The sequence below is a fragment of the Grimontia marina genome, from assembly GCF_900060185.1.
Classification (GTDB): domain Bacteria; phylum Pseudomonadota; class Gammaproteobacteria; order Enterobacterales; family Vibrionaceae; genus Enterovibrio; species Enterovibrio marinus.
The window spans coordinates 1-53,862 of sequence record NZ_FIZY01000007.1 but is presented as its reverse complement, the minus strand read 5'-3'; the positions used below and the strand labels follow the sequence as shown (position 1 = coordinate 53,862).

73 protein-coding genes and 1 pseudogene (1 of these 74 only partly in view) are annotated in these 53,862 nt (G+C 47.0%); 15 read left to right on the top strand and 59 right to left on the bottom strand.

Going from position 1 to position 53,862, the window contains the following annotated elements; translation table 11 throughout:
* From GMA8713_RS05525 to GMA8713_RS05365, 33 genes are all read right to left on the bottom strand, one after another.
* Positions 1-86, bottom strand: partial view of a hypothetical protein gene (locus tag GMA8713_RS05525; protein WP_062706640.1) — the start only. 1,522 nt of this gene lie to the left of the window's left edge; the window shows 86 of its 1,608 coding nt (coding positions 1-86); the start codon lies at positions 84-86; its stop codon lies off the left edge, out of view.
* 6 nt (positions 87-92) lie between these two features.
* On the bottom strand, positions 93-569 hold the full coding sequence (locus tag GMA8713_RS05520) for a hypothetical protein (protein ID WP_062706638.1): 477 nt from the start codon (positions 567-569) through the stop codon (positions 93-95).
* Between the two features lie 8 nt (positions 570-577).
* On the bottom strand, positions 578-1,126 hold the full coding sequence (locus GMA8713_RS05515; protein WP_062706636.1) for a hypothetical protein: 549 nt from the start codon (positions 1,124-1,126) through the stop codon (positions 578-580).
* The gene (locus tag GMA8713_RS05510) at positions 1,123-2,178 is read right to left on the bottom strand and encodes a phage tail family protein (protein WP_062706634.1); all 1,056 of its coding nucleotides are present in this window, start codon (positions 2,176-2,178) and stop codon (positions 1,123-1,125) included. The genes GMA8713_RS05515 and GMA8713_RS05510 overlap by 4 nt, the downstream gene beginning before the upstream one ends.
* Positions 2,175-2,795: a phage adaptor protein gene (locus GMA8713_RS05505; RefSeq protein ID WP_062706632.1), complete on the bottom strand. Its 621-nt coding sequence runs from the start codon at positions 2,793-2,795 to the stop codon at positions 2,175-2,177. The genes GMA8713_RS05510 and GMA8713_RS05505 overlap by 4 nt, the downstream gene beginning before the upstream one ends.
* Positions 2,795-3,322, bottom strand: a complete 528-nt coding sequence (locus GMA8713_RS05500; protein ID WP_232314367.1) for a hypothetical protein — start codon at positions 3,320-3,322, stop codon at positions 2,795-2,797. Before GMA8713_RS05500 ends, GMA8713_RS05505 begins: the two co-directional genes overlap by 1 nt.
* Positions 3,323-3,393: 71 nt before the next feature.
* Entirely contained in the window at positions 3,394-3,843 is a 450-nt protein-coding gene (locus GMA8713_RS05495) for a hypothetical protein (RefSeq protein ID WP_062706628.1), read from the bottom strand.
* A gap of 55 nt (positions 3,844-3,898) precedes the next feature.
* Entirely contained in the window at positions 3,899-4,282 is a 384-nt protein-coding gene (locus GMA8713_RS05490) for a hypothetical protein (protein WP_062706626.1), read from the bottom strand.
* 50 nt (positions 4,283-4,332) lie between these two features.
* Positions 4,333-5,550, bottom strand: coding sequence for a N4-gp56 family major capsid protein (locus GMA8713_RS05485; RefSeq protein WP_062706624.1), 1,218 nt, complete (start codon positions 5,548-5,550; stop codon positions 4,333-4,335).
* A 67-nt stretch (positions 5,551-5,617) separates the two neighbouring features.
* Complete coding sequence (locus tag GMA8713_RS05480; protein WP_062706622.1) at positions 5,618-6,619, bottom strand: hypothetical protein; 1,002 nt, start codon at positions 6,617-6,619, stop codon at positions 5,618-5,620.
* A gap of 180 nt (positions 6,620-6,799) precedes the next feature.
* The gene (locus GMA8713_RS05475) at positions 6,800-8,875 is read right to left on the bottom strand and encodes a portal protein (RefSeq protein ID WP_062706620.1); all 2,076 of its coding nucleotides are present in this window, start codon (positions 8,873-8,875) and stop codon (positions 6,800-6,802) included.
* A complete protein-coding gene (locus GMA8713_RS05470; protein WP_062706618.1) occupies positions 8,875-10,536 on the bottom strand; it encodes a terminase large subunit in 1,662 nt (553 codons plus the stop codon). Before GMA8713_RS05470 ends, GMA8713_RS05475 begins: the two co-directional genes overlap by 1 nt.
* Entirely contained in the window at positions 10,533-11,339 is an 807-nt protein-coding gene (locus GMA8713_RS05465; RefSeq protein WP_062706616.1) for a DUF4349 domain-containing protein, read from the bottom strand. Before GMA8713_RS05465 ends, GMA8713_RS05470 begins: the two co-directional genes overlap by 4 nt.
* Before the next feature lie 2 nt (positions 11,340-11,341).
* Complete coding sequence (locus GMA8713_RS27665; RefSeq protein WP_198159454.1) at positions 11,342-11,500, bottom strand: hypothetical protein; 159 nt, start codon at positions 11,498-11,500, stop codon at positions 11,342-11,344.
* Entirely contained in the window at positions 11,497-11,691 is a 195-nt protein-coding gene (locus GMA8713_RS05460; protein WP_062706614.1) for a phage holin, read from the bottom strand. Before GMA8713_RS05460 ends, GMA8713_RS27665 begins: the two co-directional genes overlap by 4 nt.
* A gap of 2 nt (positions 11,692-11,693) precedes the next feature.
* Positions 11,694-12,098 carry a 3TM-type holin gene (locus tag GMA8713_RS05455; protein WP_062706612.1) on the bottom strand — a complete coding sequence of 135 codons (405 nt, stop codon included), beginning with the start codon at positions 12,096-12,098 and terminating at the stop codon, positions 11,694-11,696.
* Positions 12,098-12,499 (bottom strand): M15 family metallopeptidase, encoded by a 402-nt coding sequence (locus GMA8713_RS05450; protein ID WP_062706610.1) that lies wholly within the window; start codon positions 12,497-12,499, stop codon positions 12,098-12,100. The genes GMA8713_RS05455 and GMA8713_RS05450 overlap by 1 nt, the downstream gene beginning before the upstream one ends.
* 268 nt (positions 12,500-12,767) lie before the next feature.
* Positions 12,768-13,184 (bottom strand): GFA family protein, encoded by a 417-nt coding sequence (locus GMA8713_RS05445; protein ID WP_062706608.1) that lies wholly within the window; start codon positions 13,182-13,184, stop codon positions 12,768-12,770.
* 159 nt (positions 13,185-13,343) lie between these two features.
* Positions 13,344-13,778, bottom strand: a complete 435-nt coding sequence (locus GMA8713_RS27260) for a hypothetical protein (protein ID WP_157515493.1) — start codon at positions 13,776-13,778, stop codon at positions 13,344-13,346.
* 116 nt (positions 13,779-13,894) lie between these two features.
* Entirely contained in the window at positions 13,895-14,128 is a 234-nt protein-coding gene (locus tag GMA8713_RS05435) for a hypothetical protein (RefSeq protein WP_198159453.1), read from the bottom strand.
* Between the two features lie 106 nt (positions 14,129-14,234).
* Positions 14,235-14,861: a DUF2026 family protein gene (locus tag GMA8713_RS05430; protein WP_062706602.1), complete on the bottom strand. Its 627-nt coding sequence runs from the start codon at positions 14,859-14,861 to the stop codon at positions 14,235-14,237.
* Positions 14,851-15,105: a hypothetical protein gene (locus GMA8713_RS05425; protein ID WP_062706599.1), complete on the bottom strand. Its 255-nt coding sequence runs from the start codon at positions 15,103-15,105 to the stop codon at positions 14,851-14,853. Before GMA8713_RS05425 ends, GMA8713_RS05430 begins: the two co-directional genes overlap by 11 nt.
* A gap of 15 nt (positions 15,106-15,120) precedes the next feature.
* Positions 15,121-15,306: a hypothetical protein gene (locus GMA8713_RS05420; protein WP_062706597.1), complete on the bottom strand. Its 186-nt coding sequence runs from the start codon at positions 15,304-15,306 to the stop codon at positions 15,121-15,123.
* An 11-nt stretch (positions 15,307-15,317) separates the two neighbouring features.
* Positions 15,318-16,112: a TIGR02642 family protein gene (locus tag GMA8713_RS05415; protein ID WP_062706595.1), complete on the bottom strand. Its 795-nt coding sequence runs from the start codon at positions 16,110-16,112 to the stop codon at positions 15,318-15,320.
* A complete protein-coding gene (locus tag GMA8713_RS05410) occupies positions 16,109-16,585 on the bottom strand; it encodes a VRR-NUC domain-containing protein (protein ID WP_062706592.1) in 477 nt (158 codons plus the stop codon). Before GMA8713_RS05410 ends, GMA8713_RS05415 begins: the two co-directional genes overlap by 4 nt.
* Positions 16,578-16,820, bottom strand: a complete 243-nt coding sequence (locus tag GMA8713_RS05405; protein ID WP_232314372.1) for a nuclease domain-containing protein — start codon at positions 16,818-16,820, stop codon at positions 16,578-16,580. The genes GMA8713_RS05410 and GMA8713_RS05405 overlap by 8 nt, the downstream gene beginning before the upstream one ends.
* Before the next feature lie 92 nt (positions 16,821-16,912).
* Complete coding sequence (locus GMA8713_RS05400; protein ID WP_232314366.1) at positions 16,913-17,500, bottom strand: DUF1367 family protein; 588 nt, start codon at positions 17,498-17,500, stop codon at positions 16,913-16,915.
* A gap of 112 nt (positions 17,501-17,612) precedes the next feature.
* Positions 17,613-17,996 carry a hypothetical protein gene (locus tag GMA8713_RS05395; RefSeq protein ID WP_062706588.1) on the bottom strand — a complete coding sequence of 128 codons (384 nt, stop codon included), beginning with the start codon at positions 17,994-17,996 and terminating at the stop codon, positions 17,613-17,615.
* 39 nt (positions 17,997-18,035) lie between these two features.
* Positions 18,036-18,377, bottom strand: a complete 342-nt coding sequence (locus tag GMA8713_RS05390; RefSeq protein ID WP_062706586.1) for a hypothetical protein — start codon at positions 18,375-18,377, stop codon at positions 18,036-18,038.
* Between the two features lie 30 nt (positions 18,378-18,407).
* Positions 18,408-19,037 (bottom strand): DUF6475 domain-containing protein, encoded by a 630-nt coding sequence (locus GMA8713_RS05385; protein ID WP_062706584.1) that lies wholly within the window; start codon positions 19,035-19,037, stop codon positions 18,408-18,410.
* Positions 19,024-19,863 carry a hypothetical protein gene (locus GMA8713_RS05380; RefSeq protein ID WP_062706582.1) on the bottom strand — a complete coding sequence of 280 codons (840 nt, stop codon included), beginning with the start codon at positions 19,861-19,863 and terminating at the stop codon, positions 19,024-19,026. Before GMA8713_RS05380 ends, GMA8713_RS05385 begins: the two co-directional genes overlap by 14 nt.
* 233 nt (positions 19,864-20,096) lie before the next feature.
* On the bottom strand, positions 20,097-20,501 hold the full coding sequence (locus tag GMA8713_RS05370; RefSeq protein ID WP_062706578.1) for a hypothetical protein: 405 nt from the start codon (positions 20,499-20,501) through the stop codon (positions 20,097-20,099).
* A complete protein-coding gene (locus GMA8713_RS05365; protein WP_062706576.1) occupies positions 20,470-20,748 on the bottom strand; it encodes a hypothetical protein in 279 nt (92 codons plus the stop codon). The genes GMA8713_RS05370 and GMA8713_RS05365 overlap by 32 nt, the downstream gene beginning before the upstream one ends.
* Before the next feature lie 131 nt (positions 20,749-20,879).
* Between GMA8713_RS05365 and GMA8713_RS05360 the strand changes: the two genes are divergently transcribed.
* From GMA8713_RS05360 to GMA8713_RS05340, 5 genes are all read left to right on the top strand, one after another.
* A complete protein-coding gene (locus tag GMA8713_RS05360; protein WP_062706574.1) occupies positions 20,880-21,554 on the top strand; it encodes a S24 family peptidase in 675 nt (224 codons plus the stop codon).
* 228 nt (positions 21,555-21,782) lie between these two features.
* A complete protein-coding gene (locus GMA8713_RS05355) occupies positions 21,783-22,019 on the top strand; it encodes a hypothetical protein (RefSeq protein ID WP_062706573.1) in 237 nt (78 codons plus the stop codon).
* Positions 22,020-22,111: 92 nt separating this feature from the next.
* Positions 22,112-22,492, top strand: a complete 381-nt coding sequence (locus GMA8713_RS05350; protein ID WP_062706571.1) for a hypothetical protein — start codon at positions 22,112-22,114, stop codon at positions 22,490-22,492.
* A 2-nt stretch (positions 22,493-22,494) separates the two neighbouring features.
* The gene (locus GMA8713_RS05345) at positions 22,495-23,421 is read left to right on the top strand and encodes a Rad52/Rad22 family DNA repair protein (RefSeq protein WP_062706570.1); all 927 of its coding nucleotides are present in this window, start codon (positions 22,495-22,497) and stop codon (positions 23,419-23,421) included.
* 5 nt (positions 23,422-23,426) lie between these two features.
* Complete coding sequence (locus GMA8713_RS05340) at positions 23,427-24,425, top strand: hypothetical protein (protein WP_062706568.1); 999 nt, start codon at positions 23,427-23,429, stop codon at positions 24,423-24,425.
* Between the two features lie 200 nt (positions 24,426-24,625).
* Here GMA8713_RS05340 and GMA8713_RS05335 read toward each other — a convergent pair whose 3' ends face one another.
* From GMA8713_RS05335 to GMA8713_RS05285, 11 genes are all read right to left on the bottom strand, one after another.
* On the bottom strand, positions 24,626-25,474 hold the full coding sequence (locus GMA8713_RS05335) for a hypothetical protein (RefSeq protein WP_062706567.1): 849 nt from the start codon (positions 25,472-25,474) through the stop codon (positions 24,626-24,628).
* Positions 25,475-25,595: 121 nt separating this feature from the next.
* Entirely contained in the window at positions 25,596-26,024 is a 429-nt protein-coding gene (locus tag GMA8713_RS05330) for a hypothetical protein (RefSeq protein WP_062706564.1), read from the bottom strand.
* Positions 26,025-26,335: 311 nt separating this feature from the next.
* Entirely contained in the window at positions 26,336-28,669 is a 2,334-nt protein-coding gene (locus tag GMA8713_RS05325; protein ID WP_062706563.1) for an AAA family ATPase, read from the bottom strand.
* Positions 28,635-29,324, bottom strand: a complete 690-nt coding sequence (locus GMA8713_RS05320; RefSeq protein ID WP_062706562.1) for an ABC-three component system middle component 1 — start codon at positions 29,322-29,324, stop codon at positions 28,635-28,637. The genes GMA8713_RS05325 and GMA8713_RS05320 overlap by 35 nt, the downstream gene beginning before the upstream one ends.
* Positions 29,317-30,564: an ABC-three component system protein gene (locus GMA8713_RS05315; RefSeq protein ID WP_062706560.1), complete on the bottom strand. Its 1,248-nt coding sequence runs from the start codon at positions 30,562-30,564 to the stop codon at positions 29,317-29,319. Before GMA8713_RS05315 ends, GMA8713_RS05320 begins: the two co-directional genes overlap by 8 nt.
* Positions 30,565-30,985: 421 nt before the next feature.
* On the bottom strand, positions 30,986-31,813 hold the full coding sequence (locus tag GMA8713_RS05310; RefSeq protein WP_062706558.1) for a hypothetical protein: 828 nt from the start codon (positions 31,811-31,813) through the stop codon (positions 30,986-30,988).
* Between the two features lie 101 nt (positions 31,814-31,914).
* Complete coding sequence (locus tag GMA8713_RS05305) at positions 31,915-32,898, bottom strand: KIAA2012 family protein (protein WP_062706556.1); 984 nt, start codon at positions 32,896-32,898, stop codon at positions 31,915-31,917.
* Positions 32,899-33,255: 357 nt separating this feature from the next.
* Positions 33,256-33,624: a DUF4279 domain-containing protein gene (locus GMA8713_RS05300; RefSeq protein ID WP_062706554.1), complete on the bottom strand. Its 369-nt coding sequence runs from the start codon at positions 33,622-33,624 to the stop codon at positions 33,256-33,258.
* A gap of 276 nt (positions 33,625-33,900) precedes the next feature.
* A complete protein-coding gene (locus GMA8713_RS05295; RefSeq protein WP_062706552.1) occupies positions 33,901-34,317 on the bottom strand; it encodes a hypothetical protein in 417 nt (138 codons plus the stop codon).
* A gap of 204 nt (positions 34,318-34,521) precedes the next feature.
* Positions 34,522-34,860: a hypothetical protein gene (locus GMA8713_RS05290; protein ID WP_062706550.1), complete on the bottom strand. Its 339-nt coding sequence runs from the start codon at positions 34,858-34,860 to the stop codon at positions 34,522-34,524.
* Between the two features lie 149 nt (positions 34,861-35,009).
* Positions 35,010-35,423: an Arc family DNA-binding protein gene (locus GMA8713_RS05285; RefSeq protein WP_062706548.1), complete on the bottom strand. Its 414-nt coding sequence runs from the start codon at positions 35,421-35,423 to the stop codon at positions 35,010-35,012.
* 101 nt (positions 35,424-35,524) lie between these two features.
* Between GMA8713_RS05285 and GMA8713_RS26575 the strand changes: the two genes are divergently transcribed.
* The 4 genes from GMA8713_RS26575 (at position 35,525) to GMA8713_RS05275 (ending at position 37,016) form a co-directional block, all read left to right on the top strand.
* Positions 35,525-35,689, top strand: a complete 165-nt coding sequence (locus GMA8713_RS26575; protein WP_084387659.1) for an Arc family DNA-binding protein — start codon at positions 35,525-35,527, stop codon at positions 35,687-35,689.
* 78 nt (positions 35,690-35,767) lie between these two features.
* On the top strand, positions 35,768-36,595 hold the full coding sequence (locus GMA8713_RS05280; RefSeq protein ID WP_062706546.1) for a KilA-N domain-containing protein: 828 nt from the start codon (positions 35,768-35,770) through the stop codon (positions 36,593-36,595).
* Complete coding sequence (locus tag GMA8713_RS27255) at positions 36,585-36,752, top strand: hypothetical protein (RefSeq protein WP_157515492.1); 168 nt, start codon at positions 36,585-36,587, stop codon at positions 36,750-36,752. Before GMA8713_RS05280 ends, GMA8713_RS27255 begins: the two co-directional genes overlap by 11 nt.
* Before the next feature lie 78 nt (positions 36,753-36,830).
* A complete protein-coding gene (locus GMA8713_RS05275) occupies positions 36,831-37,016 on the top strand; it encodes a hypothetical protein (protein ID WP_062706544.1) in 186 nt (61 codons plus the stop codon).
* A 168-nt stretch (positions 37,017-37,184) separates the two neighbouring features.
* Here GMA8713_RS05275 and GMA8713_RS27250 read toward each other — a convergent pair whose 3' ends face one another.
* Entirely contained in the window at positions 37,185-37,331 is a 147-nt protein-coding gene (locus GMA8713_RS27250) for a hypothetical protein (RefSeq protein WP_157515490.1), read from the bottom strand.
* Between the two features lie 124 nt (positions 37,332-37,455).
* Here GMA8713_RS27250 and GMA8713_RS28735 point away from each other — a divergent pair.
* Positions 37,456-37,608 (top strand): annotated as a pseudogene (locus GMA8713_RS28735) (IS91 family transposase); the annotation flags it as partial.
* Positions 37,609-37,885: 277 nt separating this feature from the next.
* Here GMA8713_RS28735 and GMA8713_RS27245 read toward each other — a convergent pair.
* The 9 genes from GMA8713_RS27245 to GMA8713_RS05235 form a co-directional block, all read right to left on the bottom strand.
* Positions 37,886-38,287 (bottom strand): aldehyde-activating protein, encoded by a 402-nt coding sequence (locus GMA8713_RS27245; RefSeq protein ID WP_157515488.1) that lies wholly within the window; start codon positions 38,285-38,287, stop codon positions 37,886-37,888.
* 93 nt (positions 38,288-38,380) lie between these two features.
* The gene (locus GMA8713_RS05265; RefSeq protein ID WP_039850525.1) at positions 38,381-38,728 is read right to left on the bottom strand and encodes a hypothetical protein; all 348 of its coding nucleotides are present in this window, start codon (positions 38,726-38,728) and stop codon (positions 38,381-38,383) included.
* 96 nt (positions 38,729-38,824) lie between these two features.
* Positions 38,825-39,310 (bottom strand): hypothetical protein, encoded by a 486-nt coding sequence (locus tag GMA8713_RS05260; protein ID WP_062706540.1) that lies wholly within the window; start codon positions 39,308-39,310, stop codon positions 38,825-38,827.
* A 181-nt stretch (positions 39,311-39,491) separates the two neighbouring features.
* Positions 39,492-39,785, bottom strand: coding sequence for a YciI family protein (locus GMA8713_RS05255; RefSeq protein ID WP_062706538.1), 294 nt, complete (start codon positions 39,783-39,785; stop codon positions 39,492-39,494).
* A gap of 128 nt (positions 39,786-39,913) precedes the next feature.
* Positions 39,914-40,351 carry a GNAT family N-acetyltransferase gene (locus GMA8713_RS05250; protein WP_062706537.1) on the bottom strand — a complete coding sequence of 146 codons (438 nt, stop codon included), beginning with the start codon at positions 40,349-40,351 and terminating at the stop codon, positions 39,914-39,916.
* Positions 40,352-40,491: 140 nt separating this feature from the next.
* The gene (locus GMA8713_RS05245) at positions 40,492-40,998 is read right to left on the bottom strand and encodes a GNAT family N-acetyltransferase (RefSeq protein WP_062706535.1); all 507 of its coding nucleotides are present in this window, start codon (positions 40,996-40,998) and stop codon (positions 40,492-40,494) included.
* 101 nt (positions 40,999-41,099) lie between these two features.
* Positions 41,100-41,468, bottom strand: a complete 369-nt coding sequence (locus GMA8713_RS28580; protein WP_157515495.1) for a GFA family protein — start codon at positions 41,466-41,468, stop codon at positions 41,100-41,102.
* A 128-nt stretch (positions 41,469-41,596) separates the two neighbouring features.
* Positions 41,597-42,388, bottom strand: a complete 792-nt coding sequence (locus tag GMA8713_RS05240; RefSeq protein WP_198159452.1) for a PhzF family phenazine biosynthesis protein — start codon at positions 42,386-42,388, stop codon at positions 41,597-41,599.
* A 551-nt stretch (positions 42,389-42,939) separates the two neighbouring features.
* The gene (locus tag GMA8713_RS05235; protein WP_062706530.1) at positions 42,940-43,584 is read right to left on the bottom strand and encodes a LysE family translocator; all 645 of its coding nucleotides are present in this window, start codon (positions 43,582-43,584) and stop codon (positions 42,940-42,942) included.
* 342 nt (positions 43,585-43,926) lie between these two features.
* On the opposite strand from GMA8713_RS05235, the gene GMA8713_RS05230 reads away from it, so the two are divergent.
* The 4 genes from GMA8713_RS05230 to GMA8713_RS05220 all read left to right on the top strand — a co-directional run bounded on the left by GMA8713_RS05230 (position 43,927) and on the right by GMA8713_RS05220 (position 46,292).
* Positions 43,927-44,316, top strand: coding sequence for a hypothetical protein (locus GMA8713_RS05230; protein WP_062706529.1), 390 nt, complete (start codon positions 43,927-43,929; stop codon positions 44,314-44,316).
* Positions 44,313-44,840, top strand: coding sequence for a phage N-6-adenine-methyltransferase (locus GMA8713_RS05225; RefSeq protein ID WP_062706527.1), 528 nt, complete (start codon positions 44,313-44,315; stop codon positions 44,838-44,840). The genes GMA8713_RS05230 and GMA8713_RS05225 overlap by 4 nt, the downstream gene beginning before the upstream one ends.
* Positions 44,841-44,932: 92 nt before the next feature.
* A complete protein-coding gene (locus GMA8713_RS26565; RefSeq protein ID WP_084387657.1) occupies positions 44,933-45,175 on the top strand; it encodes an excisionase in 243 nt (80 codons plus the stop codon).
* On the top strand, positions 45,150-46,292 hold the full coding sequence (locus GMA8713_RS05220; protein ID WP_062706525.1) for a phage integrase Arm DNA-binding domain-containing protein: 1,143 nt from the start codon (positions 45,150-45,152) through the stop codon (positions 46,290-46,292). Before GMA8713_RS26565 ends, GMA8713_RS05220 begins: the two co-directional genes overlap by 26 nt.
* 337 nt (positions 46,293-46,629) lie before the next feature.
* Here GMA8713_RS05220 and GMA8713_RS05215 read toward each other — a convergent pair whose 3' ends face one another.
* Positions 46,630-47,358, bottom strand: coding sequence for a dienelactone hydrolase family protein (locus GMA8713_RS05215; protein WP_062706523.1), 729 nt, complete (start codon positions 47,356-47,358; stop codon positions 46,630-46,632).
* 351 nt (positions 47,359-47,709) lie between these two features.
* Between GMA8713_RS05215 and cobO the strand changes: the two genes are divergently transcribed.
* Positions 47,710-48,300 carry a cob(I)yrinic acid a,c-diamide adenosyltransferase gene (cobO, locus tag GMA8713_RS05210; protein ID WP_062706522.1) on the top strand — a complete coding sequence of 197 codons (591 nt, stop codon included), beginning with the start codon at positions 47,710-47,712 and terminating at the stop codon, positions 48,298-48,300.
* A 57-nt stretch (positions 48,301-48,357) separates the two neighbouring features.
* Here the strand turns inward: cobO and GMA8713_RS05205 are convergent, their stop codons facing one another.
* The 4 genes from GMA8713_RS05205 to udk form a co-directional block, all read right to left on the bottom strand.
* Complete coding sequence (locus GMA8713_RS05205) at positions 48,358-49,401, bottom strand: metal-dependent hydrolase (RefSeq protein WP_062706520.1); 1,044 nt, start codon at positions 49,399-49,401, stop codon at positions 48,358-48,360.
* A 179-nt stretch (positions 49,402-49,580) separates the two neighbouring features.
* Positions 49,581-51,725, bottom strand: a complete 2,145-nt coding sequence (locus tag GMA8713_RS05200; protein WP_062706765.1) for an AsmA family protein — start codon at positions 51,723-51,725, stop codon at positions 49,581-49,583.
* Between the two features lie 408 nt (positions 51,726-52,133).
* Positions 52,134-52,715: a dCTP deaminase gene (dcd, locus tag GMA8713_RS05195; RefSeq protein WP_062706513.1), complete on the bottom strand. Its 582-nt coding sequence runs from the start codon at positions 52,713-52,715 to the stop codon at positions 52,134-52,136.
* Between the two features lie 84 nt (positions 52,716-52,799).
* A complete protein-coding gene (udk, locus tag GMA8713_RS05190) occupies positions 52,800-53,441 on the bottom strand; it encodes a uridine kinase (RefSeq protein ID WP_062706763.1) in 642 nt (213 codons plus the stop codon).
* Positions 53,442-53,862: the final 421 nt, after the last annotated feature.

The following is a 53,862-nucleotide window of genomic DNA, read 5'->3' as shown; positions in this document are numbered from 1 at the left end:
GACGCCAATGACGCGGTCTCATTGGGCACCAGGTGGTCTTTGAGGCGGGGGATTTCTCCCCGCATCAGGGTGATATCGATAAGCATACTGGGTTATTGGGTGTTATCGAACACTTCGGCCACCGACGTGGCGCGGGTTTCAATGTCTGTCAGCACATCATCTAACCCTTTTGACATATACGGCATCTTGACCGTCCCCGCGTCAATCTTATCAAGCAGACGTGTCGCGGCATCATGGAAAGGTTCAGCGGCTAACCGTACCTCCGCCAGGGTTTGAGCCTGATGTAATGCCGCCACCAGTTTTGCGGTTTCCACCAACAAAAGTTGCACCGCATCAGACGTGGTGCCCAGAATAGACTCCGCATCCCCGGCGTGTTGATAAAGGCTCAGACGGAAAGACCGGCGGGCCTCTCCGGCCGCTTGTTTTGCCTTTAACTCGCGGGCTAACGTATTCACTGCCTCCCAATCAAGGGATTGGGCAGGTTCAACGAAATACTCTGTGCCTTTGCAGCCAATCTGCAGTGAATCCGGGTACAGTGACCACAACGCGTGAATGATATGCTCTTGCATGGTGCCCCCTAACATACGGCTTTGAGTAAGGTGCCAAAGTGCTCACCCTTAAGGTCACGCAAACCATTGACGATGAGCGTGCCATCATAGGATTTGTGCCTGAATTTAAAACGAACGTCGTAGTCTTCAGCACTCAACGCGTCAATCAGCACCTCTCTGGAATAAGTGAGAATGCCGTTTGCAGCGCCAGATATCATGGTCCCGTCATAACCCGAATCACCCAATGACACCCAGCCGTCGCCCACATCATAAAGCAGCTCTGTATACCCGCCTCCCCAACTGGCTGATTCGTTTCGCATTGGCACCGCGATAGATATGTCAATAGCGACGCCCCCGCGCATGCGCCACCAATCGGTCACCAGACCGTCAGCCCAGGCGGTACTGTAGCTTCGCGATGCGGTATCTCTCGCCGCATACTTTCTGACACCTAAAGCAGCGAGTTTGGTTTGATAATCCGCCTCGGCCAGGTTCATCTTTTCATTGATGTCTGCAATTTTCGCATGATAGGCATCGGCCGCTGCCTGAAGGGCCGCTATCGCGTTTTCTGCTACCGTCATTGTGTCTCCAACCTTATCAGTCGCTCGTTAACGTCCAGTTGCCGGACAGCCTGCTCTGCGCTCACCTGTATCAAAGACCAGAGCGCCTTCTCATAGTCCGCCAGCACCCCGATTTCACGGCGCGCCTGAAGGGCCTCGTCGCGGAATGTTTTGGTTTCGCTGTTGAGCGTTTGTGTGTCGTTTTTCAGGGTTTGCGTGTCACTGAGGCTTTGGGCGGCGTCATCTCTGGAGGCTTTTGCTGCCCCGGCATGCGTGGCTGACTGGGTCGCCCAGTGTTTGGCGGAAAACGCGCCGGTGACCACCTCGCTATCCACGTCTTTTTCAGCCCAGTCTCTGGCGAGGTCAGCTTGACTCGAAGCCGTTGTCGCACTGGCTTGTGCCGTGTCGTTGAATGACGCCACTTCGGCATGCAGTTGGGTGATATGCCTCGCATCCTCAGACACCTGAAGGGCTTTTCCGGTCACGGCCTTGTGAAGGGTGGAAACCTGTTCTAGGTTTTGTTCGACCACCGAGGAGTGAGCAGTTACCAGCTGTGAGAGCAATATGCCGTCCCTCTGCATTTGCTCCGTCGCTTCTCGGTGGTCTATCACCCTCTGCAGCTCAAGGCCCGTTTGCTCCCTGTCTGAGGCCGTCTGCCTCGCGTCCTCTTGCGTGGCCTGCACTTTCTCATTGACCGTGGTGTGCCATCCCGATATCTCAATATGTTTCGCTGTCACCTCATCGCGCAGCGCGATACTTTGCTGCACGGTTTCAGGAAGCACCGGCTCAGAAAAGCGCAGGAGAGACTCGATATCATGTTCTCCTTGCATCTCTGGCAACACCGTACATGGCCCCAATGGCTCGACATCACTGCGTTGGTTGACCTGGGCATACACCAGATACTCGCCGGCCTTGAGCGCAAATTCGTAGTGGCCGTTTTCATCAGTGACAACACGCGCACCGGCGTACGCAAACACCTCACCGGCAGAGCGTTTGGCCACAAACTCAATCATCGCTTTTCCCAACGCGATGTCGCCCGTGGCGTCAGTCAGACGCCCCTTTACCCTTATCATCGTTGGTTCTCCCTCTGTGCCCGCTCACGCTTATGCCTCTGCTTGACCTCCGCCTCACGGCCAATGGCAGCATTGAACGTGTGATAATGGCTCATCGACTTGGTTTGCTCGCTGGCATGCTGGCCGTCTTTTCCATAGGCACGGTACAGGGCGTAATCCACGACTGCAGGCAGGAAAGCGGGATGCACGGGTAACTCATCGTCTTCTTGACGTGGCATAAACGCCGAGTATGCGTGAGTCACGCTCACTCTGGTGGCTGGGCGCGGATAGAGAGAGTAAGACCGCTCTTCATCCTCTTGCTGTGTCCAGGAAGACGGTTGGCCAACGCGTCCCCGCCACGCCGCGTCGAGCTGATTGAGCTTGACCATCTCCACATAGTTGACGGGTCTGCCTTCGACCTCTTGCACCGACAACACCTTGATGCCGTCAGGGGGAAGCGTGACCTCCCCGGTCTCGGTTTGCACCGTGGCCACCACACGAAACTGCGACGGTAAAGACAGGGCCATTTCCGACAAGCCATCATTGATGTAGGAAAGGAGCGCTTCACGTGACCAGTGGACATAGTCCTTATCCACCAAGTCCACACCGAGTCTGTCAATCACATCCGAGATTTTCATCAGACGAAACTCCGTTTACGGGTCAGCGGGTTCTCCGGGGTGGCGTCGGGGCTCACCTCCAAGCGCCAGCGGCGGGCCTGACATATCGCCTCAACAAACTCCCTCTCGTGGTACCCGGCAAGGGCGACGTCCGACCACGCTTTGTCGGGTTGTAAAAGAAGTCTTTTCGCAGCGCCCGCACAAATGCCCTCTTCCCAGTCATGGAACAGTGAGGCGGGCAAATGTGAAGACCCTGCCCTCGGCTCAACCGCACATGTCACGGTGACATCGTCAAACGCATCCAGAAAATGCACGTCGTCGAGCGAGATGGCGTCATAGTCCTTTCCAACCACCAAACGCTGACCTTTTGAGGTGACCGAGATGATGTCTGCAGACTTGAGCGCGCCCAGGGTGCGGTGGTTTAACGAAGACCGTTCAATCACACTGACAGTCTGGTACCTGAAGACATGCGCAAAGGTACGGGTGCGCCAAATCGCAAGACTGCGGCGGCAAAAAGCCTGAGCGGCCGCAACGACCGCCTCCTCCATGAGGGGCTCTAAAGGGACATTCACCATGGTTCTTAACTTGGGTAAGAACGCGCTAACCGCAACCTCCTGCATCACTCGCCCTTCGTATCCTGTCGCTCTCGAATAGCATCACGAATACGACGGGCAAACTCAGGGGTTTTCTCCTGTGCGCCTTTCGGCTCAACATCCAAACCGTCGAGACTCTCCACAAGGGTTCTTAGTTTAGGCAGTGTCATTTTTGCCAAATCCACGGTCTCTCCATTGGCGGTTACCGTCATGTCGAGCGCTACCCGTCGTTTTTCGGCTTCTTCCGCATCTTTCGCTTCGGCATCCGCTTTCGCCCTTTCCTCGGCTTTTTGCTTTTCGAGTACGTTTTCAAGCTCGTCCTCTTCGACGAACACCTCGTCGAAACGCAATAGTCTCGCCGCCACCTCGTCAGCTACCTCAATCGGCTGATGGCGGGGAAATACCTGTCGGGTACCCGCCACCGTGTCACGCTTAAACGCTTTGGGTCCGATATACACAATGCTTTGCTTGCCCATCATGGATCCTTTTTGTAAGAGGAATAAAAAAGGGCGCTTTCGCGCCCCAACGGTCTCAGTAGCCCTTGACCACATATTCCGGGTTAATTTCCAGCGTCCCCGTGGCTGACGCCCCTTTGATGGTTGCGCTCAGCACTTGCTTACTCTTGGTGTAAACCGTGTCAGTAGGAATGACTTGGTTCTGGGCAGACGCCACATCGACATCCCCTGCCAACAGTGTGTCACCGACTTTGATATCCAGCGTTACGCCCGCACCCAGGCCGTTGGTATTCACACGAAGGCCAATCAGGCTGATACCGACTTCGACCTGTATCATTTCTACTGTGTCCCCGACGGCGGCATCCGCCAGCTCCGCTTTGGTAAACACGGTTGATGTGTTGCCGTGCGCGCCCACATACATGCGGTCATGCATCGAGGGCGCTTTAAAGATTGTTGCCATAGCTCTCTACTCCATTCGAATTCAAAGAAACGGGAAAGCCCCCGCTTTTATCACTGACCCAGGCTCACGGCCGTATCAACGGCAATCACCCCATGGTCATTCAAACGGCCGGTCTTATCCTTAAAGCGGATTTTCTTGATGCCATTCATCCACGCAATCGTCACTTCGTCACGGTTCCCCGAGTCGGTCTTCTCGGTGTGCACGCTAAATTGACTGCCTTGAGACGTTGAGCCCCAGGCATCAGCGATCGCCTGCGCGCCAATCAGCATCGCGCGGTCAATGGTGGTGCCTGCCGTCACTTGCATCACATCCGCGTCCGCGTTGTTTTTGGAGATATCCACCGTTGAGTCCTGATGGAAACGAATTGGCATCCCCATGTACTTGCGCACCAGGATGTTGCCCTTCATCACGCAATCACCCTTGAACACCTGATGGCTGAAATCACTTTTGCGTTTCATCGCCGTCGCCATTAACTGCTGCCAGTCTTTGTAGGAAGACGTTTGCTCAAAGTCATACCACTGGCGGGGGGTGACGTTCAGGATAAAGAAGGGTTCATCACCGGCGAGCTTGTCATCGGCAAACTTAATCGGCTGCAGCGGATGGGCCATTTCATCGAGAAACAGTGATAAGTCAGTGACCACCCCCATGCTAAAGACATCCGCCTGGTCAAGCGCTTCAAATGTCGTGGCATCTCCGCCGAAAAAGTGACGGTCATAGGTCGGTGGCAAGATATCGTTAACCAAAATCCCTTCGAACTCATCGTGGCTCGTCAGGGGAACAATAATGTCGTCTGACATGAAATCCCCGCGGGCGCCTGCCATATGGACTGTCGCCAACTGGTCTTTCAAATCGTTGTAGTAGGTGCCGAGCAGCGTACGTGCTGAGCTTTTGATGTTATGGGTGGTGCGTTGTTGGCTCATCTTACCGCCCGCATCAACCTGGTGACGTCCCTGGTCAATGCGCAGCGAGAACTCGGTGAAATCCAGCGATTCCCCACGTCCCGCGATACGCTCATCGCCCATGGTTGGACGTTTGGAGAGTTTGTGGACGATTTGCATGTCTACCGTGTCACCTTTCGTTTTCTTCAGGTCGGTAACCTGAACAATCGGTGCGCCCGGTGAGGACTGCTTGTTCCCCTTCTTGTCTTTCATCGCGGTTTTGGGGGCCTGCTCCGTCAACATGTTGGTAAAGGAGCGGTTCCTGTTCGCCGCCGTAAAGAGTGCCGCTTCCTGTAAGCGGCGCGCTTGTTCACGTGTAATGGTTGTCATTGCTCATATCCTTCAGACATAAAAAACCCGCCACATCGGGCGGGTTTCAGGCCGTCTACACGGCGCATTAAAGGTCAGATTGAGCGAGAAAGGATTCAAGTTCATCCTCCGGCATGTCCGCCATCAGTGCTTGCATCGTCTCAACGTCTGCATTGAGCAGTTGTTCCGTCTTGGATGCCATGTTTTGGGGGCTTGAACCCACCTCGCTCGGGGAGTTTGGAAGAGACGGTGCCTTGGCCTGTTGCTCCGCGTGGTCCGCATTCTGCCTAATCTGCTGCGTGAAATGCATTTTGGTCAGACGTACGGCTTCGTTAAAGCGTGCGTGCAAAGGCTTGTCTTTCCAGTCTGGATGTTGTTGAAGTTCATCATCGAAGAGGATGGCTTGTTGCCAGTGTTCACCGCCCTTTTGCGACCAGTCTTTCAAGTCAGGGTTCGCGTTGATCGCATCAATGACCGGATTGCTTTTGGGGGCCTCCCCTGTTCCATCAGGCTCAGGTGGCTTTGCGTCTTGCGGAGAGGGCGGGACGTTTTGGCTTTCCAGTCTCTTCACTTTAGCGTCAAGACTTCGGATAGCATTCCCGACATCGGGGTAGTCTTCCGCCATCGCGTCCAGTTGCTCATCGGTCAGCTGCAAATTTTCAGGTAAGTCTTTTAGCTCAACACCCAACTGCTGCAGTTGACGGTCCCGGAACGCAAGTAGCCTTTGGGCGTGTTCCCAATCAGACTGCTTCGCTTCGAGCGTCTTAACCTGCTCCTTTAAGTCAGCATTTTCTTCCCTGGCGCTCTCCAGCACATCAAAAGGAATAATGTGCTGACCATCTTTGGTGGCGACACCAGAAGGGGGTTCGCTCTCTCCTTCCTGCTCAGAAGCTGAATCATCAGCGGGGGCCGAATCCGCGGTAGTATCGACATCAGATGTTTCGCTTTCATCAACAGTGTCAGTCACTGGTTCGTCAGGCTTGGCTTCCGCGATGCCTGGCAGTTCGTCAACCACCTCAGCATCCGCGTACTGCTCAATCATCGTTTCCAGTTCATCAAGGGTTTCATTACCTGTTATTTCGATGGTCACTTCAATGTCTCCTGTGTAGACGTATCGCTGTCTGTGCGGTTAAGGGCTCTCGGAAAAACCCTTAGCGGCAGAGACAAAAAAACCCGCACAAGGCGGGTTAGATGTCGGGTATAAAAAAAGCCCCACCCGGAAGGGCGAGGCTTTGCACAATGGATACAAACTACCCCACTTTTCGGCAAGCTACAACTGTAAAGCCTCGATTTGGGTACTGAGGAATTGTTCGTATTGCTGGCGCATCACGTTGAGCTCCTCGGTGAGCTTTTGCATTTTTGCCAGCGTCTCCCCGGTCTCTGCCTGCTTCTTCGCATTGTCGTATTGCTTGGAATCCGTTTCCGCATTCAGGTGCGCGACTTTGCCTTCCAGCTCTTCGACACGGGCTTTCATCTCCCTGAATGCCAGCTCCTCTTGCATCCGGGCCTTTTCCTGATCGGCCTGATGAGCCTGCTGCTCTTCCGGTGACATGTCTTCCGGGTCTTTCGGGACGTTCATCGCACCGCGGATACGCTCCAGAAACTCGGATTTATTCGGAATATCCATTAACTCTGCCACCAGGTCGAACACGGCCATTTGTGCCTGTGGCGGCAAGTGGGCCGTTGCATTGGACATCCGCTCAGCCATTTGCGCCTTAAAGGCGGACGTTTGTTGAATGGGCGCCAGTGAAATATGTGCCCTTAACCGGGTCACATCGTTATTGAGCAACGCAGCATCTTCTGTCTCTTCATTCAGTATCACGTTGCGTCTTTTGGTCCGGTCTTCCCGGTTAATGGTGATCTTTTTGTTCCGTTCACCTTTCATGTCTTCCAGAATAAACCCCAATAGCAGCTCACCGACGAGTAAGCAGGCCAATCGATAATTATCGTTGAGCTCTGCAAGCGTCGTCGCGCCCTGCTCGACAAGATTGGCAATGGCAACCCCAGAGTCCGCCGCGCCCTCCTGCCCGAGGAATGCCGAGTAAATCCCCATGGTGTCCTGAACCAGCTTCATGCTGTCCTGCATCACCTGAAACTGTTGGGAAGCAACATTGAAGTCCTGGCGTATTTCAATCGCGTCAGAGATGGACTTGCGGTTCTTCCGGTCAGGGTTGAGCTCTACATATCCATCAGGGCGCTCAACCTCTTCCAGCAATCGTTCCCGGCTCATCTTAGTGGCATCTTTGTCAGCAATCACAAGCTTTGCCTGCAGGAGCCAGGTCAGTTTGATACGGCGGAAGTTCACCTCATCCTGCGCCGGAATAGCGCGCGAAGAGAGGCCATAAGGCTCACCGCTTTTGTCTTTGCGATAACCATAGAAAGGCACGATGGGATACATGCCGCGGGGCGCCTGACAAGGGCGCTGCTCCAGACGGTAGGGACCGGCGAACCAGGTTTCTGTGATATGACTGGTCTGCCCCGTTTTGAGTTTCACCCGCCCCATCGCCACGGCGGTCGCATGACGCAGGTTGTGCTTGTCGTACTCAACCACCCGTCCATCCCCCAGACACATGACCGTGACGGCGTTGTAGTGCCGGCGATACACGATTTGTAGCTTGATGCGTTTTCGGTTGTTACTGAGGTACTCCGAGTGGTCACGGCTCCAGCTCTGGTATTCTTCCCAGGCATTCACCAGGTTGCTTTCTGCGCCATCCACGATGGTGGTGTCCACAAAACCTTCCCAGTGATTCACAGCATGACGAAGGATATCTGCCTTCTCTGGCATGGACTGAATGAGGGTGTCGATGTCTACCCAGCGACTGCGCATCACCCAGTGACAATCTGACCAATCCGGCTCTTTGGAAAACCAGTCCCAATGCACCTCATCACGGGCGATGTTCAGTATTTTGTATTTGGGGCCAAAGGGGTCGGTGTTTCTGAATACCTCCACAAAGCCAACACCACAGATGACCTGCCCTTTGTATGCTTCGGCTCTGGCCCGATCTAACCGTCCCAGCCGGCATAAATCAGCAAACTCTTCGTTTATCGCCTGCGCCAGCTCTTCAATGTCCTCGTCGTAATCGTCGGCGGTCACCATCAGGTCAGTACGGGTCTTGGCTTCCATCCCGAGCACGCCATCAATAGCCGGGGCGATGAGGTTATGCATGGTTTCCGGCTGGCCGCGCTCCCGGAGTATCTCAATCACGTTGGGAGACAGTTGGTCACCGTCGTAATACGCACACGCTTTATTGGCGTTCGAGCGCCATGGAGGCTGGCCATCAATGTCAGAAAGCAAGGCTATCAGTTCATCGGTCTCGGTTGTGTTTTCCTTCAAGTTAATTGTCATTATCTGGCCTGCCATGCTTTGGTTCGGGGTAACTGGGCATTCAGGTCTTTCACCACACGTGAAGGCATTCTCGCACGCATCTCCTGAGCAATCATGTAGCTCATACACTGGTCATCGAAACACCCTTCCTGCGCGCCCATGCTGCCCTTTTTGTCGTAAACGTAGGTATGCATTTCAGACACGGTGCCAATCCAGTTGATACCTGATTGTCCGTTCCTGAGCAGGGTCTTCATCCCCTCGGTGAGCAGCGGCTTGGATTGTTTGGTCGTCAGCCAGCCAAGCTTGACCTTCTCCTCTTCATCATCGCGGTCGATGTAGCGCTCTTCGTAAATGCGGGAGATGGGATAGAGGTCTTTGAGTTTGAGGATGAACGCATGACCATGGTTGTTCCGCTCTGGCCCGATATAGGCAAGGTTATAGAGACGGCCGATATGCGCCGCAAGGTGAGAGAACAACTCGACATCGAGGTAACCCACCCAATGGCAGACCTGCTCACCCGTGCTTTTCTTAACAACATCGAGACTGCTGCGGTCTCCGTGTTCTAACCCTTCTGCAATATCGACACCCATTGCGTAGTCGTCGTCCTCATCAGGGATCTCCCACACTAAGAGCATGTTGAGAAGACTGCGTTGTCCCTGCTCATCCATCGTTTCAGGCTTATTGGCTTTTGTCCGTTTCCCTGTGATGGGTTCAACGTCATAGACAATGAGCGGTTTGCTGCATTGTCCTTCTGCCTTCATCGTTGGGTTGGCATCAAAGACACGGCGCCCGGAGGTGAGGAAAGCTTCAATGGGCGAGGACGGAAACTCCTGTTTCATTTCCTCGCCCTGCTCAGCCTCTTTGAGCACATACCATTGACGCTGCTCATCTGATATGACGCAGCCCATTACCTCTTCCACTGCCTCGAAGTATTCGCGTTGTACCTTGCTCATGACCACACCGCCTTTAGGTACCGGCGCGGTGTATTTCCCGTCTTCCCACCAGGCAAAGAAGTGAAAGGCCCAGTCTAGCTTGGTGAGTGGCATATCGGCTTTCTTAGCCTCCATAGCTTTAACACACATTGCATGAAAGTCGCCCCCCACACCTTCTGCGGTGCTTTCGATGAAGGCAACACACCCTTCATGAATGGCGTTCAAGGTACCGGTGCGTAATTCCTTGGCCTTTTGCGGGTACTTGGCGCAAATCTTCCCATGCTCGGAGATGTGGAGACGGTGAACCGTGCCTGAGCGGAAGGAGGTCGCCACCTGAATACTCGAACCATGTTCGAAGATGATGCTTCCGCCGTTTTTTCCTGATGTCCGGGATTTGATGTTGAACCGGCTTCTTAGCCAGTCAGGTAAGTTATCAAAGGGAATTTCTATCTTGGTCCTGAATATCTCTCCGGCCTTATCCAGCTCCTGCGCCACAATCCCGCATTTCAAATTCTTGTTGAACAGTGCTTCATCGAGAATGTAGATATCAATCGCGGTCGAGAAACCCAGCTGACGCGCCTTCAATATGATGTTGAGCCAATGCATCATGGTAAACAGCATGCGCTGCGCCGGGCGTAACCGGAACGTGACTAACTGGCCCTGCTCATTCTCCACTTTGTAGAGGTTGTCCATTCGCCACCACTTATCTGACAAGTGACGCTCAATCTGTGCGATGTCCCCTGCCATCATCGGCGCATCAGTCCACCGGAGCCCATGTTTTGGATATCCTCTAGCATCTGACTGACTGGCGTATCATCGACCGCGCCTTCATTGCGCAGCTTGTCCACTTCTGCGCGTATCTTATCGAGCTTCACGATATCGATACCGAGTGTGCTCATGGTTCGGGTCAGTGACTCGATGCGGCCGGTCAACACATCCAGTTGCGCGTTAACACGGGTAAAGGACTCGTAGAGGGAAATCCGGTCTTCCACGGTTTCAGCCTGCGCCATGTCTTCATGAATCTTGCCGAGGTACTCAATCCCACTTTGTAGCCTCGCTCGGGTAAGCTGCAATTCATCCTCCAACGTGGCCGTATCTGCCGCATCAAACATATGCTGCTTCTCTGAGGGAAAGTACTTTGCATAAAGGCCACTTTTGCGCGCGCGCTGGTTTCCCGCGGTCGCCGGATTGCTCGGACTCGGATTACCTGGGTTACCTACTGACAGAGAATTACAGGGAGCAAACCGTCCTTTTTCATCCCGCTCACCCGATGCCGATTTGTGTTTACCGTCATCAGAAGTGATGGGGGACATGTGGGATTTTTGGGTTAAAGATTTTTTTTCTGCGCTTACCTTTTGCGCAGTCAATTTTTGCGCACTCTGCGCACTTTTCGATTGCGCACTGTCAGACTGCGCAAGTTTGCGCACTTTGATATAACGACGCGCCGTGGCGTAATTCAGCCCTTTCGCTTCACACCATTCTTTCGCACCGGTGCCGTACTTCGCATGGTCATGCTGAAACTGTGCTTGTAGCTTTTTCCAATCCTGTGCCATAGCTAGCTCACCTGCTCACGGCTCAGTTCCCCTTCCACAACCCAATCACCGACGCGAGGCTTGAAGCTCACCCGGAGCGTAACCCGCGAACCGTCTTTGAGTTGTACTCTGGCACTCTTGCCATTCCAGCGGATCAAACTCGCAATGCAACCCGACTTCATGGTTCACCTCGCGTTGACTTGCCCTGGCTCTCAAGGATTTTGGTCTGGGCGTGCTTGTACCACCAGTTGACACCAAAGGTCGCAACGCCAATGAGAAACCCACCCAGAGCGACCCACTCATTGATGGTTAACCCGGCAAGTGTCGTGACCGCAGAAGCGCCATACGAAATGGCTGCACTCGAATCATTCATCTTCAATCCTTTCGCATGGCGTCAGTGACTTTAGGAATAATCTTCTCGGCGCTACGTCCCACCACATATCCTCCAAGCCCAATTTGTAGGAGTGTCCACGCTTCATCGGCTAAACGAAACGCAGTGAACCCAAACGTATCGGCGACCACAAGCGCGAGAAAGGTGAGCATGGTGATAGGACGCCAGTTACGCTGAAGCCAACTGGCCCCTTGCGCTTCTGCTGTGATGACCTTGGTTTTGGCTTCAATCAGACGCGCTTCATAATCCATCACCTTGGCTGCCATTGTGCTTTGCATGGCAAATAGCTTGGCTTTGACCTCCAGCCTCTCTTCTTCGCTGGTATGCAAGTCATCAATCAGGTCGGTCACAGGCTCAACGAGGCCCGTGATAAAGTTCCAAACACTCATCAGGCGGCCTCCTGCTCTAACGGATAGTCTGACCAGGGAAGCTGGAAATGCGGTCCGTCTTTGAACGTTTTCCAGTCGCCGCCCCACTCGATGGGGATATCCAACTCTGCTGCCGCTTGTTTTACCGCCTCGGCTATTTTGTGGTACAGCGGCCAACTCCAGTCAACACGACCATCCACATAAGCACCAAGGTCAACCGCATGGCCTGTGAGATGTCGGCTGCGCATCGTGGTTGACGCCCCTTGCGCCAATAGCGTTTTCTGGCGCTCAATCGTTCTTCGCCCTTCCAACACCGTAAAATCAACCGCTGTTATCTCAATGGCGCGTTTCATGACCTTGATAAGGTCGGGATGAAGCGGTGAAAGACGTTTGAGTGATCGCTTTCCAAACTGATAAGCCATATCGCCTCCAGATCCCATGTACGAAAAAACCCGCACTTGGCGGGTTTCAACAGGCACAAAAAAACCTCGTCCCTGAAAATCAGGGCGAGGTTTGTCATGATTGGTTAAAAATACACCACTTTTTGGCAAGGTGCAATCAAATCTAAGGAAATTAGGGTGTTATATGGCAATGTGAAAAGTGGCTTTAATTTGTATGGATTTCCATACTTTTTTTGCATAACCCAAATAAAGTGTCGGCTGCGCGACACTTATTCATATTTGTTAGCTGCTAGCCCGGCTGCTTAGGAAAGACCTTTACATTATTTGGTATATGATACCAATCGAGTTTTTCACTAACCCAAACATGCGCTTGAGGTTCAAAAATGTCCGCTGACGACAGATCAATTGGTTTTAACTTTAACTTAACTGTTTCTGGTGCATCTGGGTTGAAATGATAAATTCTGTTTCCACAGTTTGGACAAAACATCGCACAGTTACGATTGCCACTCTCTGCTACGCGCCCCCAACTTTTCAGTTGACCAGAAAACTCTATTTTCGCTGTATCAACCACTGCTGTGATGCTAAATGGGCTAGTAGATAGCTTTTGACACTCTGTACAGTGACAAGCAAAGACCATTAATGGTTTGTCATGTAATTCATAGGTAACTTGTCCGCACTGGCATGCTCCTTTAAGTGGATAGTCCATTTATTGTTCCTCCTCTGAACATGGATGACAGCTAAAACGTCGCAATAACGGGCGCTTACCAAACCGCCCAAACTGCTTTAATCCCTCGTATACACAACACTTTGCAAAGCTGCCATAGTGACAAAGCGTCTACGTTTATTGCTTTGTTATTTGCCGAATTCAAATTTCTTCGACCGACTCAATGACAACTTGCGAACCACAATAATTGGTCACATATGCGGCGATACAATCACCAAATTCATCTAATGTTGCTTGACCATCGTTGTCAAAATCAGTCTCTGAAACAAACTTTAGATTTTCACCATCCCATGCACACGCTGGGTTGGCATGCCATTTCCTGTGGCTTTCAAACTCTTTCATGATATCCGATGAGGCCTCTGGGCCATCTTCTTTTCTTAACCCTCTACAGACTAAAGTTACGCGATACATAAAGTCCCCATAGGCATATAACAGTGTATTCAATACCAAAGTGGGGCAATTAAACACCCCATTTTGTCCACCAATAACAAGCCACTGTATTTTAAAAGTAACTTTCCCTTTGTTTTTAAGCCTCTTTCTCGCAGTGCCAAAAATGACCTTGTGAAAATACCCCAAAACGGCGTGCTTCGGTATTATGCGACACCTTTTCTAGTCCTGTATGTACCAACAGTGCAAAGCTCTGTGTTTTTAACTTCCCAACTCGATCCATTGGTTAAGCATCCAATAGTCACCTACCAGACGTAGAGTTTGAAGCAGGCAAGGACGATTGAGACAGCCACAAGGCCAATCCAACCGATTGAACGTGTCACTGACTCCGGTGATTGGGTGTTGATTTGAGGGAATAAAATCGCCCCTAAAGACAATAGGGGTACCAGACCGTATAGCTGCCCCATTTGTGATGAAGTCCCTAGCGGAAACGGGGGAACAAACACATTAAAAATCGTGTACGCAATAAATACAAGCATTGCGATACACGCTTCCTTTAATGACGTAGCACGGTCTCCAATCCAAAAATAGAGTGCCGCGATGGCACAAAACACAGACAAACTAACCAAAGACGCTATTCCCCTTTTACCATGCCCCAACGACTTTGTGATTTATTGGTGTGAGAGTCGTTACTTCATACAAGTCATTAATAATTTCCAATTTGGAAAGCTTCTTCTTACCCTTCTTATGCCACTCAATACATACCCCTGCCAAATCTTGAATGGCAGGGGTGACCAATACATCTTGTAATAAGAAACCAGTTAGGTTGGGGTTTGCTTCAAAGTAAATGTCGCCAACATTGGCCATATCATAAATGCTCGCGCAGACTGAGGACTTCTCTTTCTGGAGCATATTCCTTTGTATTTTTGTCGCAATCCCAGCTTGGGCAAGGGCCTCTCTATATTCTGGGGCAGTGAAATCAATGATATTATTCTCGGTCTCAACCCAGCAGTGAAAAGCATCGAGGCCACTATAAAACCGACCTTCCTTTTCGACTGCAAATGAAAGGGTGTCTCCACTTTCATTGAGTCGAATAAAAGCGGCTCCCATAACAGGCTTAGCCTTCACTTTAAAAAGCTCTGACAAAATCAAGGCTCCAAAAACGTTATAGAGTTGACATGACTTTCCTGGTCCAGCAGAAAACTCGCGCCCAACGCTTGCAACGATTTTATAAATAAGTTCGTACTGTTTAAGTGTTATATCATACTTCATTCTTTAGCTTCCCTTTCCAGCCATTCATCAGTTCAAAATGTTCTCCGACCAACTTCTCGGCCGTCTTTCGGGTGTCGTCCAAGGCTTCAAGGCGGGAGATCATTTCACGCGCCCCTTTGCCATAGATGTCTTGGTGTGACGGTAAGGCTTCCACGTCCAGGCAAACAAGCTGGAGGTGATACACCAGGATTTCGATCTGCTTTTCCAGGGCGTCGATGTAGTCGTCATCGTAGTGAGTAGCCATCGCCACAAATCCCCTTTAATGCTTCGCGGTGATCTCGGCGCATTCAATGGTCACGGTGCCGAGGTCACAAGTAAATTCGATATCGTTGCCGTCTACCTGGGCCAGCCAGCAAAGCGCACGGGCCATGATGGACGCGCTTTCTTCTGCGCCCACGGTTTTAACGGATTCGCCAATCGCTTCTGCTAAGTCCATGGTCAACATTCCCCTTAAATTTATGCCGCCGCTTCTTTCTCCAGCCATTGATTCAGCGTCAAAGCGGCCTCTCCCTGAGCGGCATGCAGCTCGGTCAGTACTCGTTCAAAGAGTGGTTTGAGTTCCCTTTCCCAGATAGCGTCTGAGACCCGGCCTATGTTGGTGTGGCGAAGGTGCAGGCGAACCGTATCTGGCGTCGCGATAAGCACACCGCCATGGCACGACGGGCAGGTTTCACCGACTTTGTGTGAGCCCGTTCCCCCACAACGTGGACAAAGGTTGGTCTTCTGGGCTTGCTTTACGGCGTAGGCATCGAGTCTCGCTCTTTCATCGTCAATGAGTCCCTGCTTACGCGAAATATCATCCTCGATGCGGCAAATGGCAGTGGAAGAGCTCAGCATCCGATTCTTTTCAAGCTGTCGGATATCAACGTGCAGACGCTTTATCCGTCGTTTAGACCGGGTTGCCTGTTCACCATATTGGCGCCATAACGCAGTGAGTTTCCGGCTCTGCGATGCGAGAGGTTTATCTGCATACACGGCAATGGCGAGACTGATGATGTGTTCACACAGACCGCGCCGTTTTGCGTTATCGGGAATGAGTGACACCAAGGCTTTTTCCAATCGCTCCATCGCGGGCAAATCATCCAGCCAGCGCCACATAATCGCATCGCTGCCGATAGGGTTTTCCCGCTGCAACTTACCGAGCAGGCAGAGGATGACATCGCCAGGGATAAACTGGCGGCCTCTAGGCTCATCGTTGACGGTGGTTTTCACAAGATGCATACGGATAAAGAGTTCAATGCCTCGGCTCATGCGGCAGTTCCTCCCGAGTCTGGCCCCTCAATATGTCCTTTGAGATAATCGGCAATCAGCCCTTTCATCTCTTCGGCGCTGTAGCAGTAAGCAAACAGATAGCCCTGTCCACTTAAGCGCACCTCCCACTTTCTTTGGTCTTCAGTGATGCGCCCACCTGTGGGGGCCTTGGCTTCGATACGCAGTCCGTAGTAACCGCACCGCGCTACATCGAGTAAGTAGTCCGGGTAGCCGGGTTGACCGCCCAGGCGGTGAAAATCAGCACGCGCCTTCTTACCCCGCTTCCCTTCATTGGGTATGTGAGTGAGAAAGTCCCCGACGCGGATACCCGCGATGGTGGTTCTTCGCGCCCAACGCACCAGATCTGCGCACTCCTCGGCTTCCGGCTCACGACGGACCTTTTGGACACGGCCATCGCCCCGGTGCCTGATACGCCCAAGCTGTTGCTCAAGGCTAAACACGTTGTCATACATACTCGCCGCCCTCCACGGTGATGAGTCCTGCCCGGATACGTCGGCTCAGCGTGCGGTGAAGTCCGTTCAGCATGTACTCTTCCCGTTCGCCAAGCTCGAAGGCATACCCGCAGCGCCCGTCTATCACATCGTGACAGGCGCTACAGACATCCGCGCCCCAGAAGTCATCGCTCTTGTAGGCGATGCCGTGGGTCTCACTCGGGAAATGCGCAAACACCACCGTTTCCGGGTTCATGTTGCACACCCCCACGATTTGCAGCGTGCAGGTTTGCCCCCTCGCCGCTTCGGTCAGTTTCCGGCTGCGTAAAGCCGGGGTTTTGATAGCCATTATGCAAACCCCATCAGTTGATTGACCGCCTGCTCAACGTCGGCTTCGCGGTCAAAATGGTGTTGTAATGTGTGATTCCAGATAACGTTAAACACGGCGCGGTACACCTCGGAAAACTCGGTGTTATCCATCCGGGCAAAGGAAATCGATTTGGCCTCTTTGCGTACTGTGCCGTTCGGGTAATGGACCACCGTATAAAACCCCGCTTCCATCACTGCCCACTTGCGGTAGGCTTCAAAGCTCTTTTCGACATCGAGGTTGGCCCGCTTTTGCGCCATCGCATCCAGAAAGCCGCTCGCAACCTCCCGCATGGTTTGCTGTTCACCACCCCACTTTGAAAGCTCACTAGCAAAGCGATACACCAGGTTGCGCTCGTGTGGGGAGACTGTGCCGCCTACTGGCGTCCAGTAGTCAAAACCGAGTTTCAGCAACACAAAGAACTTGCGGTGAAACTTCGGATGACGGGTTTCACGGAAATCCGCCGTGAGCACCGTGCCAATTCGCTTTTTATCCGCCAGCTCCTTGTCTTCGTCGGTGTGGGGAACGAACATCCCTCCCCTTACCTTCACCAGAGAAAACTCCATCATTCATCGTCCCAATGTTCGCGCTCATCGGCTTTTGCCAGGTCTGAGCCAAGCCAAAGGAGGTAAACGACCACCATCACGACAGCCCAAACCAGAACGCCCATCCATACGCCACTCATGCTGCTTTCTCCAAGTGATTGCCGTGCGTGAGAGCCAGCCATGCAGCGGGTACCAGACGATAAACATGCACCTGCTTACCGCTGTCACTCGTGTACTGCCGACGCTGCTTCACCAGCCCGCACAATGACGGGCTCACTTCTCTGAGCCTTGCCGAGATGGCCGCTTGTGTATCGGGGGTTTCCGGGAAGAAAAACGCGATGTCCGCCTCTATCTGGCGCAGCGTTTTCCATGCCGGACCCGATGCCACGTTGAGCACACGGCCAAACTGGCTGGAGACACGGAAACGGTCTTCATACGTCTTGTGCCAGCTCGCTATCGCCTCCTTGATGGCGTTGTGCTCTTTGATGGGTGTCTTGATGGGATGGGGTTTCACAATCATGGTCGTCACCTCTTTCCTATCGTCATTCCGTGCGCCGGGTTAGGCGGCATGCTTGACCGTATCAGGATGTTTTTGCTCCCAGGTCAGCCAGGCTTCACACACTTCCTGAGTAGGAATGAGCATGTGCAGGCCAAAGTACACGTTGTATTTCTCTGCAAGCTCGCATAACGCCAACGCCGCGCTCCGGTTATCTACGCCGTGTTTTTTCCAAGCACGGACTTCGCTGAATTCAAATCCGGTCTCTGAGACGATGAGCTGGGTGAGTTCCGGCAACTTGCAACATGCCCTCTCCTTCATGATGCGGACAAAACTCTGAAACCCATTGATAGCCAGTGTGTTTCTCATCAATTTGATATTCGTCGGTGTGTAGGTCGTGGTCATTGGTCGCTACCTCGTTTTAGGTGGTTTGCACTAGGGCAAGATGGGCGTTGATTCTGTCGCTTCCAGTCGAAGCATGCCGACAGCGTGTGCGCCACTGCTGCCCCCTCGATATACCGCTCTGCACGTATCGATGTGACCGACCGTCATCGGTGCAGAGATGGCTTGGTTGTTCGCTTGGTTATGGGTTTCTGCCATGCCAATGAGCTTTCTTGGATAGGTCGGCTCAGGATGGAAAAGCAATGTCCGGTAACGGCTTTCAAACTCCTTCGCCTTGAAGGGCAACTCCTCTTCGTTGCTTTGGCACAGCGGACTCCAGCCGCCCATTTGGTCTATGACGCTGTGGATAATGGCATCGTCAAACACCACACTGTTCCAAGCGCCAACACTCGAAATGGCCTTTTTGACTTTGGCCCAGGCGACAAGGGCGCGGTCGTTGGAAGTCCCCCCGACAAGGCGGATAATGTCAGCAGGCTTGGGAGGATATTGGCCTGCGTCTGGGTTTTGCATGTGTCGCTTGAGTGCCTCTGTCACCGTGGTCAACTCAAGATGCCGCAAAGCCTCCCACCAGACATCCAGCACTGGCGGTGACAGTGCCCTGCCGTATAGCGCCATAATCGCTTGAAGCTGTTTGGCAAGCTGTTGCTGCTCAGCAGATTTCATTGGTCTGTCCCCCATGATGGTCGTTAGGTTCATGGTCGAAAGTGTTGTGTTGCTTACTGGCAAGCCACTCGGCAACAGCGGCTTCGTTGTTCGCCTCAATCCGCGCTTGTGGTGACGCGAAGTCTGAGGCTCGCACCGGGGGTTTAGCCGCGCGGGATAGCCAGGCATTGATGAATCGCTTGATACCTGACCGGGTTTTCCTCTTGGCGGGGTTGGCATCAATCCATGCCACCATGCGAAGAAGCTCCCGGTTGATATCCACATCAGGGAAAGAGGTCTGGTAGGCGTCACGCTCATTGGTCGTGACGGTGTGGTAGGTTCTGTCTTTGAGTTTTAGCGAAGCGGCTATCTGCTCGGCAGGCAAACTTGGTTTGCTCTGCACAAGTTTGTTAGAACTCAGTTCTTGTTTAAGATCAGTATTTATTAGTGTCGGCTCAGCCTGATTAGGCTTACCCTGATTAGGCTCAGCCCGATTAGGGGGTACCTGTTCCGGGTTAGCCTGATTAGGCTTATCCGTATCTGGCGGGCAAAAAACCGGAGCGTCAAACACCGTATAGGTTGTCTTACCGTTGGCGTGTTTTTTCGTCTGAATGAAGCCAGCAGACTTCAGTTCTCTCAGAATGTTGTAAACGCCCTCTCTCCCCGTCCGTTTCGCCGTTCCTTGCGTCACGTTAACGAGTTGTTCAACGCTCACCGTCCAGTTATCAGGCTTCGCCAGCAAGTACGAGAGTAACCCCATCGCTTGAAACGAAAGCAGTCCATCCTCGAAGACATGATTGCCAATAATCGTGAAATTTTGGCTTCTCTTGGCTCGGACTATGCTCATCAGTGTAATCCCTGTGGTTCTTCGTCCAGCGCAGACCCCACACTGGTGGGGTCTAGATTGGACGCAGCTAAAGAACATCGAACTTGGTCAATGCGCAGATCTCTTCTCTCAGCAGCTTTCTCAAGAACCAGGTCAACAAATTTCGCATTCCTGACCATTTCATTAGAGACCTCTTCTGCGGAGCTCTCGCCCCGCAAAAACGCCCTAGAAAGCCTCAGAAGTTCATACATCACTCACCCCTCGATGGGCAGGTCTGGCTTATCTGCGTCTTGACCTTGCTGGTCGGAAACCGGATAAAACGTGCCTTCAATACACACGGTCTTCGAGCGACGGTTTACCTCTTGGAAAAGGTCTAGCTTGGGCATATTCCTCTCTCCCCAGGTTTTCACCACGTCGTCGTAGAGCTCGGGATCAGACGCAAGCAAATCGATGACGCCGTCCATCAACAAGACGTTAGAAATCACAGCCCTCGGGGAGCCGATCAGCTCGCTTATCATCGTCAGAAGCTCAATTTCATTGTTGGTGAATCGCAATTTCACTTGCGACTCTCTCACCTCATCAATGGACAGGCCGGGCTTACCGATAAGTCGGTTTTGCTCTAGTTGGTTAAGCCGCTTTTGAATAAACATCTTGGTCATTGGTCGTTACCTCTGGGTTGGTCGTTGGGTGTGGTTTAACAAGGACTAGTTTCAGGCCCTTCACATCGCGTCCGTAGCGGATAGGATCGAAGGTATAGGGGATGTCGGGGATAAGATGGCAAAGCAAGGCGATGTTTTCTGGAACGTGATGCTTCCAATGAGCTGCACGAACCGTTCCGAAGAATCTAGCTATCGCTATTTCAGTGCCAAACGTACTCTTGAGAATGTCAAAAAGTGGGTCGTTCATAGTCACCTCCTAAACCCAACCGTAAGCTTTCCTACTGATAAAAACAAGGGTGTTTTAGTTTTTCTACGTAGTGAAAAAACATACAGCTGTGCGAGAATTAGAAATTAGACCGCAGAACAAAGACATACTGAATGATGCAAATAGGCGAGAGAGTAAAACTAAGAAGGCTGGAGCTTGGTCTCTCGCAAGAAGACTTAGCCAAGGCAATCTTGAAACAAGTAGACTCAAGGTTTAACAGGGTCACGCTTTCAAATATCGAAATGGGTATTCAAGGCAGTGTTAAGGATAAAATTTTGTTGGCCTTAACGAAGTCGCTCAAGTGCAATGCTGAGTGGTTGGTTTACGGTACCGAGCCAAAGGAACTTGCTCTCACCCAACTCTTAAGCCGCTCAGAACCTGGTCCAGCCGTTGAGCAAAAATGCCCGTTCATATCATGGGACGAAGCCCTGTCTTTCACTGTAAACAATGACTACCCTGATAGTGCTTACACCTACAGCGCATGCCCTGTCCCATGCGGTCCCAGGACATTTATACTGACCGTTAATGACGAGTCTATGGGGGATCGCTTCGCGGAAGGTGATTGGATATATGTTGATCCTGACCAACAAGAATCAGCCAAAGATAAATTTGTAATTGTCCAGCTAAGCCCAGACTCTGAGGCCATTTTCAAGCAACTTGTGTTGATTGATAATCAAGTATTTTTGAAAGCTCTGAACCCCGATCTACCCTCTTCCCTGAGATACACTCAGCCTACAAAATACCTCACAATCAAGGGAACTGTCGTAGCGCACGTCAAACCCGTGTAACCGCAAACGACAAGCCTCCCTTTACTCTGAGGGAGGCAGATTTCAACAAGCCACTCTCAAAAACTCATACCGCCTTCCCGCCCTCTTAACTCACCAATTAACGTGACTAGCGTCACATATACCAACAACCAGTAAGCTTTTCTACTGGCATACATTGACGGCGACCCGTAATGAAACCTACATTAGTTTTGTCCAATTCAATATCAGTGAATTTAAGAGGTACAAAACATGAACATCAAACTTGTGGTTGAAATGACCCAATCAGAGTTGGATAAAGCGGGGACCTGTGCAGGTGGCCTGCAATTCGATTTAGCCACCAATCCACTGCTTGATGTGTCGCCCGCACAGATAGAAGTTGTGGTGGTGCCAGAAACGAAAACGCCCTGGCGTAAACCAGGGCGCTTAAGGGGAGCGGTCAACGACCAAGAATCTCGCTCCCAAGTGGAAAGCCAATCGACCAGATGAGCTTTCCGAGGTAACGACCAATTACCCCTAGAGGTAACTGGCGAGTGAAGGCGTAACGACCAGGAAACGCCCAACACATAAGGAAGCATAACATGAAACTAGGATTTGATAACCACTTAGACCGCTGCCTTAACGATGACATGCGCCACCTTGATGAATACGACCAGCATCAAGCCGCACTCAACGACTACATCGACATGGGCAAACAACGCTTGCTAGCCAATCGAGAGTTTGCTGGCCTCACCTTTAGCGACTTCTCGCAGTTTGTTATCGAGTTCGAGGTACATGGCCAATACCCGCTCGATGGGCTGATGAAGTTCGTCATCAACCACGAGCCCAACGCAGCAAACACCAATGCTCAGCTTCTAACAATGCACCAAGCGTTCCTTAAAACAGCGCTCGATGACTTCATTGAAAGCAGAATGCCAGACATCAAGTCAGCTTACGAAGACCTTTGCAAAAAGGCAGCATAGCCATGTCGGATCAAAAAGAATCTCAAGAAAAGCTCCAAGCCATGTTTTCGCCTGATGATATCGAGTGGCGTATTCAACGCGCTGGATTTGCAGGCGATAAACCTTGGGCGATGGTGGTGCCTTACATCACGGCAAGGGCGGTTCAAGAAAGGTTTGATGAAGTCTTTGGTGTGTTTGGTTGGGAAGTCGAGTTCAAAGACATTGTGTCAGGCAATCAAATCACCGGGTGTGAATGCGCCATTTCTGTCTGGTTCGGTGACAAGAAAGTCACCAAGTGGGACGCCAGCGAGAACACTCACATTGAAGCAATTAAAGGTGGCCGCTCTTCTGCCATGAAGCGTTGCGCCGTCCAATGGGGTGTAGGTCGTTATCTGTATCAGATGGACACCGTATTTGCAGAATGCCGTCAGTGTATCGGCATGCGCGACAAGCATTACGGCAATGTCCATGTCGTCAAAACCAAGGGCGGCCCTGACAAATACATCGATTGGGCGTTTCCTCCCCTCCCCGCCTGGGCGCTCCCCCGAATCGATTTCACCGAATACTTTGAGGCAGTCAAAGCAGCAGAAACCAAAGAAGCCCTCTCCGCCGCACTCGGTCAGGCGATTAAAGCCATCAAATCCGCCCAAGACACCGAGGCGCGGGAAACGCTTCAAGAGCTGCGCCAATTGAAGATGAAAGAGCTGGATGCCAAGAGTGACCAGTTCAAACAGCAACACCTTAGCGAGCTTCAGCAACAAGCCCAAGAATACGCTCGCATCATTCACGGCATGCCAAGCATGACCACGCTGGACAACGCCTATAAAAAGCACTGCGGCATTCTGGCGAATTCAGCGGACAAGTTGGGCGTGTCACCTGCGTCCTCAATCGAGTACCTCAAGTCTGAGTACACCAAAAGACGTGACGTACTGACCAGCAAAGAAGGATAGAGACCATGGAAAACTCCCTCACCTCTCTCGACCAAGTGCTTGCCCTTTCCCCTGAAACTGCTTTTGAAGCCTTTCAAAGCAAACACAGTGTGGAAAAGGTCATCGAAGCGGTACGCAATGAAGCGTTAAGCGAAGTACCCGATGTGGAAACCCGCAAAGGCCGTGAGCGCATTGGTTCGTTGGCTCGAAAAGTCAGTGAAAGCAAAACCGCCGTGGTGAAGGTCATTGATAACGCGTTGGTGGATGCAGAATCGCAGGTCAAAGCGGTGAAGGCCACTAAGAAGCATGTGGAAGAGCAGTTTGCAGGTATTCGAAGTGCTGTCCTCAAACCCCGCGATGAATGGCAAGCCATACAAGACGAGCTGGAAGAAGCGCGTCAGCAAGGCATCTTGTCTCGCATCACCAATATCAACCAGATCGGCAACACCACCGGGGACGAAACCCTCGCAGAGCTCAATGACATGGCCGAAGCCTTGGAGATGATGACCATTACCCAAGATGACTTTGCCGAGTTCACCGGGGATGCGCTGACCGCTAAGGAACAGGCGGTGAAGAAGGTGAACGATGCCATCGTGAAATGCGTGGAAGCCGAGACCCAGCGGCAGGCGCTCCACGAGCAAGCTGTCACGAACAGCATCAACGAAATTCGCCTGACGGCCATGCATGCGCTGGAAGAAAACGTCCAAGCAGTGCGTACACGTCGGGAGACTCTAAGCCAACTCGAACTGGATGAGGTGTTTTATGGCGAACGTCTTAAAGAAGCGGTATCTGCGAAATCGGATGCGATTAGGCAACTGGATCTCTTGGCTGAGCAGAAAGAAGCACTCGCCCTCCCTCAAGAAAACCTCATAGAGGCACCACAAAAAATGGTGAAAATCCCTCTATGGGAGCATCAGCACCTACAAGCGCGGGATGCGACATTGCTTGCACTGGAAGCGGCTGGCGTAGACAAATGGGCGGGTTATGATGATGCGATTGCGGCACTGATGGACAGTGCGGCTTAACTTTGAAGGAGCGCCTCAAGGGAGGCGCTGTAGATTGGAAATGGACAACTTCGAGTTGGGAGTGACGTTTGAGACTGCACAGTTCGGATAACTTCAGGTAGGGGAAAAGGTAGTGGACGGCTTTGTTGTGTGAGAGAGTTGGCTGCTGACGCAGCCAAAAGAATGATACTACCAATTGACCGGACAAAGGTTTATATGTGTTAACTGGGAATAGTAAAGCGAAAACCAGTTTCTTTTACTACAAAAACGAAATCTCTTAACTCACCATTCAACTCTAGACCAATGGTAATTTCGGACAATTCTCGGCTTTCAGCAGAGTAGTTCAAAATCTGCTCTAAATTATTGACAATAGCCTCAAAATAGCTATTAAACATGAACTTTAACTTATCGCTGTTAAACGTTGCTTGAATAGGGGCGCCATTAGAGCTTACACCCATTCCCGGAGCTATATACTCAGTGCCATCCTCAACAACAATATTTGCATTTCCACTCTTTTTTCTAAGCGTTTTGTAGTTGGTTTCGGTTAACGGACTCATTCCACTGTTCATCTTGAACTTAGACATATGCTCAGGCCAGTTACGATGCAAGACCTCAATGAGGTCCAAATTACACCATGAACGATGATTAAATATACCAAGTATATATGCAGTTGAATTAGTAAAATGAATAAATAGCAAATCACCAGTTCGAGAAACAAAACCATCCGATTCAACATCGTTACTTAAATGAAAATGCTGAATCCCCCAATGTGACAGTATGTCATCATCATAATCCAATTTCTTCAAGTTCCGACTTTGATATTTTCTTAAGTCACTTCCAGCAACAATGTCAGCCTTTATACTCTCATATGCTTCTTGAAAGTGTTCTGGTACTTGAAATCCGTTAGCTTCGTTTATGCCTCTTACTCTTTGTGGGACTATCCGACATTTAAATCTCTGATACAAATAAATAGCATCAGACTTTCTAATGTTGCAATTTATAAATTCGTGATTCAATTGTTGATAGCAATAATCAATGTAATCACTCAAAATGTCATTATTTACTTCCATAGGTCCTCTTTCAAGCTAACGTTTGAATAAAGAGCGTTTTATGACCAAAACTAATTTAAACACCTGAATAACAGAGATTTTACAAAGACGCACTACGAGTAAATGTCAGTTCATGATCTTTTTATACAAACACTGTTAGCAAGCACAACCCCAAAATCATGAGTGCAAACCCAATCAACATTAACGCTATACGGTAGCTATAGTGCTTATTCAAACGCTCACTCTCTAAACGCTGTCCTTCTGGCGTTTCCCAAGCAAAACCGTCTGGCTGTCGGACAGGAAAGTCACCGAAGTGCTCCTGAGATAGATACTCGATGTCATTCTTAACTTGGGATAGCCTATTCAATGAATACACAGAAAGACCGAGTATGTATGAGTAAACAAGCAAAATTGATTTCAACAAAGTAAATTGTTCTGAATTGACCGAATAGCCGAAAAGCAGAACGAAAGAAAACGTGAAAACTATAATTTTCGTCCGTGACGGACTGAGTATTTGCATGATCGTCTTAAAGTTTTCTACAGCTTTTCTGGGATGTTGTTGCTTGCTCATATTTTATTATCTCCTAGCTGCTTAACGTTACAATAATGGGCGATTTCTGTGTGTATCAACATAAGAAAAGTACATTCGGATTACAAAAATTAAGGTGAATAGGAGGCTTTCACACACCTTATCAAAAATGATACTGGCTTAATTTGGGCAATTTTGAGTTAGCCATCATAGCCAACTCAAAAATGGACAAGAACGGGTTAGAACTAAAGCTATAAATTTACTATTTGGGATTACTTGAGTTTGAGTAAATCAATATAGACAAATTTATAAATTTAAGAGCGCCAAAGAGAGTTATAACTTGGCTCACAGAGCTAATTTAAAGCCGCAACCTTGGATTTTTCTAACAAATTTACCTGCTGTCTATCAAGACCAGCTTTTTTATATCGATAGCACAAGTAGTCTGAGATGTCTTGCTCATGGGTTGAAATTATGACTTGACGATCTCGAAGCTCCACTCGTAGCAAGTCACTTAATGATGCAATATTAATCTCATCCATACATTGAGTGGGATCATCAATAAATACGAAGGCTGTTTTTGCGTATTTTTTATTCAAGGCTAAGAATAATGACAATGATAATGCGCTAATTTGTCCACTGCTCATCGACAACGTAGCATCATGTTGTGAATCTCTAGCAGTGGTAAAGTTCATAATTGCATTTTTTCGTTGTCCCATAGGCATGTCAATGAACACGCCCAAACCGCTTTGATAATTTTGAAGCAAACGACCACTATAAATGTGAAATAGTGATTCCATCTGACCGATGGTACGGTGTATGTAGTTAGTCTGAGCGTGTTGTAGCTTGGTTTCAATACGCCCGAGCTGGTCATTCATAGTTTTTAGATGTGTTGCTCTTTCACTAGAGCTAGCCAAGTTTTTTCTCTTCTTAGCAATTGAAGAGTTGACTGCTAAATTGTACCGCTTTTGGATGTAGTGCTTCTTTGACTCTATTACATCTTCAGTCAGATTCTCTAGCTTTCTGATGTCACCAAAATTTTCCAAGAAAAAATTAACTTCTTGGTTTGTGATAATGTCTTCTTCTGGTTCAAGCGATTTTAACAGATGATTTCTAACCTGCTCAATTTGTTCCGCCTGAATCACATCCTCTACAGCATAATCTTTAGGGAGTTCGACTCCCAGCGAGATAAGTCTATCCCCAATATTCTTTAGCCTCGCTGCCTGATGTTCATGAAACTTCAAGTCATTATACAAAACAGCTTCAAACTCCAACTTGAGCTTTTCAAAGATCGGAAAATATTGGTCTTTGAGTGGGTTTAGAATTACTGCAATACTTTGATAGCACGCTGATATGTTCTTACCGACCCCATCTAGGAGTTGCTTCAAACGCTTTGTCTTACCGTCTACAGCTTCGATTAGCAATACCCTTTCAGTATAATCAAAGCCACAAAGAGGACACTCAGAGTCGTTTTCATCACTGATGCCTAGTAGTTTATCACGCAGTTGGAGTGTGTCCGCCTGTTTTGAGCTCAGCCCTCCTTGCTCTAGAAGAAGTTTATTTTTATCTTGCAAGAGCCTTTCTAACTCTTTCGATACTTCCTCATCTAGGTAAGTGTTTAAAATATCTGTGTGTATTGATGATAGCTTGGCTGGTTCGTTTTTAAGTGTATTACATAATTTTTCAAGCTCACTTAATCGTGCTTTCTGCTTTTTTAAACCACTAAATCGTTTAAATTGATGATATAATCTAACGGTTAAACCAAACTCTTCACGTTTAGTAAAATCAAGCTTTTGCTTGTTGCTTATCCTTTTGACAATTTCTTTTTTGCCAAGATATGTACGTTTGAGCAGGTTCACTTTCTCTAGTAACTCATCAATTTGCTTAAAGTTTTGAGTAGAAAATGGATGCTCCATATCCCAGTTAGGTGGCGTGTTCGATTCTGTTATTTTTATGTAGGAGACTTCTTTTACATCTTCGCTTAATAGTGATCCTTCGAGTTCTTTCAAATCTTGAACAGCTTCTTGAAATTGAAAGTTAGCGGAACTCCACTGTTTTTTGCTTACAGATTTTAGATTTGAAATATATTCAATTCTTCGCTTAAGACGATCTAGGTTAATTAGGTGTTCGATTTGCCCGGTTCTTGAGCGTTCATCACACTTATCGGGAAGAACTATAGATTTGCTGTCTTGCTGAAGATAATTCAAGACAGAAAAGTTATTCAGAAACTTATCGCCAAGCTTTTCAGACCAAAATTTAGATTCATCTTCAATCAATCTTGCATCAGATTTATTGTCGAAGCTTGATAGCTCATATAACTTGAAGTCATCAAAGCTATTTGGTTTGTTACTTCCCCTACGCAAATCAACAGCTCGTGCCATCCGCATTATGTAAAGAGACTCATTACCCATGCGAAGCTCAGCAATTATCGATACATCACCATCACTGTTATGGTTTTGATATAGATTTTTTGAGAACTTCTTATTCGCAGAGACTTTGAGTGCTCCGAGCCTAGCATCAACTCTAGGTAACTTATTGCAAAATAGTATTTGTTTTGCATCAAATAATGATGTTTTACCGAATCCATTTGGCCCGTCATACACAACCAAGCTATTGGAGTAACTTTCCTCAAACTCAGTAAACACCTTAAAGCCTTTAATCTTCAGCCTGTGAATTCGCCATTTTTCCACGAATATACTCCTCAACAATAGCTTCATAGTCAGAGCCAACGCTCGCTAACAGACTTTCAAACTCATTAGTCAACTCTAATAGTCCTGATTCTTGTAATTCTGTATCCGCTAACAGACATGGGTCGTCTAACTCAGATTCATCTACAGGAATAGATAAGAAAGGTAATTTAATAAAAATACGGCTGACTATTCCATATTCTGACTCTTCTAAAGGGGACTTCTTATAAAGTGAAAATTTATTTTGGTCTTTTATTAAATCACTTATGCTGTTTGTGTCTATTTTATCTAATATAGTCAGCTCTTCTTGAGAATAATACAAAACATGTTTTTTGAAACTATAAGCATCCTCTTCCAAAGAAAATACTTTGTATTCATAGTTTACGATATCCGCTAAGCTTTCTAATCTAAATAGAACAACTACATCAGTATTTTTAGCAAAAGCTGGTAACTCTCTTAACTCATCAGGCGTATTAGCCAACACCCATTGGTTAAGCTCACTAGGCTGCATTAATTTTTCAACATGCACCACAACCAAAAGCCTTTGATAACAAGGGGATGTGGCTTGATAAAAAGAAAATATTTCTGATTCTTGTTTAACCAACTTAAACTGGCAGGGAGAGGTGCTCGATAATGCTGTAATTATTTTATTAATCATTTATTTCACTACTTGCATCACTGACTGATACAAATCTCACGTTATTTATCTTAGTTAGCCTATTTTTATCAGCTTCGCTGATATCAGTGAATCTTCCTACACTAATGGATTGATCACTTAGTTTAAATGGACTGCTATTCATCTCGACAATTAGGTTTTCATAATCATAAAGCACATCTTGTACTACTGGATTTCCACGCATACCAGAGATGTTGTCTTGAATGTCGTTAATGTTAAGACGTTTATTGGTACGCTTAAATTGCATCGCGGTTGGTAAAAAAGTACCTAGGTGACTCTTAAAATAATGTGGTAAGTCATTCGCAGTTCGAATACCTTGTATTTCAGCGATAATGTCGAGATAAATATCGACAGTGTTCACACTAAAGCCGTTCAGCGAGATACACTTTTGATTAGGCACCTTTGAATAGTACAGTCTGGTCAATCGTTCGATTTCCATACCAGCAATAACATGGCGACATCTACAGAGGTCATTTAGGTCAAGGCTGTAATCGGCCTGGTTAGCGTCTAGTAAGCTATCGGTCCTATCCAATAACGTTTTTCTGAATTTGAATAGTATTGCATCATAGTCATCATCTTGAATTGCTTCAGAGTAAAGACACTCTTCGATCTCAGAAAAATAAACCGGAATAGAATTGGCTGCTTCAAACTTTGTCATTTCACCATGCTGATTGCGGTGATGTGCCAGATTCACACGCGCTGCCAAAAGCATTTGAAGTTTAGCCAGCTTGTGCTCAACAAGCTGGCTCGTGATTTCTAGTTCGCTGGATCCGAGGTACTGCGTGACAATTTCAGTAAGCCTCGTATCAATACTTCCTGTCTCAACATATCGACGTCCGTCGTGGTATGTATAAAATTGAACAAGATACTCACACTCTGCGGCGTTTGCCTCTCTGTCAGAAACGTCATCAAGCTCTACGGAGACGTGAAACCACCTACTATTGCATCTATCCACTACTTTAGAAGCTTGTTTCAAAGCGGTCTCGTATGCCGAACGATAACCGCTTCGCATCGTTTTTACTTGATGAAGAGATATAACCTCATGATTATTCGCGTATATTACAAAATCTTCTAAGGTTTCTACCTTCAAGTAGTGGGCATTGCTGTTACCTTGAACAAGGAGACGTATCGCATGATAAAGTGCTACTTTGCCTTGATAAACAAACCCACTCCAAGCAGGGATCGCACTACTGTTCGCTATTTGTTCTGTTACAGCTGTCAATTACTTATCACTCTAATAAACATACGAAAATTTATAAAATGTAAAAACCACTTAGGACAGGTACACCTAGAAAAAACAAAGAACACTCTCATTAACTGACTTTATTAAAGTGTCTTGTGAGATGGCCGTTCCCAAATCCCGTGTAAAGCTACCGCCCTTTGCTTATCGGCACGCAACACGCCATCACTGTCTAAAACTTTTGACGGGAATGTACCATAAAGTGCATAAAAGCAGATTTGATTTCGATCGCATGAAGGACCGATTTATTATTGAGTGAACAATCAATAACCGTTTGTATTTATGAGGTAAATAAATCAGGAAGTTGAAATGTGGTGGTGTTATCTTTGAGGTGTGAGGAATGGCTGCGCGGCGCAGCCACAAGAATGCTATTACCTATTGACCGGAGCAGGGCTCATATGTGTTAGGTTTGAGGTTCATCGAGTAACTCATCGTAAGCCCCGGACATTCTCTCGATATTACGATTTAGAGCGGCAATGAATATTGCTGGATTTTCATCACTTTCTAACTCCTCACGAAGAGCAATCGTCATCTTGGGTAATGAGCTTAGTAATCGACTATGTTCCTGCAAACACTTGCGAGTAAATTCTATATGAAGCTTTCTTAAAATCAATTCTTGCTCAGACTTTAGCTCGTTGTTTTCACGTGAAATTTTATCATTTAGCTCGTAACTACCATTCAAGTAGTCATATAAAGAAGAATCTTTGTTGTTTTGAAAATTCAGCTCTTTAAACATAGATAAAATTCGATTTTTTTCTTCACTCGCTGCATCGATCGTTGACTGATAAATTTCGATTGCTTTTTTGTGACCTAACAAAATTGCCCGTTGTTTGAATAGCGGTAGAAGAGCTTCGGCAGTCTCAGCAGAGAAGTCCAAAATCTCAGATACCGTTGACTCTCTCGCTACCAAGTACGACTTTGCAATTGACCCACTATGGTTTTTTAATATTTTCTCGATTTCTTGTGTAGATAAATCAAGATTTATCAATTTTGGAATGACGCCTAATGCGCCAGCAAAAGAATCAGCTAAATTCAAATAAACCTCTTTTTTAAGGTTTAATTGTTGCTCTGACTTATACTTTATTTTCTCATGTTCAAGTAGGTCTCGCTGCCTTTGAGCATTACCTTTGTTAGTCAAAAACACACCAAATAATGTTAGGCAAGAAGCTACTATTCCGCTCCAGACCACATTAGGTACTGATTCAACTACGCTCAATATTTCAGTCAACATTTAACTTCCCAAATAAAAACCTAACGCCTTGCTCACCGGAAAATTGGGAGCGAAGCGAGCAATTTTTCCGTGTGCAGCAACTTGTTATACCTATAGCTATATTATTCCTTACTTTCTTTCGTTTCAGAAGATTTATCTTTACTCGTCTTCGAAAGAGCTTTACTTATTTCAAGAGCGCTTTCCATAAGTTTTGGATCAAACTCAGATGATTGTTTCTTTGAAAAGGCACTCTCACTACTAATATTCCAATGCTGAAAGGCCTCTTTAATCTGTTCCCAGCTGGCATTAGCGCCATATGCTTCGAGGTAAAACTTACCAAAATTAATAGCATGCCTCCTCTCCCCACTTTTTAAAGATTCATGCATATAGGAATTGCTATAAATAAAAGAATATCTTGCTAAGGCCACAAACATAGCGACGACAATAAGACCTCTGAATGTGATAAATAGAAAGTATGGCCATGTAAAACCGCCAGAATTATGAAAATCATTTGCCCCATAGAATGTAGAGATAACTATAAATGTAATACCCAAGACAATTGCGACAGCCCCGATTACAGACCAAACTTTAGAAACGAAATGAAATTTATTCTCTTTTGCCTCCAGACCAGTGAGGGCTGTATTTACATAATTTTGAGATTTACTTTCAATCTGCTTTCTATTCTCTTCAGTGTATTTTTGCTTTTCGATCTCTAGTCGTTCTTGTGCCTGAGCTAGTAACGATTCCTTTTCCGCTAAATCTCCCTTTAACTTAATACTAAGCTTTTCTGTTTCTTGCATCCGCTCATGAAGGTGCTGTTCCATCTGACGTTGACGCTGCATTAAGTCATTTTCGCGCTCTTCAAAAAAACGTTCACGCTCACGTTTTTCAGATAGGTATTCTTTTTCTCTAGCAATTTGCTCTTCTTTAATTCTCTTTCTGTTTAGATTCAGTTCTTTTTCCTGCTCGTGCAACAGAGCTTGTTGCTGAGCGATTTGCTGATGCAGAACCTGCTGTCTTTCATTAAGTTCATTATAAGCAAGTGAATACTCCTTCCGTTTTCGTTTTTCATTCTCTACATATTCGAGCATTTCTTCGTTTGCCATGAATGATCCTTATATTTGTGACTACCCAAGAGGTATAACAACTTATTAGCGGGTAATTTGCCCGTTTAGTCCAAAACCGAGACGCCCGATTAGTTCGCCTAGAATTCTAAAAACCTGGTTTGGGCTTGAATTTTCTTACGCTACCGCCCTTCGCTCCTCGGCACGCAACACGCCATCACTGTCTAAAACTTTTGGCGGAAATGTACCATAAAGTGCATAAAAGCAGATTTGATTTCGATCGCATGCGGAGCTGAAAGACTATTGATTAATCAGTTGATAACTCGAAGCATTTTTGGTGTGAATGAATGATTGAAAGCCAATAACACTGACTTATTTATATTGAGAGGGAGTAATGCGTTATGCCCACATTCTAATAGTCAGTGCCACATGTAATTTTGACAACTCTTGTAAGAGTTTTGGTTCCAAATTAACAACCGCTGAACCCTCATCAGATTGGACCAAGCAATCCAATTCTATTATCCAACCATTCTCCTTTAACTCTCTCAACTCATTACTCTTGGGTAGTAGTAAAACTATCCAATACTCTAGTTGCTCTTCGAGATGACAGTCTTTATTTGATGAAAGAAGCTTCCAGCAAGTGTTTTTCGCTTTATCTGTAGCCACAGTAGCCTTATCGGGAACCATTTTTAAAGTTTGGGAAATCTCTTCAAAATCAAAGTAGCCTTCCCTGTAAATTGTAAAGACCGAGTTATCTGACTGATTCATTGGCTTTTCATAAAAGTAGTAATGGATACGCTGTTAGCTTAGAAGATAGCTTGAGTATAGTAGGGAAACCTCTTTCACCCTTTCACCAAATATGGACTAAAGCCTTATCTGGCAAGAGCTGCGTGGTGAATGAGAAAAATATCTTTCATCATTCACCAGGGTGCTTTCGATAGGTAATTTAAGGTGTTGAGGGCTCAACACCTGATGCGAAGCTCATCATTCACTTTACCGCCCAGCAACTGATAGACAGGCTGATTAAGCGCTTTACCCTATCTATTATTTAATCTCAATCTTCAGTTTGTATTCACTGTGCTCACCGCGTCGAGCAAAAGGGCGGTATTGACCAATACGAATCGTATACTTACCGCTGTATGGCAGAATGTAAGCCCCTTGAGGGGTCAAGGATTCCGAATACTCAGACAAATCTACACGGTTTTCAATATGTTGGTTGAGAAGAATAAACCATAATTTAGTACTTTTAGTATCTAATGTCGCTTTTAATGCTTGACCTTTTTGAGCGTAAAAAACGTATTCATTGTAGTCGTAGCCTTGCACTTTTCCTGTGTATTCTGCACTGGTTGCCCCTTTTTTAAATTGCACATCTTGGACTTGATTCGTAGCTAATGCGGAGAAAGAAAAGAAACTTAGGAATAGCGTAAGAATAATAGCATTGACACGAGAGAATAATTTCATAGTGATATCCAATTAAGTTAAACCAGAGAGACGAATGCCTAATAGTGACGATACATTCTAATAGTCAGTGCCACATGTAATTTTGACAGCTCTTATAAGAGTTTTGTTCCAAGCTAACAAGTAATGGATACGCTGTTAGCTTAGAAGATAGCTTGAGTATTTGGCTATATGAAGCAGCCGTAGGAGGTATATCGCCGCTCTTTTTCAAGGACCCCAGTAGCCAAAGTAATACGTCGTCCCCTTTTGAACGTGCACGGTAATCCAAGAACCACATTCAATGGTTACATCCCCAGGCGTCACTTCCGCTTTCTGATATGGGCCGTGGGGCCATTCCTTCCCGTTGACGGTTAGAGGACCACACATGCCTCCATTGTCATCTTCTACAACGAGATATGTCTTTCCATCTGGCGATGGTAGGTACCGACCTCTCAGCTCATAGGTAGCATCTGGGTTCTTTTTTAGGTGACTATCGACCATCACCCCGACGACAGCTGCCACGAGGAAAAGGAATAAGAATAGTAAGTACTTTAATAACGTTTTCAAATGCTGACCTAATCACTGATTACGACACCAGAAATTCCATTGCCCAAGCAATCAACCCAGTCGAGGAAAGTGCGGTTGCAGATAGAGAGGAGTTAGCCTGATTCTGAAAAGTAGGGAAATCTCTTTCATCCTTTCACCAACAGAAAAGTTTAAAAACGAATACCAAAACCGTCTTCACTGACATCGTTCTCGTTAACGTCAAAGCCCTTGTCTTTGAGCTCCTTAACGATAGGGGTAATGGCTTCTTCCCATGCCTCATCTGTGTAACTGTATAGCTCGTACTTTTTGAGTGAGATATGAGCATGTTGACCGCCGAGTTGAGCGACCCGATTGATTTCGAAATAGCACAGCCTTCTTATATCTTCTAACACTAACTGTCTGCTATCCGCTGCCTTCTGCTTAGCACTGTCAGCTGATATTGGTTCGTACTTTTCATCTTCTACCACTGAGTCAGCTAATCGTTGAAGTATCTCTGTATTCAGAGAGTTACCTTTAGCGTCAGCATAGTTTTTAAGCTTTTCATGAAGCTCTTCTGTTAGACGAACTTTAAATTGAAGTGACATTTTCCGGCGTTTTCTAGCTTATTGGTGTTGACATGGCACCACGCTGGTTCTATCTTGTCAATGGAACCAAGTTGGTTCCATTGGTGATATAGGAGAAGAAAATGGACGTAATTTCAACGGCAACAATTAAGCCTTTCAGCCTGAGAATGCCGACAGAGTTGAAAGAAGTTGTTAAGAAACAGGCAAAGTCGAATGGTCGTTCGTTGAACTCAGAGATACTCGTGATACTTCGAAATTCAGTTGTTCGGGAGCGAGGGAATGAGTGAAACGCTAGAAATGAAAAACCCCAGTGCGGGAACACCGGGGCATGTACCAACTACACCGTTTAAGATAGGAGATACGCTATGAGTGTAATTCATAATTCCGAAACGACACAAGCCCCTGTGATTGCAGGAGTAGAGATAACGAAAGATACCGAGGGAAGGTTCAACCTAAACACGTTGCACAAAGCGAGTGGCGGCTTGAAAAGTAAAGGGCCAAGTTATTGGCTAGCTATTGAAGGCACGCGGGATTTAATTCAAACACTTAAGATCGATACCGGGATCTCGGTATCGCCTATTGAAGCTATCAAAGGAGGAGTCAATCAGGGCACCTTCGCCCACGAACTTCTCGCCATCTCTTACGCTGGATGGATAAGCCCCCGCTTCCAGCTTCAAGTTAACCAAGCCTTCCTCGACAGTAAAAAACTCCCCGCTCACGATTTCGCCCTCCCCACTACCTTCAAAGAAGCCCTAGCCCAACTGCTGGAAAAGGAAGAACAGCGCGAACAGCTCATGTTGGATAACAAGAAAAAGGACGAGGAAATCCACGACCTCAGAAACCTCTTTAAAAAAGGCATGACCTTACCCGCGCTTGCCAAGATGCTGAATGGCGTTAACGTCATGCAGATAAATGCCTACTTTCATGCCCGAGGGTGGCTCTATCACGATGGCCGCAGCTATCGCGTCGCGAGCTATGCCAGAGACCGCTACTTCACCGAAGCCATTAACGAGGTGAATCTTCACGGCAGGGAACCCTTTGTTATCCATCAGGTGGTACTGCTGAGAAAAGGCGCTGAAAAGGTCTATGACTTCTATCGACAGGGCGAGTTACCCATGAAGAAAAAATGGGACGGACGGTTTACCCATTTGAAGCTGGACACGTTTCAAGGAGGGCCTGTCGATGTCGTATGAAGAAAAAGAGCAACAGATTGATGTGCTCATCGCCCTACTCTCCTCTGGGCAACCGTTAGCGGAGTCTGTCACCGTATGGATGATTGGTGTCTTGGCTGATATGAAAAATGAACGAGGGCTTAGGATCGCGGTGGACAATGAGCGCGTATACCTTTAGGAGAAAGGGCTACATATGTAGCCCTTTTAATATCAACTAATGATATAATATACGCACTTTTATGCATAAAGGATAACCATGACAACCACCCCCCCTAAAAGCCGCATTGACTGGCTCATCTTCTTCCGCCGCGCAAAGAGCGTCGATACATTGGATTTAATGCTTGATGGCGCACTAAAGAAACTGGCGACGACCGCTGAAAAGGCCGATGCAATACTTGGTCATGAGGCAAGACTGGATGAGCTGGAAGGTCCAGCTAGATAGGTTCGAGAGCCCAAACACGTTGCGTTGGTCGGAGAAAGGCATGAAGGGCTCTCACTAACGATTAGAGCGGATTTAGCGGGAGAAGGCCAAACAAGGCGCCCGCTTTGCGTGTGATAAGAGTACACGATGTAAATGAGCGCTTTGTTATGCGGGAAATTTGGGGGAGAGCTAACACCCCACCCGACTTTTCATCTCCGCACTCTCTGTCACAACTGGTAGCTGGTAACCTACTCTCTCTTTCAATGCTTCTATGGATACCGCTTTCTCACAGTAATCAGTCGCCCTTGGCGTATCCTGGTCCATGATAAAGGCCACGCGTTGCGAATCCCTCTTGAACAGTTGTTGAACGAAGCCGCTACGCGGCAGAATGCCATCTTACCGCCTACGTTTCTCTCAACCCTGCCCATCGGCAGCAGACAGGAGAAACGCCATGAACCCGCAACAAAAACGGCACACGATCCAGCTGATGCTGCTTCACACGGCACATTCGACCTTACCGCGTGAGGCGCCCGTCAACATGCACACAACGCGATGTTGCCCTACGTGCGGGGAGCAGCGCTTGGTCTGTGTGGGCGTGGCACGACCGAGATAGCCGAAAGACAAACAGAATAAGGAGAATGGCGGCCATTTAGACGAAGGAGGCTAAGCGGGAGGATAGATAGACACACAAACACGTAACTCCTTGAAGTTAATCGATACCCGATAACTTCCTGGCTGCGCTCGCCTGTCAATCAGTGACAGGCCAACATCCACTCTGTGCTCATCCGAGCAATTTACTTAATAAGGTAGGGACGGGCTTGTTCAACACCCAAATAAAGTGTCGGCTGCGCGACACTTATTCATATTTGTTAGGTGCGTTAACCATTACTTTAAACAACCTTTGACCAAACTGTAGGCCAACGTTCAATTTTTTCTTTTGGAGAGAGGTTTTTGGGACTAATAAAAGCAGACGGTTTAAGAGAAAACTTTTTTGCAAAAATGGCTTTGGATACAGCACCTCTTGTTTCCCCTTTGCTGGTATTTGTAACGGCGACCACTTGTTTACAGTTGCTGCATTGCCAGAACGTAGCCTGTCCAGAGCCTTGCTTGAGTTGATTCATTTTGTTTCTGGGAGAAAATGAAATAGTACCATTTACATCTGAAAGGTAAGCTAGTTCGCGGGGCACGCAAAAGTCACAATCACAAGCACGAGCTTGATATTCATCAATTGGGAGAGGGAAACATACATTTATCTTTATTTCTCCACAATCGCATGTTGATGAGTAATTCATTTAATCCTTTCCATTTCCAAGGCACCTAACGCCGCCAACAGCGGCCGAGCGAAGCGAGGTCCAGCCCCGAAGGGGCGATGCTGATTGGCCTTGTTAACTGTTTGGCCATAATAGCTTCTCTACTTGATCATATTTCTCTGCGACTTTAAGAAATGGCTTCGCCCAACCACTACTTAAACTGACCTCTTGTAGGGGACCTGTGGGCGCAAACAGAACACTAACCTCAACTCGCTCCGGTAATGTATATGACTTTACCATGGTCAATAATTTTGTAATTTCTCTGGCTGCCTCATCTGAGTTTTCCCAGTAAGACCAACAAAAGTCGTTACCTGGAATTTTTACAAGCTCTATCACCGACTCCAATATATGAACCAAAGCCTCGTAAGGCTCTAACTCATTAATTGATCCGTGAAGTAACTCTTTAGTTCGATCTAATTTCATAGAGACCAACGCCCCAATAACCGGCGGCGCTTTGCGCCGTCCGGCCCCGAAGGGGCAAAGTTAATTGGCTTATTATGTATATTTAGGTATTACTATTCATTTATTATTCTGACGAGAGCTCCAAGGTGTTAATTTCATGGTCTTTTTGAGAGGTTCAATGACCGTATCACCTTTAGAATTAACAACCCATAGTATAGCAATGCCATTGTTAACTTCGCTTTGCAGTGTATATGTTTCTCCAGGTTGAATATTTAAGGAAAAGGTAAAATAGGATTCCCAAGAAGGTTCTATTGGGGCTAGCCAACTAATATTTGAGCTATAAATAACTTTTCCAACAACATCTTTTCTACCTGAAAAAACTTGATGGCCAGCATCAACTTTTCTCTCATTAAAACTATGTCTGAGTTTTTTGTTACCGATACTTTCAAAAGATAAACCATACCACTCGATTAAACGAGGCCCATGTTTTATCTCTTTGCTTGAGTTTTGCAAAGTGGCCTGTCCCTTTAAGGAGTCTTTAATATGATTTCCTTCACAACTACATAGTACAACTGTAATTAATATTATTGTAATTAAACGCATCTAAAATTATTTCCTCTAGATTTACTCAATTTTCTAAAACGACTTATTCTTAATTAAAGATTTATACCAACGTCGCAATAACGGGCGCTTATCAAACCGCCCAAAACCGCTTTAATACCTTGTATTCACAACACTTTGAAAAGCTGCCGCAGTGACAAAGCGTCCCGCGTTGATTGCCTTGTTATATGCAATTTTTAATGGCATCAAATTCTTTCGCTGCCATGGTTGGTATAAACTCCGTCACTTCATAGTCAGCCACATTCGAGATATAAAATGGATCTTCTTTTATTATCGAGTCCACTTCTGCTTTATTAATAGCATTTACAAGTATAACTCCTCCTGTTCGAGGAACTTTTCGCCCTGAAGCAATAAACTTACCTGCCGCATAATACTTTTCAAGGAATGTAACGTGAGCTTCAATATATTGATCAACTTCTGATAATTCCGCTTTGTATGTTAAGGATACGATAAACACTTAACTCTCCATTGCATATAACGTTCGAATAACGGGCGTTTACCAGCCCAACCTGACTGAAACGCCTAAATCACAGCATTTCTTTGAAAAAGTGCGCCACGAGTAAACGTCCCTCGTTCATTCGCTTGTTAGGTTTGTAGCTCAAGCAAGAGCTCATCCCCAGACCTTTTCACAACTTCAAAACCTAACCTCAAATACAGTTGCTTAGCTGGATTCGTTTCAATCACGCTTAACCCAACCTTAGATTTCGTTGTTGCCGCTTTAGCAATTAGGTTAAGAATTAGCTTACTGCCAATTTTCAAACCTTGAAACTCAGGAGAAATCTGAATTTGAACCAAATACCAATAGTTAAGTTCTTCGGTGTAAGTGGCTTTGAACAGCCCAACAGGCTTACCATCCAATTCAACGATTTTCGCATGAGAAAATTCAAAGCGTATTCGTTTTTCATATTCTTCAGCAGACGTTGGCATGCCTACTTCTTCTAAATACTGCCTCATCGTTTGATCACGTAATGACAGCAAAAAAGGAATATCTTCCTCACTCGCACGCCTAAGGGAAATATCCATGTTTTCTCCAAAAGCCTAACGCCCGCCTAAGGGGCTGGCAACGCATTACACTAAACTCAAACACAACAACTGCAACCACCGCAGCTCAATGGGACTGGAAACGCCGCGCGTTGACAGTCCCTCTTGAGGCGTTTGTTAAATTACAATTGCTTGTAGAAGTAAACTGTCGCTTCTAACTTTCCACTTGAGCTGCGTGCAAACTGAGGAATTTGTCCTGCCTCAGTGTAACCAACTGAACGATATAACAATGATGCCACATCACCAAGTCGAGTATCTAACACCAATAACTGCAACCCAATTTCTGATGCCGTTGATTCCATTAGTGACATCAGTTTCTTACTCACACCTTGACCACGTGAGCTTGTTTTAACCATTAGCTTTTCAACTTCGCCTCGATGTGAACCATTTGCTTTAGAACATAAGGAAAGCTGAACTGCACCGACTACTACATCATCATCGAGTGCAACAAATAAGCGTCGATTACCAGAACTTAAATCTGACTCCACGCCAGACCAATATGACTCGACTTCTTGATGACTGACTGGGGTCAAAAAACCAACCGAAGCCCCACTCTCAACGCAATCAATCAGCAAAGAAGTCAAATCATTTGCTATCTCGGAGGTTGAATTTATTTCCTTTATTTCCACCTAACTTTCCTTGTAATTTAACGCCTTGCTAAGCGGATAAAAATGGTTGGTTAAAATCGCGCAGCGATAACCAACTGTTTTTATTCCGTTTAAGCAACTTGTTAGCTGTAATTTAACCAACAAACCTTTGTGTCAGTTTGTATATCAATAATTTTATTGGGTTTGTAAGGTGAGTCTAAAGTGGCAATAGCAACTGAAACCCAATCAGGATACTGAGAACTACCCCCCCACTCCATACTTGAACCACAAACCTTGCAGAATTTACGCACAATACTGCCAGATGAATTGTATTCAGCTAGTGCAGACAATCCTGATATGTAAACAAGATCGTTCTTAGGCAAACTAGCATACGTTGCAAATGCAGCTCCATGCTGTTTTTGACACATCGTACAGTGACAATTTGAGGCCTTTTTAGGCTCACTTAGCAACTTATATTTAACTTCTCCGCAGAGACAACTACCTAAATACATAATGACCTTACAGCTAACGCTACCACCAAACCTAAACCATTGTGCCGTAAACACTAAATTCAAAGCAAACCGAAAATGCCAAGCGTTGGGAATCCGTCTTGAACGCTTTGTTATAAAGCAGATTTCCACTAAACGTTAATCTTGCCTTTTAGATAAAGAACACCTTTACCTGATAGAACAACAGTCCCGTCTGAAACACAGCACTTCACTACACCACCTCTTTTGGAGGCTTGGTAGGCAACTAAATCGGCTTTATCCAATTTGTCAGCCCAATAAGGAGCCAAACCAGAATGAATAGAACCTGTAACTGGGTCTTCGTCACCACCGTTTGCTGGCCAAAAGTAACGTGATACGAAATCATACTTATCGGATTTAGCAGTGACTACAACGTCTAACGGTGCAAGCTGTTTCAATTGCGCAGAGATATAAGTGATGTCCAACACTTCTTGCTCACTAGCAAAGACGGCAAAGTAGGCTTGCCTATTTTTGAGAACCTCTATCGGCTCGTTAGATAGTCCATTCAGTAGTTGTGTCGGGATTGTAGAAACAACCTCAGGTTTCTGGTTGGGGAAAGTCATTTCAATTTCATTCTGTGCATTGAGAATGACATTTAAGTTTCCGACTTCTTTTGTAATGAACTCGATTTGGTTTTCAGCACCGAACTCATTAAACAATACATGAGCAGATGCTAAAGTCGCATGACCGCAGAAATCCATTTCTGTCAGTGGGGAAAACCAGCGAATTTCATACTGATTAGCACCGACATTTTTTATATAGGCAGTTTCTGATAAGTTATTTTCAGCTGCTATATTTTGCATTAGCTCGTCAGGAAGCCAATCTTCGACTGGAACTACTGCTGCTGGGTTACCTTTAAACTGTTGAGCTGTAAACGCATCAACTACGAAAATATCCATTTCCAACGTATAAACTCCATTTGCTTTATAACAGTGTATTCAACACCAGAATGGGGCGATTAAACACACCATTTTGTCCAATAATAACAAGCCACTGTATCTTAAAAGTAGCTTTCCCTATGTTTTTAAAGCCCTTTCTCATAGTGCTAAAAATGGCCTTGTGAAAACACCCCAAAACGGCGTACTTCGGTATTATGCGACACCTTTTCATCAACTGAGTGTATCAACAGTGGAAAAGCACGTTTCGGATTACAAAAAGTAGGGTGAATAGGAGACTGTTAAACTCCTCATCAAAAATGATGCTGGCTCACTTTGGGGCATAAACGTGCCAGAACAGATCGGGCTGACACGAGTATGGACAGAAACCAGTTAGAGTTGAAGCACTAAACTGTTAAATTCGGATAACTACAACTATGGCGACGTTCGCCCTAACAAAACTGACGGGCCTACATCCACACCGTGCTCATCCGAGCAATTTACTTAATAAAGGACGGGCTTGTTCAACACCCAAATAAAGTGTCGGCTACGCGACACTTATTCTTATTTGTTAGTTTTTATTACGACATTGAGCTGCGGTTAAAGGCTGAACGAAGCAATCCAATGCCTGCAATAGTAAACAAAAATGAAGTAACACCATTTATCCATCGACTTGCACGTTGATACCAGTTCATAACTCTACTATATGAGAAGCATATTGAATACATACCATTTGTAGCAAACCCTACAATGATACAAACTACCAATCCTGAAATAACAGAAAAGATCCCGTCATTTGAATTCAAGCCAACAGAAAGTGCAGCCATCCAAGCGATTACTGTTTTAGGGTTAGAGATATTCATAATAACCCCACGTAAAAACCATTTTTTACCTGAAAAAGTTTCTTCAATCATTCCTACGTTAGTTGAATTAGGTTTCATACTTTCTTTAGCAGACAGAAAAGCAAGCCTTAATAGGTATAAACCACCAAAAACTTTCAGTGCCATTAATAAATAAACAGAACTTTGAAGAATAGCTCCCATACCACTTGCTGCAACAACTCCCCAGAAAACTAGACCAGTAGAAAGTCCCGCACCATAAATTAGGCTTGTCCTTCGACCTTTACTCATAGCGATGGTTGCATTGGAAATATTTGCTGGCCCAGGAGAAACAGCTATAACAAAAAACGCTATACCAATACTTAATAGTGAAAAAAGATCTATCACTTTTATTTCCTCTTTAGTAGATGCCCAACTTTACTAAAAACTAACAGTGTATTTAATACCAAAATGGGGCGATTAAACACACCACTGTGTCTACCAATAACAAGCCACTGTATCTTAAAAGTGGCTTTCCCTATGTTTTTAAAGCTTTTCTCGCAGTGCCAAAATTGACCTTGTGAAAACACCCCAAAACGGCGTGCTTCGGTATTATGCGACACCTTTGATTAAACTGTTTGTATTAACAGTGAAAATTCTGCCCAGATGACAAAAGTGTATCTAAGAAAACCTCAGACCCTTCCTACCCTCACCTAACAAAGCTACTTTCGACCATGGAGGTAGCTTTCCATGACGACTTGTTCCCGCTGCCAAAAAGCGCGCGCGGTTTCTTACACAACCTTTGAAGCATACTGCGAGACATGCAGCTTGGACGTTGCACTGACGCTACTTTCTGCCTGCCGGCTATCTGATAAAGCCATCGCCGCGCTTGTCACCGCTGGTTGGGATATCCCTATCACAACAGTCCGACACTACACCGCTACAGACATCGCCCTTGAGCTCGGAGTGTCAGCCCAAAAGGTGGGTAAAACGGCCAACGCGCATGGCATCAAGTGCGAAAAATACGGGGAATGGCGATTAGACCAGGCTGCCAATTCTCGTAAGCAAATAGAAACCTTTCACTACAACGACCAGGGCAAAAGAACCATTGCCAAACTCATACGAGGTAACGACCAATGACCGACTTCACAGGCTCAAACACGCCCCCTGAACATCGTGACAAATGGCGAACGCCACATACATTATTTAAGGCACTCGACAACGAGTTTCATTTTGCCATTGATGTCGCGGCCAGTGATGATAATCACCTTTGCGAACAGTACCACACAGAGAAAAGCTGTGGACTGAGCGCAAACTGGGATGCACCTGCAATGAGTTACGCCTGGTGCAATCCGCCCTACTCCAATATCAAGCCTTGGGTCGAGAAGGCAAGCCAACAAGCAAAACAAGGTATCGGTTGCGTCATGCTCGTCCCGCAGGATCAAAGTGTCGGCTGGTTTAAACAGGCCATTCGCCATTGTGCGGAAGTGCGCATTATCACCGGCGGTCGTCTTGCCTTTATCAATGCTGCAACGGGATTACCTGTCAAAGGCAACAATAAAGGGAGCCAGCTTCTTATCTGGCGTCCATTCAACGTCTACCCAGTAAACACCTGCTACGTTGACCGCGACAAGTTACTTGCATCACTTTCACATGCCGCATAGCAACAGGCTTAGCTCCTTCTTAGCGGACCGGGGCATCGACCCTAGTTACTGAAGATTCGAATGAGTATCAAAGAATATAATTAGGAGATAGCATGAGGTATGTAACTCTTAAAGAATGGGCGATACAAACCTTTGGCTTTGCCCCCTCTCCTTCAACTTTGGCAGCATACGCCAAAACGAAACAGATCCAGCCTACTCCTGTAAAATTTGGAGGGAAATGGATGTGTGAACCAAACGCTCGTTTTATTGGCTTATCAAAAGCTCAGAGTCAATCAATAAGCGATCCATTAGTTGCGAGAATATTTAAAGATGGCAGCTCGTCCACGCTCTCATAACATTACCATCGAAAACCTTTACCAAAAGCTAGATAAGCGGTCTGGGAAGGTATATTACCAGTATAGAGACCCTAGGACTGGTAAATTTCATGGCCTTGGTACTGACAAAAAACGCGCATTAAGTGTTGCAACAGAACTCAACAGACGGATTGCTGAACAACTGGTAGAACAATACCACTCTATATTAGAGACCAACCTATCTAACACTACGAAACGCAGAATCAGCACTGCTGAATGGTGTAAAAGATACATGTTAATCCAGCAAGAGCGCTTCGAAGATAAAGAAATTGCCATCAGTACGCTAAAGACGAAAAAAACAGCGATTAAAGTTCTAACGTCTCGCTGTAAAACTATCGGCATCAAGGAACTTGATACCAAAACACTCGCGAAAATCATTGATGAGTACAAAAAATCTGGCAAGGCAAGAATGGCTCAATCTCTGAGATCTGTTTGGATAGACTTGTTTAAGGAAGCTCAGCATGTCGGTGAAGTTGAAGCTGGCTACAATCCTGCACTTGCAACAAAGCCCCCTAGAGTAGAAGTAAAGAGGTCGAGGCTACGTGAAAGCGATTGGATACCCATCATTCAGTCAGCCAAGATAAACACGCCCATTTATGCAGTTCACGCCATGATGTTAGGACTCACTACCGGTCTTCGTAGAGAAGACATATGCGCTTTAAAGTTCAGAGATGTTCGCGAAGGATTGCTCTATGTAGCAACGAGCAAGTCAAAACGAAAAACTAAGCTGGCATTCCCTCTTGAATTGACGAACCCATTAGTTGGGATCAGTCTTGGTCAAATAATTAGCTTGTGTAGGCAGACTGGGGTTATTTCACAGTATTTACTTCACCACACAAAACCCGTTCAAAATGTCATTCAAGGGGATCGAGTGAACGTAAACACTGTTTCGCGGCACTTTGCAAAAGCTCGTGATCTGACAAAACTAAGCTGGGAACAAACGCCGCCAAGCTTCCATGAAATCCGTTCACTCGCTGAACGAACATATGAAAAAATCGGTCTAGATACTCAAATATTGCTAGGCCATAAAGACAGGCGAATGACAAATAAATACGCAGACTTGAGAGGCAGCGAGTACACCATAATCAAAATCAGTTAATCCGCCATGAGCATATTCTCTTCCTTTATCCTACCAAAGACTTTCTCACAGAACTCAAGAATCGTGACAATGTAACAATTTCAAAATTATATACATCCCTATCCTAATGTTCCTTGTGTATGTATGTAGTTTTGGAGGGAAAGTTTTGGAGGAATTTTGGAGGAAATTATTTTATATTAATTTTCAATAGTTTAAATATTCCGCCATGTGCTGCCCATACAGACAACGAGAATTTTCGGTTTGTTAGCTGACATTGGCACTCCATTCCCAATTCATTATCGACACTGTAACGAATCGAAGAATAGAGAGCAAAGTGAGTTAGACGTTAGATCGCGCTCTACAGGTTTTCTTCAAGAAAGCTGGTAAAGGTCGCCCAAGAACGCTTATCTGCGACTTCACGATAACGCGGTGACTCGAACACCGTAAAGGCATGAGGCGCGCCTGAGTAGACTTCGATCAGATACGGAATATCCGCTTCTTCCAGTTCCTCTGAAAGATCAGCTATATCACTCATTGGGATGCTACTGTCTGCCCCACCGTGAGAAATGAAAATGGGCGCCGTGTTTTTGGGATAGCTTTGGTCATTGGGCGTCGCCAGTCCACCATGGAACGTCGCGTAACCTTTGATCCCCGAACCTTGCCCTGACCGCGCCAACTCCAGAGTGGCGGCACCACCAAAGCAGTAACCAGCAATCACAACGTCCTCCGCGCCCATTTCACGTGCTTTATCTAAGCCCGCCAGAATAAGACCCCGCATTTTCGCCCTGTCTCTATAAAGCTTCCCCACTTCTTCTTTTTTAGCTTTGGTATCAACGGGACGGTTTCCTTGTCCATAAAGATCAATAGCAAAGGTGTTGTATCCCATAGAAGAAAGCATATCGACGCGTTTTTGCTCATAGCCTGTCAGTCCATCCCAGTCATGGATTAATATCACCGAGCCTTTAGCGTCTTGCTGCGCAGGCGCATAATATCCTTCCAAGGCGATACCGTTCGAGCTGTAATTCACCACTTCACCCGCCATCGCATTGAAAGAGAAAGCCAAGACTAGCCATCCTAACTTTTTCATCTTTTATCCCTCGTGGTTTTATACCCAAACGACCTGAAGATGATCGCACTGATGGCCTCCCTTCGGGCAAGTTGACTGACTCCGTGCGCTTTGTTGTTCCTTTTTGATGGAGAACACTACATCAAAAAGGAACGCCGCGATCACAGCGCCAGTCAATCTCGCTGAATCCTGCATCTTCAGGTTGTTTGGGTATACTCTGACTGATTGTAGTTGACCAATTTCTGTACGAACGCCAATACCAGAGCGATTTACTCAGATTTACACTCTTCCAATACAAGTGGGTTTTGGTATGTTGTGATCCAAGATTGCTGACCCATTTCAGCTGGTTCAATTGGAAAGGAAGAAAATCTAATGAGCGATGAGCGCTACAAAGCCCGACAACAAAAGGTAAAAGAACAAGTCGACGAGCGCGTTGCCGCTGCACAGATTGAAAAGGGTTTGCTGTTGGTGATCACCGGAAACGGCAAAGGAAAATCGACATCAGGATTTGGCATGATCACCCGAGCGACAGGTCACGGCCAGACATGCGGTGTCGCCCAGTTTATCAAAGGAACCTGGGAATGCGGCGAACGCAACCTGCTGGAAAAATGTGGCGTTGAATTCCACGTCATGGCGACTGGCTTTACCTGGGATACGCAAGATAAAGAAGCCGACACCCAAGCCGCACAGGAAGTCTGGCAAGAATGTAAACGTATGCTGGATGACCCAAGTTATGATGTCGTCATGCTCGATGAGATGACCTATATGGTGACCTATGGCTACATCGAGTTAGATGAAGTGATTGAAGCACTGGAAAACCGCCCGAGCGAGCAGTCTGTTATTATCACAGGTCGCGCAGCCCACCGCTCACTGACGGAGATGGCAGATACGGTTTCTGAAGTCCGTAATGTAAAACATGCCTTTGATTCTGGCATCAAAGTACGCAAAGGGATTGATTGGTAATCAGTCCTTGCTTACAAAGAACGAGAAGAAAGCCCGGCAAATGCTGGGCTTCTTAGTCTAATTGGAAGATAGCTCGTCACGAAAACAATCATGCTCATTACACAACATGGCATCAATGCTCTGCCAACCAAGTAAGCGCATCCACAATGCGGGAATCTGTCGCGGTAGTACCGGGCCCGGATCGACTTGCACGGGTGGCACCAATTGCCAAACCTGATTCTCTCCTTGCTCTGCAACCACGAAACTGAACGGGTGGTACATGGCCATACCAAGGCGTAAATCCGTAGCCGTTAAAACATCACCATCTTGTTCGTAGCGGACAAAGCCACGGGTAAAGTTTTCAAAATCTGCCATTAACTCCGGCTTACTTGGGAAACTCCAATCACCAAGCATCATTGGCATCCAATCAATGGTGGGGTCATCATCCAGCAAAGACGTTAGGCCTTCCCAGTATTTATCGTCATCCAACACGACGACACGCCAAAGCACAGTATTAAAAGGCGTTGGACCGATAAACACAGGCTGGTCTTCCAAGTGTGTCCCGGCAACATTTTCTTCCACCCTATCTTTCACCATACCAATCGCGACCAGCGACCAGGCGAGATAAAGAGTAGAAATAGCCAAACCCGCGCCACAGAGTTTGGCTGCGCGGCTGCGCCAGATAAACGCGGCCAATACAGTAACAAGCAAAGGAACCGTGTATAGCGGATCAATGATGAAGATACTGGAAATCGCTACAGGTGGTGAATCTAACGGCCAGAAGAGTTGAGTACCGTAAGTGGTGAACGAATCCAGAATTGGGTGAGTCACGAGAACGGCGGTGAATAAGGCCCAGAGTTGCCAAAGAGGCCACTCTTTAGCAAAGAACCGCTTCCAGAACACAGCTAAAACAGCCGCGAGAGGGAACAATACAAACAGGGAATGGCTGAAGCCCCGATGTTTAATCATATTGGAAATCGGGTCGCCATACTCCAGCACCACATCCAGATCCGGCACCGTACCAAGCCCGGCACCGGCAAGAAGTACTTTCGGAGAGCATCGCTTTCCAGCAACCAAACCAGCCACTGCAGCGCCAAGGGCTGCCTGAGAAATAGAATCCATGAACGTTCGTTTTCCTATAAAGCTCTTTCTTGCTCAGAAGGCTGATTCTAACTCACCTTCTGCCCAGGTGAAGCAAATATACCCAAACGACCTGAATAAAGCTTCATGCCTGAGTCAATGGCAGCCAAAAAGAAAGCCGCATATTTTCATGCGGCTTTCCTATTGCGCGTTGGGGCTGATCAGTTGAAAAGACCTTTCAGCAGTTTGTCTGTCGCCTCTTTCACTTTGCCATCTCCAGCTTTATCACCAAGCAACTTCTTAAGGCCACGCTCAGCTTCTTTACGCGCTTTCTCTTCCAACACTTTATTGCTTGTTAGCAATGCCTTCACATCAAGGTTGTAGCTAGGTGCCGTCCAAGTACCATCAATTTTCACTGGGATAGTGACATCTTTTAGCTCGTCGATGTCCCTGCCGCCTTGTCCTTTACTGGTACCGACGACAGAGACAAAGACTTCAAAGTCGAGGTCTTCTTTCACTAAGTTGGTTTGCCCTTCACTACGAACGCGTAACGCTGGCGCTTCCATTTTCATGTTGCGGGTCGAAGCGATACCTTTTCCAAGATTGAAAGTCGCTGTCAGCGCACTGAAGTCTGTTTTACGGGTTTCTTCGACGTACTCAGCACGTTGGCCTTTCAGCGTTGCTTTCGCTTCGCGGATCATTTCGGGTATGTTGACACCATTGATTGCTCCGTCAGCGAAATTAATCGCGATGGTTCCAGTGATGCCTGTACGTAAACGTTTTTCAGACAGGCCGACGCCACTGACATTGGCATCAATACTGCCTTTACCCGCCAGCATATCCTGACCTGCCGCAGCCAACAGCAGCGGCTGAACATTGACGTTCCGGATACCTTTCTTAACCTGATAACGCGCAGGGGAAACCGTCGCATCAAGTTTGCCTTTAACATTAATCGTGCCACCGTAAAGCTTGGCGTCGAACTGCTTAACATCAACCTTGCCACGGTTAACCGCAAAGTTTGCAATTACGTCCCTCACTTCTACATTATTGGCGACGAAATCATCAATGGTGATTTTACCTGCAATATCCAGCCCTTCCAGCGCAGAGAGATCAGGTTCTACATCGCTGAGCGGTTTTTTCTCAGCAGGCTTTTCTGCGGCGCCGCCTTGCGAGCCACCAGATGCTGCTGGTTTGTCTTCTGCTGCAGTTGTATTGCCACCTGGGAACGTATCCAGGTTGATTTTAGGGCTGTGAACATCAAATCGAATGGCTGGAATACCGGCCAGTGCAACCGATGCTTTACCATCAAAGTTCAGTTCGTCGACTGCCGCTTTCAGATTTTCCAGAGATAGTTTTTGGGCCTTGTTATCAAAGGCCAAATCGCCACTCATGCTGATTTTCATTTCAGGGCGAGGCAGCGACTTTCCAGCAACAGTGGCATTCAGTTCCAGTGCTTTTGCGGTGATAAGGGAAATAGCTTCATCGACTTCCAGTGTAGCTTTGCCTTTGGCATCAAACGACATGTCGTTGGATTTACCCTTGGCTGCAAAATCAAACACCATAGGAATTGCAAGACCTAAGCGATCTGCATTCAGCGTGAAGCTTTCAAGTTGTGTCGAGGCATCATTGGCGCTGGCTTCCAAGGCGAGAGTGCGAAGCTGAGATTTCATGATCTCTTTGTCGATCATGGCTTCAGCATTGCCCTTGGAGATAAAAGCCAGAGCATCCTGTTTGCCCACCACATCAAATTCAATTGGCACCCAAATACCGGTTTCAAGTTTACCGATCGTCAGGTTCAGCGAGCTGATTTCACTACTGGTGTGCGTTTTGTCGTCTCTTACAGTGGCGCTGGCATCCAGCAGTTCCAGGCCACCGATTGAAATCGCCCAAGCTTTAGCAGGTTCATCAGCCGGTACGGACGCACCAGGGGTCGGCTGAGTCTTGTTCTCTGAAGAAGTAGTTTCTGTGTTTTGCTCACCGCTCAAGCCATCAAGGTTGCTCACGCCATTTGGCAGGGTTTGGATAAACACATGTGCACCATGCAAACTAACAAGGCCGATATCCAGCGTGTCAGAAAGTAGTGGAATGACAGCGACGGACAACTCAGCCTTACTCAGTTTAAGCATATCCGGCTCCGCAAAGCCTTCTGGGTTTTTAAACGCCAGTCGTTCAACGGACAAACCCAAACTTGGCCAGAAACGCCAGCTGATATCGCCGTCAATGACCAACTCACGGCCCGTTGCTTTTTTCACTTCATCAGCGATCATGGGTTTGAAGTCATTGGGGTTGATGAATGCAACGATGGCACCAATAGCCACCACTACCAAAAGCACCAGTCCAATTAGAATGTAGAGAAGCTTTTTCATGATGATGTACATTTCCTTTTTAGATGCAATTGAGAGTAACTAACCACAAAGAAAATTTCTGCATTAAATCCAACAATTTCAGCCGTTTTCCATGCGCCCAGGTTCTGCACCTCTAGGGGCTGTTGACCTTTGGTGATGATTTTTGCAGCAGTTTGTGGGGATTTTATGCAAGGCAGAGGCTTCGATGTGTAGCTAGCCTACATGAGAAGCCGATAACGCAGCAGAAATTCCCCACAAACGCTGCCCGAAGGGTTCGACTGCGCGTCCCGTACTCTAAGGGTTTTATGCTTTGTTGAGGTGTATTTGCATAGAATGACTAGGCGGCACACACCTCGCCGCGCCTAAAACGCTTAGAGCGAGAACAAAATTTAACCACCAAAGATCAACAGCCCCTAGGGTCTGTTGACCTTAGTCCTCATCAATCTTCGAAGCGACTGCACCTTGTTGATTTTTATACTTGGCATTTTGTCTTTTGTGATAAGGACGGTCCGCCGGGCTACTCATGGTTTCAAAACTCAGAGCTCCAATCGGCATGCCCGGTCGAAGTGCCAATGGCAGTCGTCCACTGTTATAAAACTCCAGTACGATCTTACCCTGCCAGCCCGGATCAATGCGGTGGGCTGTAACATGCACCATTAACCCAAGCCTGGCTAAAGAAGAACGTCCATCCAACCAACCTACAATATCGTCTGGTAGAGTCACTACTTCATGGGTCACCGCAAGCGCCAATTGCCCGGGATGAAGATAAAATGCATCGCCATCGGCAATCTCTATTTCATCACTCATTACTTTATCAAGCTGCGCTGACACTTCTTCGCGAGGGCCAGACAAATCAATAAACGGCGCACCATGTTCACTAAAGACCCGAAACTTGTTCCCCAAGGTCACATCAGCCGTAACACCAGAGATGGCTTCATCTGCGGGTCTCGGCTCAATGATGATCTTGCCATCATCCAGGTACTCCCTGATATGTTTGTCACTCAATCTCATTGCGCATTCCCTCGATAAAATGGACTTTGTTTGTTTTTAACCAACTTCAGGTATAAAAAAAGCCGGTCAAAACCGGCTGTTCTTTCACGCTTTCAGCAATTTGGCGATGTGTGCCTTGAGCACATCAATCGCTATTCGGTTCTTACCGCCGCGCGGTACGATAATGTCCGCGTATTGTTTTGATGGTTCAATGAACTGCAAGAACATTGGACGAACGGTTTGCTGGTACTGTTGAAGCACAGTTTCCATCGTACGACCACGCTCTGCTACATCACGCTTCACGCGGCGAAGCAGACAGATATCCAATGGGGTATCCATGAAGATGCTCGCATGCATCAGATCACGGAGACGTGGGTCAGTCAGCAGAAGAATACCTTCAAGAATAATAACCTTCTTCGGCGTCAATCTAGTCGTTTCTTCCATGCGGGTGTGTTCCGCATAACTGTATTGAGGGACCTCAACTTCGTTGCCTTCCATCAGATCTTGCAGGTGCTTACACAGCAAATCGTGGTCCAGTGCCTGAGGATGGTCATAGTTGGTTTTTACACGCTCTTCCATGCTGAGGTGACTTTGGTCGCGATAATAGCGGTCTTCCGTGATAACACCGATCTGGTGATCGCCAACTTTCTCTTTTAGTTCTTGATAAATAGTACTAGCGATCAGACTTTTACCGGATGCAGATGCGCCTGCAATACCGATAATGACACATTGGTTGTTGTCACTCATAAATGAATACCCGGTGAATTGGCGATAAATAAACCGCATGATTATAGGGAGTTGAACTCCCTCATTCCATCTAAATATGTGACAAACATCTCAATTAAAAGTAAGGTGCGCATTGTTTCATCACTATGCATAGGATTTGCGCGCCAATTCTCGCTCTGACTATATACCCATATATGGTCTCCTCCTAGTTTGCAAGACGACAGGTTTGATTGAAGGGACAGGTTTGCTTTCATATATCCGGCCTGTTTGTGAAGCGTTGCTTCTGGCCTTGATGAGACTTCGCGCATACTGGCCTTATCAAACAATCGGCTTCTAGAGCCTCGGGTATAGCCAGGGTTTCAGTATGCCGGTCTGACCTGTTTTCATCTTGCCTGTTGCCTTCGCAACCTTGGTGTGATTTCCTTTTGTTCTAATGCTTTCT

What these genes read in the sequence shown, in the direction of transcription:
- GMA8713_RS05475 (WP_062706620.1), bottom strand. Translation starts at nt 8,875, where the DNA reads ATGACAATTAACTTGAAGGAAAACACAACCGAGACCGATGAACTGATA.
- GMA8713_RS05340 (WP_062706568.1), top strand. Translation starts at nt 23,427, where the DNA reads ATGGAAAACTCCCTCACCTCTCTCGACCAAGTGCTTGCCCTTTCCCCT.
- GMA8713_RS05455 (WP_062706612.1), bottom strand. Translation starts at nt 12,098, where the DNA reads ATGAGTGTTTGGAACTTTATCACGGGCCTCGTTGAGCCTGTGACCGAC.
- GMA8713_RS05500 (WP_232314367.1), bottom strand. Translation starts at nt 3,322, where the DNA reads ATGGAGGAGGCGGTCGTTGCGGCCGCTCAGGCTTTTTGCCGCCGCAGT.
- GMA8713_RS05395 (WP_062706588.1), bottom strand. Translation starts at nt 17,996, where the DNA reads ATGATTGTGAAACCCCATCCCATCAAGACACCCATCAAAGAGCACAAC.
- GMA8713_RS05280 (WP_062706546.1), top strand. Translation starts at nt 35,768, where the DNA reads ATGAGTGTAATTCATAATTCCGAAACGACACAAGCCCCTGTGATTGCA.
- GMA8713_RS05365 (WP_062706576.1), bottom strand. Translation starts at nt 20,748, where the DNA reads ATGAACGACCCACTTTTTGACATTCTCAAGAGTACGTTTGGCACTGAA.
- GMA8713_RS05220 (WP_062706525.1), top strand. Translation starts at nt 45,150, where the DNA reads ATGGCAGCTCGTCCACGCTCTCATAACATTACCATCGAAAACCTTTAC.
- GMA8713_RS05505 (WP_062706632.1), bottom strand. Translation starts at nt 2,795, where the DNA reads ATGAAAATCTCGGATGTGATTGACAGACTCGGTGTGGACTTGGTGGAT.
- GMA8713_RS05485 (WP_062706624.1), bottom strand. Translation starts at nt 5,550, where the DNA reads ATGACAACCATTACACGTGAACAAGCGCGCCGCTTACAGGAAGCGGCA.
- GMA8713_RS26575 (WP_084387659.1), top strand. Translation starts at nt 35,525, where the DNA reads ATGGACGTAATTTCAACGGCAACAATTAAGCCTTTCAGCCTGAGAATG.
- GMA8713_RS05335 (WP_062706567.1), bottom strand. Translation starts at nt 25,474, where the DNA reads ATGGAAGTAAATAATGACATTTTGAGTGATTACATTGATTATTGCTAT.
- GMA8713_RS05305 (WP_062706556.1), bottom strand. Translation starts at nt 32,898, where the DNA reads ATGGCAAACGAAGAAATGCTCGAATATGTAGAGAATGAAAAACGAAAA.
- GMA8713_RS26565 (WP_084387657.1), top strand. Translation starts at nt 44,933, where the DNA reads ATGAGGTATGTAACTCTTAAAGAATGGGCGATACAAACCTTTGGCTTT.
- GMA8713_RS05495 (WP_062706628.1), bottom strand. Translation starts at nt 3,843, where the DNA reads ATGGGCAAGCAAAGCATTGTGTATATCGGACCCAAAGCGTTTAAGCGT.
- GMA8713_RS05400 (WP_232314366.1), bottom strand. Translation starts at nt 17,500, where the DNA reads ATGATGGAGTTTTCTCTGGTGAAGGTAAGGGGAGGGATGTTCGTTCCC.
- GMA8713_RS05345 (WP_062706570.1), top strand. Translation starts at nt 22,495, where the DNA reads ATGTCGGATCAAAAAGAATCTCAAGAAAAGCTCCAAGCCATGTTTTCG.
- GMA8713_RS27665 (WP_198159454.1), bottom strand. Translation starts at nt 11,500, where the DNA reads ATGAAGTCGGGTTGCATTGCGAGTTTGATCCGCTGGAATGGCAAGAGT.
- GMA8713_RS05260 (WP_062706540.1), bottom strand. Translation starts at nt 39,310, where the DNA reads ATGCGTTTAATTACAATAATATTAATTACAGTTGTACTATGTAGTTGT.
- GMA8713_RS05410 (WP_062706592.1), bottom strand. Translation starts at nt 16,585, where the DNA reads ATGTATGACAACGTGTTTAGCCTTGAGCAACAGCTTGGGCGTATCAGG.
- GMA8713_RS05330 (WP_062706564.1), bottom strand. Translation starts at nt 26,024, where the DNA reads ATGAGCAAGCAACAACATCCCAGAAAAGCTGTAGAAAACTTTAAGACG.
- GMA8713_RS05405 (WP_232314372.1), bottom strand. Translation starts at nt 16,820, where the DNA reads ATGAACCCGGAAACGGTGGTGTTTGCGCATTTCCCGAGTGAGACCCAC.
- GMA8713_RS05415 (WP_062706595.1), bottom strand. Translation starts at nt 16,112, where the DNA reads ATGAGCCGAGGCATTGAACTCTTTATCCGTATGCATCTTGTGAAAACC.
- GMA8713_RS05250 (WP_062706537.1), bottom strand. Translation starts at nt 40,351, where the DNA reads ATGGATATTTCCCTTAGGCGTGCGAGTGAGGAAGATATTCCTTTTTTG.
- GMA8713_RS05460 (WP_062706614.1), bottom strand. Translation starts at nt 11,691, where the DNA reads ATGAATGATTCGAGTGCAGCCATTTCGTATGGCGCTTCTGCGGTCACG.
- GMA8713_RS05225 (WP_062706527.1), top strand. Translation starts at nt 44,313, where the DNA reads ATGACCGACTTCACAGGCTCAAACACGCCCCCTGAACATCGTGACAAA.
- GMA8713_RS05295 (WP_062706552.1), bottom strand. Translation starts at nt 34,317, where the DNA reads ATGAAATTATTCTCTCGTGTCAATGCTATTATTCTTACGCTATTCCTA.
- GMA8713_RS05520 (WP_062706638.1), bottom strand. Translation starts at nt 569, where the DNA reads ATGCAAGAGCATATCATTCACGCGTTGTGGTCACTGTACCCGGATTCA.
- GMA8713_RS05350 (WP_062706571.1), top strand. Translation starts at nt 22,112, where the DNA reads ATGAAACTAGGATTTGATAACCACTTAGACCGCTGCCTTAACGATGAC.
- GMA8713_RS27245 (WP_157515488.1), bottom strand. Translation starts at nt 38,287, where the DNA reads ATGAATTACTCATCAACATGCGATTGTGGAGAAATAAAGATAAATGTA.
- GMA8713_RS05200 (WP_062706765.1), bottom strand. Translation starts at nt 51,725, where the DNA reads ATGAAAAAGCTTCTCTACATTCTAATTGGACTGGTGCTTTTGGTAGTG.
- GMA8713_RS05450 (WP_062706610.1), bottom strand. Translation starts at nt 12,499, where the DNA reads ATGGCTTATCAGTTTGGAAAGCGATCACTCAAACGTCTTTCACCGCTT.
- GMA8713_RS27255 (WP_157515492.1), top strand. Translation starts at nt 36,585, where the DNA reads ATGTCGTATGAAGAAAAAGAGCAACAGATTGATGTGCTCATCGCCCTA.
- GMA8713_RS05470 (WP_062706618.1), bottom strand. Translation starts at nt 10,536, where the DNA reads ATGATGGCAGGGGACATCGCACAGATTGAGCGTCACTTGTCAGATAAG.
- GMA8713_RS28580 (WP_157515495.1), bottom strand. Translation starts at nt 41,468, where the DNA reads ATGTATTTAGGTAGTTGTCTCTGCGGAGAAGTTAAATATAAGTTGCTA.
- GMA8713_RS05285 (WP_062706548.1), bottom strand. Translation starts at nt 35,423, where the DNA reads ATGTCACTTCAATTTAAAGTTCGTCTAACAGAAGAGCTTCATGAAAAG.
- dcd (WP_062706513.1), bottom strand. Translation starts at nt 52,715, where the DNA reads ATGAGATTGAGTGACAAACATATCAGGGAGTACCTGGATGATGGCAAG.
- GMA8713_RS05465 (WP_062706616.1), bottom strand. Translation starts at nt 11,339, where the DNA reads ATGGCACAGGATTGGAAAAAGCTACAAGCACAGTTTCAGCATGACCAT.
- GMA8713_RS05490 (WP_062706626.1), bottom strand. Translation starts at nt 4,282, where the DNA reads ATGGCAACAATCTTTAAAGCGCCCTCGATGCATGACCGCATGTATGTG.
- GMA8713_RS05385 (WP_062706584.1), bottom strand. Translation starts at nt 19,037, where the DNA reads ATGAAATCTGCTGAGCAGCAACAGCTTGCCAAACAGCTTCAAGCGATT.
- GMA8713_RS05320 (WP_062706562.1), bottom strand. Translation starts at nt 29,324, where the DNA reads ATGATTAATAAAATAATTACAGCATTATCGAGCACCTCTCCCTGCCAG.
- GMA8713_RS05355 (WP_062706573.1), top strand. Translation starts at nt 21,783, where the DNA reads ATGAACATCAAACTTGTGGTTGAAATGACCCAATCAGAGTTGGATAAA.
- GMA8713_RS05205 (WP_062706520.1), bottom strand. Translation starts at nt 49,401, where the DNA reads ATGGATTCTATTTCTCAGGCAGCCCTTGGCGCTGCAGTGGCTGGTTTG.
- GMA8713_RS05425 (WP_062706599.1), bottom strand. Translation starts at nt 15,105, where the DNA reads ATGGCTACTCACTACGATGACGACTACATCGACGCCCTGGAAAAGCAG.
- GMA8713_RS05265 (WP_039850525.1), bottom strand. Translation starts at nt 38,728, where the DNA reads ATGAAATTAGATCGAACTAAAGAGTTACTTCACGGATCAATTAATGAG.
- udk (WP_062706763.1), bottom strand. Translation starts at nt 53,441, where the DNA reads ATGAGTGACAACAACCAATGTGTCATTATCGGTATTGCAGGCGCATCT.
- GMA8713_RS05370 (WP_062706578.1), bottom strand. Translation starts at nt 20,501, where the DNA reads ATGACCAAGATGTTTATTCAAAAGCGGCTTAACCAACTAGAGCAAAAC.
- GMA8713_RS05445 (WP_062706608.1), bottom strand. Translation starts at nt 13,184, where the DNA reads ATGGACTATCCACTTAAAGGAGCATGCCAGTGCGGACAAGTTACCTAT.
- GMA8713_RS05300 (WP_062706554.1), bottom strand. Translation starts at nt 33,624, where the DNA reads ATGAATCAGTCAGATAACTCGGTCTTTACAATTTACAGGGAAGGCTAC.
- GMA8713_RS05310 (WP_062706558.1), bottom strand. Translation starts at nt 31,813, where the DNA reads ATGTTGACTGAAATATTGAGCGTAGTTGAATCAGTACCTAATGTGGTC.
- GMA8713_RS05360 (WP_062706574.1), top strand. Translation starts at nt 20,880, where the DNA reads ATGATGCAAATAGGCGAGAGAGTAAAACTAAGAAGGCTGGAGCTTGGT.
- GMA8713_RS05215 (WP_062706523.1), bottom strand. Translation starts at nt 47,358, where the DNA reads ATGAAAAAGTTAGGATGGCTAGTCTTGGCTTTCTCTTTCAATGCGATG.
- GMA8713_RS05420 (WP_062706597.1), bottom strand. Translation starts at nt 15,306, where the DNA reads ATGTTGACCATGGACTTAGCAGAAGCGATTGGCGAATCCGTTAAAACC.
- GMA8713_RS05390 (WP_062706586.1), bottom strand. Translation starts at nt 18,377, where the DNA reads ATGACCACGACCTACACACCGACGAATATCAAATTGATGAGAAACACA.
- GMA8713_RS05435 (WP_198159453.1), bottom strand. Translation starts at nt 14,128, where the DNA reads ATGCTTGTATTTATTGCGTACACGATTTTTAATGTGTTTGTTCCCCCG.
- cobO (WP_062706522.1), top strand. Translation starts at nt 47,710, where the DNA reads ATGAGCGATGAGCGCTACAAAGCCCGACAACAAAAGGTAAAAGAACAA.
- GMA8713_RS05380 (WP_062706582.1), bottom strand. Translation starts at nt 19,863, where the DNA reads ATGAGCATAGTCCGAGCCAAGAGAAGCCAAAATTTCACGATTATTGGC.
- GMA8713_RS05515 (WP_062706636.1), bottom strand. Translation starts at nt 1,126, where the DNA reads ATGACGGTAGCAGAAAACGCGATAGCGGCCCTTCAGGCAGCGGCCGAT.
- GMA8713_RS05230 (WP_062706529.1), top strand. Translation starts at nt 43,927, where the DNA reads ATGACGACTTGTTCCCGCTGCCAAAAAGCGCGCGCGGTTTCTTACACA.
- GMA8713_RS05510 (WP_062706634.1), bottom strand. Translation starts at nt 2,178, where the DNA reads ATGATAAGGGTAAAGGGGCGTCTGACTGACGCCACGGGCGACATCGCG.
- GMA8713_RS05275 (WP_062706544.1), top strand. Translation starts at nt 36,831, where the DNA reads ATGACAACCACCCCCCCTAAAAGCCGCATTGACTGGCTCATCTTCTTC.
- GMA8713_RS05430 (WP_062706602.1), bottom strand. Translation starts at nt 14,861, where the DNA reads ATGAAGTATGATATAACACTTAAACAGTACGAACTTATTTATAAAATC.